The organism is Rhodococcus sp. P4_E4 (assembly GCF_056401575.1).
Genome location: NZ_JBFUJB010000011.1, coordinates 167538 through 221317 on the forward strand (window position 1 = coordinate 167538; position 53780 = coordinate 221317).

Annotated in this window: 63 protein-coding genes (2 of these 63 cut by a window edge); 39 read left to right on the forward strand and 24 right to left on the reverse strand. The window is 62.8% G+C overall.

Translation table 11 applies throughout. The features are described 5' to 3' along the window. From AC1DVN_RS14210 to AC1DVN_RS14225, 4 genes are all read left to right on the forward strand, one after another. Nucleotides 1-424: the 3' portion of a peroxidase-related enzyme gene (locus AC1DVN_RS14210; RefSeq protein ID WP_477993942.1), read on the forward strand. 149 nt of this gene lie to the left of the window's left edge; only the last 424 of its 573 coding nucleotides appear in the window; the start codon falls outside the window, past its left edge; its stop codon occupies nt 422-424. Between the two features lie 133 nt (nt 425-557). Beyond that, the gene (locus tag AC1DVN_RS14215; RefSeq protein WP_477993943.1) at nt 558-2255 is read left to right on the forward strand and encodes a hypothetical protein; all 1698 of its coding nucleotides are present in this window, start codon (nt 558-560) and stop codon (nt 2253-2255) included. Next, nucleotides 2227-2844, forward strand: coding sequence for a sortase domain-containing protein (locus tag AC1DVN_RS14220; protein ID WP_283567703.1), 618 nt, complete (start codon nt 2227-2229; stop codon nt 2842-2844). The genes AC1DVN_RS14215 and AC1DVN_RS14220 overlap by 29 nt, the downstream gene beginning before the upstream one ends. Before the next feature lie 26 nt (nt 2845-2870). After that, entirely contained in the window at nt 2871-3953 is a 1083-nt protein-coding gene (locus tag AC1DVN_RS14225; protein WP_477993944.1) for a M20/M25/M40 family metallo-hydrolase, read from the forward strand. Here the strand turns inward: AC1DVN_RS14225 and AC1DVN_RS14230 are convergent. Then, the gene (locus AC1DVN_RS14230) at nt 3914-4939 is read right to left on the reverse strand and encodes a LacI family DNA-binding transcriptional regulator (protein WP_019745496.1); all 1026 of its coding nucleotides are present in this window, start codon (nt 4937-4939) and stop codon (nt 3914-3916) included. The genes AC1DVN_RS14225 and AC1DVN_RS14230 overlap by 40 nt on opposite strands. A 234-nt stretch (nt 4940-5173) precedes the next feature. Between AC1DVN_RS14230 and AC1DVN_RS14235 the strand changes: the two genes are divergently transcribed. The 8 genes from AC1DVN_RS14235 to AC1DVN_RS14270 are packed head-to-tail and all read left to right on the forward strand — an operon-like array spanning nt 5174 to nt 12149. Beyond that, nucleotides 5174-6016, forward strand: a complete 843-nt coding sequence (locus AC1DVN_RS14235) for a BtpA/SgcQ family protein (RefSeq protein ID WP_003940276.1) — start codon at nt 5174-5176, stop codon at nt 6014-6016. A gap of 2 nt (nt 6017-6018) precedes the next feature. Further along, nucleotides 6019-6918 (forward strand): carbohydrate kinase family protein, encoded by a 900-nt coding sequence (locus AC1DVN_RS14240; protein WP_092764202.1) that lies wholly within the window; start codon nt 6019-6021, stop codon nt 6916-6918. Next, nucleotides 6915-7922 carry a substrate-binding domain-containing protein gene (locus tag AC1DVN_RS14245; protein WP_019745494.1) on the forward strand — a complete coding sequence of 336 codons (1008 nt, stop codon included), beginning with the start codon at nt 6915-6917 and terminating at the stop codon, nt 7920-7922. Before AC1DVN_RS14240 ends, AC1DVN_RS14245 begins: the two co-directional genes overlap by 4 nt. Before the next feature lie 2 nt (nt 7923-7924). After that, nucleotides 7925-8695 (forward strand): ATP-binding cassette domain-containing protein, encoded by a 771-nt coding sequence (locus AC1DVN_RS14250; protein ID WP_003939830.1) that lies wholly within the window; start codon nt 7925-7927, stop codon nt 8693-8695. Beyond that, the gene (locus tag AC1DVN_RS14255) at nt 8692-9735 is read left to right on the forward strand and encodes an ABC transporter permease (RefSeq protein ID WP_020970933.1); all 1044 of its coding nucleotides are present in this window, start codon (nt 8692-8694) and stop codon (nt 9733-9735) included. The genes AC1DVN_RS14250 and AC1DVN_RS14255 overlap by 4 nt, the downstream gene beginning before the upstream one ends. Beyond that, complete coding sequence (locus AC1DVN_RS14260; protein ID WP_003940279.1) at nt 9732-10781, forward strand: phosphotriesterase family protein; 1050 nt, start codon at nt 9732-9734, stop codon at nt 10779-10781. Before AC1DVN_RS14255 ends, AC1DVN_RS14260 begins: the two co-directional genes overlap by 4 nt. Then, a complete protein-coding gene (locus AC1DVN_RS14265; protein WP_003939869.1) occupies nt 10774-11526 on the forward strand; it encodes a glutamine amidotransferase in 753 nt (250 codons plus the stop codon). Before AC1DVN_RS14260 ends, AC1DVN_RS14265 begins: the two co-directional genes overlap by 8 nt. Then, complete coding sequence (locus AC1DVN_RS14270) at nt 11523-12149, forward strand: TenA family protein (protein WP_029256359.1); 627 nt, start codon at nt 11523-11525, stop codon at nt 12147-12149. Before AC1DVN_RS14265 ends, AC1DVN_RS14270 begins: the two co-directional genes overlap by 4 nt. Before the next feature lie 84 nt (nt 12150-12233). Here AC1DVN_RS14270 and AC1DVN_RS14275 read toward each other — a convergent pair whose 3' ends face one another. After that, nucleotides 12234-12944, reverse strand: a complete 711-nt coding sequence (locus tag AC1DVN_RS14275) for a FadR/GntR family transcriptional regulator (protein WP_029256358.1) — start codon at nt 12942-12944, stop codon at nt 12234-12236. A 98-nt stretch (nt 12945-13042) separates the two neighbouring features. Here AC1DVN_RS14275 and AC1DVN_RS14280 point away from each other — a divergent pair, with 98 nt between their 5' ends. The 4 genes from AC1DVN_RS14280 to AC1DVN_RS14295 are packed head-to-tail and all read left to right on the forward strand — an operon-like array spanning nt 13043 to nt 16806. Then, entirely contained in the window at nt 13043-13792 is a 750-nt protein-coding gene (locus tag AC1DVN_RS14280; RefSeq protein ID WP_134998887.1) for a (Fe-S)-binding protein, read from the forward strand. Next, a complete protein-coding gene (locus AC1DVN_RS14285) occupies nt 13789-15309 on the forward strand; it encodes a LutB/LldF family L-lactate oxidation iron-sulfur protein (RefSeq protein ID WP_134998886.1) in 1521 nt (506 codons plus the stop codon). Before AC1DVN_RS14280 ends, AC1DVN_RS14285 begins: the two co-directional genes overlap by 4 nt. After that, complete coding sequence (locus tag AC1DVN_RS14290) at nt 15306-15932, forward strand: LutC/YkgG family protein (protein WP_477993945.1); 627 nt, start codon at nt 15306-15308, stop codon at nt 15930-15932. Before AC1DVN_RS14285 ends, AC1DVN_RS14290 begins: the two co-directional genes overlap by 4 nt. A 58-nt stretch (nt 15933-15990) precedes the next feature. Beyond that, nucleotides 15991-16806, forward strand: coding sequence for a mycofactocin-coupled SDR family oxidoreductase (locus AC1DVN_RS14295; RefSeq protein ID WP_134998884.1), 816 nt, complete (start codon nt 15991-15993; stop codon nt 16804-16806). Nucleotides 16807-16812: 6 nt separating this feature from the next. Here AC1DVN_RS14295 and AC1DVN_RS14300 read toward each other — a convergent pair whose 3' ends face one another. Both AC1DVN_RS14300 and AC1DVN_RS14305 read right to left on the reverse strand, forming a co-directional pair. Beyond that, entirely contained in the window at nt 16813-17451 is a 639-nt protein-coding gene (locus AC1DVN_RS14300) for an LON peptidase substrate-binding domain-containing protein (protein ID WP_029256355.1), read from the reverse strand. Continuing rightward, entirely contained in the window at nt 17451-17927 is a 477-nt protein-coding gene (locus AC1DVN_RS14305; RefSeq protein WP_020970927.1) for a DUF309 domain-containing protein, read from the reverse strand. The genes AC1DVN_RS14300 and AC1DVN_RS14305 overlap by 1 nt, the downstream gene beginning before the upstream one ends. 140 nt (nt 17928-18067) lie before the next feature. Here AC1DVN_RS14305 and AC1DVN_RS14310 point away from each other — a divergent pair, with 140 nt between their 5' ends. Together AC1DVN_RS14310 and AC1DVN_RS14315 are read left to right on the forward strand one after the other, a co-directional pair. Continuing rightward, nucleotides 18068-18412 carry a YciI family protein gene (locus tag AC1DVN_RS14310; RefSeq protein ID WP_007730031.1) on the forward strand — a complete coding sequence of 115 codons (345 nt, stop codon included), beginning with the start codon at nt 18068-18070 and terminating at the stop codon, nt 18410-18412. A gap of 6 nt (nt 18413-18418) precedes the next feature. Beyond that, complete coding sequence (locus AC1DVN_RS14315) at nt 18419-19660, forward strand: RNA polymerase sigma factor (protein WP_211918754.1); 1242 nt, start codon at nt 18419-18421, stop codon at nt 19658-19660. A gap of 7 nt (nt 19661-19667) precedes the next feature. Here the strand turns inward: AC1DVN_RS14315 and AC1DVN_RS14320 are convergent, their stop codons facing one another. Together AC1DVN_RS14320 and AC1DVN_RS14325 are read right to left on the reverse strand one after the other, a co-directional pair. After that, nucleotides 19668-20246, reverse strand: coding sequence for a DUF7822 domain-containing protein (locus AC1DVN_RS14320; RefSeq protein ID WP_080909892.1), 579 nt, complete (start codon nt 20244-20246; stop codon nt 19668-19670). A 35-nt stretch (nt 20247-20281) separates the two neighbouring features. Continuing rightward, nucleotides 20282-20881, reverse strand: a complete 600-nt coding sequence (locus AC1DVN_RS14325) for a TetR/AcrR family transcriptional regulator (RefSeq protein ID WP_020970923.1) — start codon at nt 20879-20881, stop codon at nt 20282-20284. A gap of 140 nt (nt 20882-21021) precedes the next feature. Between AC1DVN_RS14325 and AC1DVN_RS14330 the strand changes: the two genes are divergently transcribed. The 3 genes from AC1DVN_RS14330 (at nt 21022) to AC1DVN_RS14340 (ending at nt 23752) form a co-directional block, all read left to right on the forward strand. Next, nucleotides 21022-22167, forward strand: coding sequence for an acyl-CoA dehydrogenase family protein (locus tag AC1DVN_RS14330; protein ID WP_007730036.1), 1146 nt, complete (start codon nt 21022-21024; stop codon nt 22165-22167). Between the two features lie 78 nt (nt 22168-22245). Then, nucleotides 22246-23007 carry an SDR family NAD(P)-dependent oxidoreductase gene (locus tag AC1DVN_RS14335; protein ID WP_003939707.1) on the forward strand — a complete coding sequence of 254 codons (762 nt, stop codon included), beginning with the start codon at nt 22246-22248 and terminating at the stop codon, nt 23005-23007. A 97-nt stretch (nt 23008-23104) separates the two neighbouring features. Beyond that, nucleotides 23105-23752, forward strand: coding sequence for a TetR/AcrR family transcriptional regulator (locus AC1DVN_RS14340; protein WP_019745481.1), 648 nt, complete (start codon nt 23105-23107; stop codon nt 23750-23752). A 2-nt stretch (nt 23753-23754) separates the two neighbouring features. On the opposite strand, the gene AC1DVN_RS14345 is transcribed toward AC1DVN_RS14340, so the two are convergent. After that, entirely contained in the window at nt 23755-24216 is a 462-nt protein-coding gene (locus tag AC1DVN_RS14345) for an SRPBCC family protein (RefSeq protein ID WP_019745480.1), read from the reverse strand. An 89-nt stretch (nt 24217-24305) separates the two neighbouring features. On the opposite strand from AC1DVN_RS14345, the gene AC1DVN_RS14350 reads away from it, so the two are divergent. Further along, on the forward strand, nt 24306-24917 hold the full coding sequence (locus AC1DVN_RS14350) for a TetR/AcrR family transcriptional regulator (RefSeq protein WP_113682611.1): 612 nt from the start codon (nt 24306-24308) through the stop codon (nt 24915-24917). A 6-nt stretch (nt 24918-24923) separates the two neighbouring features. Here the strand turns inward: AC1DVN_RS14350 and AC1DVN_RS14355 are convergent, their stop codons facing one another. After that, entirely contained in the window at nt 24924-25502 is a 579-nt protein-coding gene (locus AC1DVN_RS14355) for a TetR/AcrR family transcriptional regulator (protein ID WP_029256349.1), read from the reverse strand. Nucleotides 25503-25584: 82 nt separating this feature from the next. Here AC1DVN_RS14355 and AC1DVN_RS14360 point away from each other — a divergent pair, with 82 nt between their 5' ends. Beyond that, complete coding sequence (locus AC1DVN_RS14360; protein WP_477993967.1) at nt 25585-26514, forward strand: DMT family transporter; 930 nt, start codon at nt 25585-25587, stop codon at nt 26512-26514. Here AC1DVN_RS14360 and AC1DVN_RS14365 read toward each other — a convergent pair. The 6 genes from AC1DVN_RS14365 to AC1DVN_RS14390 all read right to left on the reverse strand — a co-directional run bounded on the left by AC1DVN_RS14365 (nt 26501) and on the right by AC1DVN_RS14390 (nt 29955). Further along, a complete protein-coding gene (locus AC1DVN_RS14365; protein WP_230091007.1) occupies nt 26501-27322 on the reverse strand; it encodes a tyrosine-protein phosphatase in 822 nt (273 codons plus the stop codon). The genes AC1DVN_RS14360 and AC1DVN_RS14365 overlap by 14 nt on opposite strands. Before the next feature lie 38 nt (nt 27323-27360). After that, complete coding sequence (locus AC1DVN_RS14370) at nt 27361-27774, reverse strand: phage holin family protein (RefSeq protein WP_019745454.1); 414 nt, start codon at nt 27772-27774, stop codon at nt 27361-27363. A gap of 27 nt (nt 27775-27801) precedes the next feature. Then, entirely contained in the window at nt 27802-28779 is a 978-nt protein-coding gene (locus AC1DVN_RS14375; RefSeq protein ID WP_029537077.1) for a DUF1214 domain-containing protein, read from the reverse strand. A 63-nt stretch (nt 28780-28842) separates the two neighbouring features. Further along, complete coding sequence (locus tag AC1DVN_RS14380) at nt 28843-29145, reverse strand: SHOCT domain-containing protein (RefSeq protein WP_477993946.1); 303 nt, start codon at nt 29143-29145, stop codon at nt 28843-28845. A 1-nt stretch (nt 29146) separates the two neighbouring features. Next, nucleotides 29147-29584, reverse strand: a complete 438-nt coding sequence (locus tag AC1DVN_RS14385; RefSeq protein ID WP_021331904.1) for a DUF6325 family protein — start codon at nt 29582-29584, stop codon at nt 29147-29149. Next, nucleotides 29581-29955 (reverse strand): PLDc N-terminal domain-containing protein, encoded by a 375-nt coding sequence (locus AC1DVN_RS14390; protein WP_477993947.1) that lies wholly within the window; start codon nt 29953-29955, stop codon nt 29581-29583. Before AC1DVN_RS14390 ends, AC1DVN_RS14385 begins: the two co-directional genes overlap by 4 nt. Nucleotides 29956-30124: 169 nt before the next feature. On the opposite strand from AC1DVN_RS14390, the gene AC1DVN_RS14395 reads away from it, so the two are divergent. Then, a complete protein-coding gene (locus AC1DVN_RS14395) occupies nt 30125-31660 on the forward strand; it encodes a LuxR C-terminal-related transcriptional regulator (RefSeq protein ID WP_477993948.1) in 1536 nt (511 codons plus the stop codon). Here the strand turns inward: AC1DVN_RS14395 and AC1DVN_RS14400 are convergent. Next, on the reverse strand, nt 31595-32182 hold the full coding sequence (locus tag AC1DVN_RS14400) for a TetR/AcrR family transcriptional regulator (protein WP_019745447.1): 588 nt from the start codon (nt 32180-32182) through the stop codon (nt 31595-31597). The two genes, AC1DVN_RS14395 and AC1DVN_RS14400, sit on opposite strands and share 66 nt — an antisense overlap. A 95-nt stretch (nt 32183-32277) precedes the next feature. Between AC1DVN_RS14400 and AC1DVN_RS14405 the strand changes: the two genes are divergently transcribed. The 4 genes from AC1DVN_RS14405 to AC1DVN_RS14420 all read left to right on the forward strand — a co-directional run bounded on the left by AC1DVN_RS14405 (nt 32278) and on the right by AC1DVN_RS14420 (nt 37099). Next, nucleotides 32278-34056, forward strand: a complete 1779-nt coding sequence (locus tag AC1DVN_RS14405; RefSeq protein ID WP_477993949.1) for an ABC transporter ATP-binding protein — start codon at nt 32278-32280, stop codon at nt 34054-34056. Nucleotides 34057-34131: 75 nt separating this feature from the next. Next, entirely contained in the window at nt 34132-35343 is a 1212-nt protein-coding gene (locus AC1DVN_RS14410; protein WP_020970898.1) for an acyl-CoA dehydrogenase family protein, read from the forward strand. Beyond that, nucleotides 35340-36365, forward strand: a complete 1026-nt coding sequence (locus tag AC1DVN_RS14415) for a phosphotransferase family protein (protein WP_046379354.1) — start codon at nt 35340-35342, stop codon at nt 36363-36365. The genes AC1DVN_RS14410 and AC1DVN_RS14415 overlap by 4 nt, the downstream gene beginning before the upstream one ends. Then, complete coding sequence (locus AC1DVN_RS14420) at nt 36362-37099, forward strand: SDR family NAD(P)-dependent oxidoreductase (RefSeq protein ID WP_020970896.1); 738 nt, start codon at nt 36362-36364, stop codon at nt 37097-37099. The genes AC1DVN_RS14415 and AC1DVN_RS14420 overlap by 4 nt, the downstream gene beginning before the upstream one ends. 4 nt (nt 37100-37103) lie before the next feature. Here AC1DVN_RS14420 and AC1DVN_RS14425 read toward each other — a convergent pair whose 3' ends face one another. Continuing rightward, nucleotides 37104-37649: a ribulose 1,5-bisphosphate carboxylase large subunit gene (locus tag AC1DVN_RS14425; protein WP_095973117.1), complete on the reverse strand. Its 546-nt coding sequence runs from the start codon at nt 37647-37649 to the stop codon at nt 37104-37106. Nucleotides 37650-37793: 144 nt separating this feature from the next. On the opposite strand from AC1DVN_RS14425, the gene AC1DVN_RS14430 reads away from it, so the two are divergent. From AC1DVN_RS14430 to AC1DVN_RS14445, 4 genes are read left to right on the forward strand one after another with little or no spacing between them, the layout of a single operon-like run. Continuing rightward, nucleotides 37794-38294 carry a methylated-DNA--[protein]-cysteine S-methyltransferase gene (locus tag AC1DVN_RS14430; protein WP_019745441.1) on the forward strand — a complete coding sequence of 167 codons (501 nt, stop codon included), beginning with the start codon at nt 37794-37796 and terminating at the stop codon, nt 38292-38294. Next, nucleotides 38281-38835 carry an RNA polymerase sigma factor gene (locus tag AC1DVN_RS14435; protein ID WP_020909250.1) on the forward strand — a complete coding sequence of 185 codons (555 nt, stop codon included), beginning with the start codon at nt 38281-38283 and terminating at the stop codon, nt 38833-38835. The genes AC1DVN_RS14430 and AC1DVN_RS14435 overlap by 14 nt, the downstream gene beginning before the upstream one ends. After that, on the forward strand, nt 38832-39431 hold the full coding sequence (locus tag AC1DVN_RS14440) for a methylated-DNA--[protein]-cysteine S-methyltransferase (RefSeq protein WP_046379350.1): 600 nt from the start codon (nt 38832-38834) through the stop codon (nt 39429-39431). The genes AC1DVN_RS14435 and AC1DVN_RS14440 overlap by 4 nt, the downstream gene beginning before the upstream one ends. Further along, nucleotides 39428-40273, forward strand: coding sequence for a DNA-3-methyladenine glycosylase family protein (locus tag AC1DVN_RS14445; RefSeq protein WP_477993950.1), 846 nt, complete (start codon nt 39428-39430; stop codon nt 40271-40273). The genes AC1DVN_RS14440 and AC1DVN_RS14445 overlap by 4 nt, the downstream gene beginning before the upstream one ends. Before the next feature lie 3 nt (nt 40274-40276). Here AC1DVN_RS14445 and AC1DVN_RS14450 read toward each other — a convergent pair whose 3' ends face one another. The 5 genes from AC1DVN_RS14450 to AC1DVN_RS14470 all read right to left on the reverse strand — a co-directional run bounded on the left by AC1DVN_RS14450 (nt 40277) and on the right by AC1DVN_RS14470 (nt 46171). Further along, nucleotides 40277-42502, reverse strand: a complete 2226-nt coding sequence (locus tag AC1DVN_RS14450) for an MMPL family transporter (protein WP_046379348.1) — start codon at nt 42500-42502, stop codon at nt 40277-40279. 102 nt (nt 42503-42604) lie between these two features. After that, the gene (locus AC1DVN_RS14455; RefSeq protein ID WP_477993951.1) at nt 42605-44155 is read right to left on the reverse strand and encodes a bifunctional 3'-5' exonuclease/DNA polymerase; all 1551 of its coding nucleotides are present in this window, start codon (nt 44153-44155) and stop codon (nt 42605-42607) included. A 47-nt stretch (nt 44156-44202) separates the two neighbouring features. Further along, on the reverse strand, nt 44203-45066 hold the full coding sequence (locus tag AC1DVN_RS14460; protein WP_477993952.1) for a 5-oxoprolinase subunit C family protein: 864 nt from the start codon (nt 45064-45066) through the stop codon (nt 44203-44205). Further along, a complete protein-coding gene (locus tag AC1DVN_RS14465; RefSeq protein WP_080909908.1) occupies nt 45063-45695 on the reverse strand; it encodes a 5-oxoprolinase subunit B family protein in 633 nt (210 codons plus the stop codon). Before AC1DVN_RS14465 ends, AC1DVN_RS14460 begins: the two co-directional genes overlap by 4 nt. Further along, nucleotides 45692-46171 carry a MarR family winged helix-turn-helix transcriptional regulator gene (locus tag AC1DVN_RS14470; RefSeq protein WP_019745433.1) on the reverse strand — a complete coding sequence of 160 codons (480 nt, stop codon included), beginning with the start codon at nt 46169-46171 and terminating at the stop codon, nt 45692-45694. Before AC1DVN_RS14470 ends, AC1DVN_RS14465 begins: the two co-directional genes overlap by 4 nt. 75 nt (nt 46172-46246) lie before the next feature. Here AC1DVN_RS14470 and AC1DVN_RS14475 point away from each other — a divergent pair, with 75 nt between their 5' ends. Further along, nucleotides 46247-47080, forward strand: a complete 834-nt coding sequence (locus AC1DVN_RS14475) for an alpha/beta fold hydrolase (protein ID WP_020970888.1) — start codon at nt 46247-46249, stop codon at nt 47078-47080. A gap of 4 nt (nt 47081-47084) precedes the next feature. Here AC1DVN_RS14475 and AC1DVN_RS14480 read toward each other — a convergent pair whose 3' ends face one another. Then, nucleotides 47085-47528 carry a hypothetical protein gene (locus AC1DVN_RS14480; RefSeq protein WP_477993953.1) on the reverse strand — a complete coding sequence of 148 codons (444 nt, stop codon included), beginning with the start codon at nt 47526-47528 and terminating at the stop codon, nt 47085-47087. 49 nt (nt 47529-47577) lie between these two features. On the opposite strand from AC1DVN_RS14480, the gene AC1DVN_RS14485 reads away from it, so the two are divergent. Then, nucleotides 47578-47856 (forward strand): hypothetical protein, encoded by a 279-nt coding sequence (locus AC1DVN_RS14485; protein ID WP_020970886.1) that lies wholly within the window; start codon nt 47578-47580, stop codon nt 47854-47856. A gap of 99 nt (nt 47857-47955) precedes the next feature. On the opposite strand, the gene AC1DVN_RS14490 is transcribed toward AC1DVN_RS14485, so the two are convergent. Continuing rightward, a complete protein-coding gene (locus AC1DVN_RS14490) occupies nt 47956-49332 on the reverse strand; it encodes an NAD-dependent succinate-semialdehyde dehydrogenase (protein ID WP_477993954.1) in 1377 nt (458 codons plus the stop codon). A gap of 99 nt (nt 49333-49431) precedes the next feature. Further along, on the reverse strand, nt 49432-50745 hold the full coding sequence (locus AC1DVN_RS14495; RefSeq protein WP_477993955.1) for a YhgE/Pip domain-containing protein: 1314 nt from the start codon (nt 50743-50745) through the stop codon (nt 49432-49434). Nucleotides 50746-50916: 171 nt separating this feature from the next. Between AC1DVN_RS14495 and AC1DVN_RS14500 the strand changes: the two genes are divergently transcribed. The 5 genes in view from AC1DVN_RS14500 to AC1DVN_RS14520 are tightly spaced (at most 26 nt apart) and all read left to right on the forward strand, a layout consistent with a single transcriptional unit that may run on beyond the window. Then, complete coding sequence (locus AC1DVN_RS14500) at nt 50917-51549, forward strand: DUF4178 domain-containing protein (RefSeq protein ID WP_019745427.1); 633 nt, start codon at nt 50917-50919, stop codon at nt 51547-51549. Continuing rightward, entirely contained in the window at nt 51546-52046 is a 501-nt protein-coding gene (locus AC1DVN_RS14505) for a DUF2617 family protein (RefSeq protein WP_046379342.1), read from the forward strand. Before AC1DVN_RS14500 ends, AC1DVN_RS14505 begins: the two co-directional genes overlap by 4 nt. Nucleotides 52047-52072: 26 nt before the next feature. Further along, nucleotides 52073-52450 carry a DUF4247 domain-containing protein gene (locus tag AC1DVN_RS14510; RefSeq protein WP_044480673.1) on the forward strand — a complete coding sequence of 126 codons (378 nt, stop codon included), beginning with the start codon at nt 52073-52075 and terminating at the stop codon, nt 52448-52450. Then, nucleotides 52447-52950, forward strand: coding sequence for a DUF350 domain-containing protein (locus AC1DVN_RS14515; RefSeq protein ID WP_019745424.1), 504 nt, complete (start codon nt 52447-52449; stop codon nt 52948-52950). The genes AC1DVN_RS14510 and AC1DVN_RS14515 overlap by 4 nt, the downstream gene beginning before the upstream one ends. Continuing rightward, nucleotides 52950-53780, forward strand: partial view of a polyamine aminopropyltransferase gene (locus tag AC1DVN_RS14520; RefSeq protein WP_097386837.1) — the 5' portion only. It continues 744 nt past the right edge of the window; only the first 831 of its 1575 coding nucleotides appear in the window; it begins with the start codon at nt 52950-52952; its stop codon lies beyond the right edge, outside the window. The genes AC1DVN_RS14515 and AC1DVN_RS14520 overlap by 1 nt, the downstream gene beginning before the upstream one ends.

Sequence of the window (53780 nt, forward strand, 5' to 3'; positions counted from 1 at the left end):
ATACCACGACGCGATCATGCTCAAGGAAGATTCCGCACTCACCAAGGGCGATCGAGAAATGATCGTCACCACGATCTCTGCGGCCAACAAATGTACGTACTGCGTTGTCGCGCACGGCGCGATTCTGCGTATCTACGAGAAGAAGCCGCTGGTTGCCGACCAGGTTGCGGTCAACTATCGCACCGCAGAGATCTCCGATCGTCAGCGCGCGATGCTCGACTTCGCCACCAAGGTGAACTCCGCCTCGCACGAAATCGCCGACGTCGACTTCGACACCCTCCGTGTGCACGGCTTAGGCGACGAGGACGCGTGGGACATCGCCGCGATCACTGCATTCTTCGGGCTGAGCAATCGCATGGCGAGCTTCTCCGGCATGCTGCCCAATCCGGAGTTCTACCTGATGGGGCGCGTTCCGCGGTCCTGATTCCTGCGACTCGAACATAAGCTTTCAATTTTTCGGACCGACCGGTCGTAACGTCTGGAACTCAGCCGACGAAGTAAAGGCTGTCCACGCCGGAATTGCCGTCTTCGTAAAGAAGGCCGAAAGGTTGAGCGCTATGTCGGAGAAGTCCATCGCCCATTCTCGGAGGGTCCGCTCTGCGGCCGCCGGTGCCGTACTAGCTCTCGGATTGGCGGTGGGCGGCACAGGAATTGCATCGGCAGAGCCCGAAACCGTGTGTACCCCGAGTGCCGATCCGCTGGTGACCTGCGCCGAGGAAGAGGCAGCTGCCACCACCGACGCCGACGCGGCGACGAGCACCGAGACCACACCCGAGAAGGTTGAAGCCGGGGTCGCGGGCGCGGGCAGTGCCGAAACCGCAGGTACGGACGCCGCAGCACTGGCGGAAGCCGAAGCGAAAGCTAAAGCAGCAGCCGACGCGGCAGCGAAGGCCGCCGAAGCAGCCGCGACGGCAGGGGTCGACTCGTCCGCAGCGACAGACACTTCGGTGAAGGCGACCGAGGCAATGACTCAGGCGAGCGTCGAGGCAACCAAGGCGGCGGTCGAATCGACCAAGGCCAAGGCGGAGGCAGGGGCCGCGGAACAGTCTGCCAAGGAAGCCGAAGAGGCAGCCAAGGTTGCGGAGTCCGCGGCGGCCGATGCGAAAGAGGTAGCAAAAACAGCTCAGGCAGAAGCAGACGCCGCCGCAGCCAAGGCTGCTGAACTCGAGGAAGCGGCGAAGGCCGCCGGTTCGGGGCCCAAGACAGAAGAGGCAGCACAGGCGCGCGCCGAGGCTAATGCTCTGCAGGCCAAGGCCGATGAGGCGAAGGCTGCCGCGGATGCAAACGCCAAGCTGGTTGCGGACAAGAACAAGGAAGCCGAGGAAGCCTTCAAGAACTGGGATTTCGCGAAGGCAGCCGTCGCTAAGGCTCAGGCTCTGGCCGCCGCATGGAACGCCAAGCAGCTCGCGATCACCGTCAAGGAAACTCAGAAAGTGGCCACCGCCGCGGAAACCACGGCCAAGGCAGCCGAGTCCGCGGCTGCCACCGAGGTAGAAGCTGCCACCGCCGCCCGTAAGGCCGCTGATGAAGCGGCAGCTACCGCAGCTTCCGCACAGAAGGACGCCGACGCTGCGCAGAAGGCCGCGGAGACGGCCCAGGCCGAAGCCGATGCTGCGGGCGAGGCTGCCACCGACAAGCGAGCCATTGCCGACGAAAAGGCTGCCGAAGCCGCCAAGAAGGCCGAAGCTGCCGAAGCGGCGAGCAAGAAGGCGCAGGATCTCTACCTAGCCGCCGAAGACGCGAAGGCCGCAGCCGACGCCGCAGCAGCGAAGGCCAAGGAAGCTCAGGCCGCTGCAGCCGCCGCAAAGGCCGAAGCGGATGCAGCGCAGAAGATCGCCGACGAGCTCAAGGCAAAGGGCGAGAAGGAGATCGACAACGGAACAGGCGTCGGCGGTGAAGTGATCATCGGTGAGCACACCGACGACGACTCCGGAGTCACGAAGGTCGACGAGACCACCGCTGTAGTGAACAAGACCGGCGTCAAGCTGGTCGGCTACTACAACAACAAGGGCGCCTTCGACGTCGTCGACTACTACGTCACCGATGCCGACGGCGATCCGGCACTCGCTGGAAGCCTGCCCCCCGTCGAACTTGCTCTCGGTGACACTGCAAGCAGCAGCACCAGCGGTAGCAGCAACTCCAACCTGCCGGCTGTATTGATCGGCGTCGGAGTCGTGGGCGCTGCCGCCGCAGCAGCTACGACGGTGGTTGTTCGTCGCAAGCGTCATGACGGCCCGGGCAACACGTCTGCGTAGCGCCGGCCTCTCGGCGGTAGCGATCCTCGCCCTCCTCGCATCCGGATGTTCGGGCGAGAACGAAGGATCGCTACCTGACCGCTCGCCGGTGCAGTCGCATATCGCGGCTGCACCGGCTTCGGTGACCGTCGATCCGGCAGAACCCGAGCGGATCGAGTTGAGGTCTGCGTCCGGGGTCACGTACCTGAGCAGTCCGTTGCACTCGGAGAAACTGATGCGCGGCGGCGAGAGTGGGCAGCAACTGAATCCTGTCGACGAACTGCCGGTGTGGTGGGGCGAGAGCGGAATGCCGGGAACGTCGACCACACAAACAGTTGTCGTGGTCGGCCACAACTTCACCACTCGCGAAGCACCGTTCCGGGCACTCCGGGTGGTGGAGCCAGGAGATCACGTCCTGCTGAGCACACCGAACGGGGTGCTCGAGTACGACGTCGAAACCGTCGGGCCGCTGCACAAAGGTTCGCTGCTGGGAACTCACGAGTTGCGTGAATCAGTTCCCGGGCGGTTGATCCTCGCCAATTGTGATGTCGTCGAAGGAGAGTCGACCGACGACAATTACGTCGTCATCGCCCAGCTGGCAGCGCACTGAATCCGTGGCAGTGCAAGAATAGGGACATGGATTCCCTCGGACTTCTCTCGGAACTGGTAGCTCTCGACACGGTCTCGGGGGAGGCCGCTTCTCAACGGCGGGCGATGGATTCGATTGTCTCGTTGGTTCTCTCACGTGCGCCACAGGCGAAGGTGGAGTCAGACCTGACCGGCAATCATCCCTGGGCCTTGATCGCCAACGAGGCTGCACCCTCGGCAGCCAGACTACTGTTCGCCTGCCACGTGGACACGGTGCCAGTGGGCACTGTCTCCGACTGGGAGTTCGACCCGTACGCCGCACAGGTCGACGGCGAATTGTTCCTCGGCAGAGGGACATCGGATATGAAGGCCGGCCTTGTTGCCGCTACTGCCGCGGTTGTCGACGCTTTCGAACGTGGAGTGCCGGTCGCACTACTGCTGACGAGCGACGAGGAAATCGGATCGCTCGGGGCCGTTCGTTCGGCCGACGCCGTGGCGAATCTCGAGGTCGGGGCTGTCATCGTTCCCGAGGCGACCGGCAATCGCATCAACCTGGGGCACCGCGGTGCACTGTGGCTCGAAGTGTCCGTCAAAGGAAAAGCCGCGCACGGGAGTACGCCGCAGCGAGGAACTAACGCTGTCCTCAAACTGCTTGACGTCGTCGATCGAGCTCGGCGTGAGCTTCCGCTGTCGTCCGACGTATTTCTGGGCGCCGAAACCTGGAACCTCGGTTTGGTCGGCGGCGGTTCGGCTCCGAACATCGTGCCGGACAATGCACGTGCGGTGATCGATCACCGCACGGTGGGAGACGGCGCAGACCTGCTTGCATGGTGGCGCGCCCAACCGGAAGTCGACTCGGTGGAGACGTCGATTCACCTGGGAGGTGTGCGTACCGACGCGTCGGATCCGTGGTTGGCTACCTTGCCGATCCCTGTTGCAACCGAACCGGTTTCGTACTTCACCGACGCTTCGGTGCTGGCAGCGGCCGCCCCCGGCGCTCCCGTCGTGATCTGGGGCCCTGGCACTCCCTCGTTGATGCATGCGGCCAACGAAAGCGTCAAGGTCTCGGAACTGGACGATGCGATCGCTGCCTACGGTGCCGTGGCTGCTGCTTGGCCGACGGTGGACTGACGGACAATCAGTTCAGGAGCAAGCGCAATGTGGGCTGTCGACTCGGAAGAGTTGTTCATCGCCTGATCCAGAAGTCGCACAGCTTCTTCCGCGATTCTCTCCTGCGGCTGTCCGACCGTGGTCAACGGCGGATTGCACAGTTCGGAGAAGGGGATGTTGTCGAAACCGGTGACCAGAACGTCGCCGGGGACGTCGATGCCCAATGCGTGGCAGGTCTGCAGCACACCGAGCGCGATCAGGTCGTCGGCGCAGACCAAGGCGTCGGGGCGAGTCTTGCCGGTCAGGATGGTGTTGGACGCCGTGCGTCCCCATTCGATCGAATACTCGCCAAGTTGTGTCCACTCGTCACGAGTTTCGATTCCCATTCGATCCGCATGGCGGAAGAATCCGGCCCGGCGAAGTTCGGTCGACGAATTGGTCAGCTCGGAACTGATGAAGGCAGCCGATCGCGCGCCGCGCTCGGACAGATGCTCCATCACGAGTGATTGAGCGGCGTCGTCGTCGACACCGACCCAGTCCGTTTGGGTATCCATTGCAAACCGGTCCAGTTGAACGACCGGAAGCGTTGCTGCGCTGGCTCGTACTGCTTCGGCACTCAATTCGCCGTGGCACGGGCTGATGATGATTCCGTCTACCTGCCGCGAGACGAGCGACTTGAGCCGCTGCGCTTCCACGTCGGGATCGGAACGAGAATCGCACAGGAACAGTTGTAGGCCGCGCTGAGCCAGGACGTGTTCGACATTGACCACCAACGAAGTGAAGAAGGGATTCGCGATACTGGGAACCACCATGCCGACAGTGTCCGTCCGATTACGACGCAGTGAGCTGGCGATGATGTTTCCCGAGTATCCGAGAGAATCCGCGGCTCGTTTGATCGTCGCTGCAAGCTCGTCCGAGACAGGGCGGGATCCGGACAGTGCCCGCGACACGGTGGCAGTCGAGACCCCGGCCAGTTCCGCGACATCGCGAATGGTCGCCTTGCGCATGCGTCCCCCGTTTTCTGCTCGATTCGGGTCCGAGGTTATCGAACCGCACGGTCCAGTGTCCCGCATGTAACGCGATTGAGGCAATCGTTTACAAATTCGAATTGTGAAATCCTTGACACAACCCGGTGTTGATCGCATAACCTGCTAATTCATCAAGGCAATCGATTACATCGTGTGCAGATCTTGTGCATGGACATACAGCGCAAATCTTGCGCATGGAATGGGGTAGCTGAAGTGACCGCATCACCGCTCGGAGTCTTTCCGCCCAAGCCCTCGGCGTTGGCAGAGATGTTCACCGGCACGCCTTCTCTCATCGGGGCCATCCACCTCCCTGCTCTGCCGGGCAGCCCGCACTACACCGGGCAGCCGGTTTCGGAAATTGCTCGCTTCGCTGTGGAGGAAGCGCACGCGTACGTCGACAACGGTTTCGACGGTGTGATCGTCGAAAATCACTGGGACATACCGTTCCTCAAGCCCGGTGAACACGGATACGAAACCGCCGCCAGCATGGGAGTCATCACGGCAGCGGTGGTCGGTGAGTTCGGCAAGGCCGTCGGCGTCAGCATCCTGTCCAACGCCGGCGAGTGCGGAGTGGCCGCGGCGTGGGCGGCAGGCGCGAGTTTTGTGCGCGTCAATCAGTGGGCCAATGCCTACATTGCCAATGAGGGCTTCATCGAGGGTCAGGCGGCCAAGACGACGCGCTTCCGTCATCGCATCGGCGCCGACCCGGTCCGGATCTTCGCTGACGTGCACGTCAAGCATGGTGCGCATGCCATTGTTGCGGACCGCACCGTCGCGGAACAGACCGAAGACGCCGAGTTCTTCGATGCAGATGTCCTGATCGCGACCGGTTCGCGCACCGGTGACGCCGCTTCGGTCGACGAGGTTTCCGTGATCCGAGACAACACCGTTCTTCCCGTGATCATCGGATCCGGCATCACGGCTGCTAACGTCGCAGCGCTGATGAAGGAATGCGACGGCGCCATAGTTGCATCCTCGGTGAAGGACAATGGACGCTGGTGGGGACGGGTCGCAGGCGAGAAGGTCCGCGAACTGTCCCGGGCCGCAGGAAAGTAACCATGATTGTCTTTTGTGGATACGCCAACAACGATGTGACGGTACATGTTCCACATGTACCGGTGCTCGGAGAGCGCGTGCAGGCAACGGCCATCAGTCAGATCGACGGTGGAATGAATGCAAATGCTGCGGTATCCGCAGCCCGAATGGGCGCGCAGGTGATCTTTGCCGGTGCCGTGGGCCCGGACGCGCGATCCACCGAGTTTCTCGAAGCCCTCGAGGCTGACGGCATCGACACCAGTTGGTCGCCGCGAGATGCGTTCCTGTCGACGGCAGTTGTACTCATCGCGCAGGACGGCGATCGCTCCATCATCAGTCAAGACGACCCGAACGATGCCGAACGCATCGGAGTTGTCATCACCCGATTGGCTGCTGCCGGTGGTGGACGGCTGTTCCTCGACGGATACCGTGCGGGCTTCCTGCCAGAGGGATTGCCGGGAAGCGTAAGTCTGGTAATCGATCTGGACGGTTGTGAAAACAAAGCCGCGGCACTGCGCGCATTCGCGCTCGCTGACCACGTCGTCGTAGGGCGTGCCCTGTGGGAAGGCGAGTTCGGGATCGGTTTCGATCAGTGGCAGGCACTGGCCGCCGAGCACAACACACACCTGCTGGTGACCGACGGCTCGCGAGGTTGGACACTGGCCACACCGGGCGGCGAGGTGACGAGCGAACCGGCAGTAGTGGTCGACGTCGTCGATGCCGTCGGGGCCGGTGATTGCTTCGGCGGTACGTACATCGCTTTTGTCGACGCCGGGCGCTCACCGGTGGACGCTGCACGACTCGCGGGAGCCTCGGCTGCCTTGGCTTGCGCCACTGCCGGACCCCGTGGATGCCCCACCCGAGATGAATTGGACAGCTTCACAGCAACATTGACCCCTCACACCCTTTTGGAGACTCGATGATGAAACGTGCATTGCCTCTGGCGCTGGGAGCTGCAGTCGCGCTCACGCTCACCGCTTGTGACTCGGCTTCGTCGAGTGACTCGAAGGACGCATCGGGTGGCTCGTCCATCCCGCAGCCGACCCGAGTCGCCGAAAGCTGCGACGGGACGAACGGCAAGCTCAAGGTCGGTCTGGTGACCATCAACCTTCAGGCGCTGTACTTCAACCAGATCAACAATGCCGCCAAGAACGTCGCGGACAAGGCAGGTGTCGACCTGCAGATCATCAGTGGCAACGACGATTCCGTGGCGCAGGCCAACGCCTTCGACAATCTGATCGCCGCCGGAGTCGACGCGATCATCGTCGATGCAATCGACACGGACGGAATCAAGCCGTCGGTGGTCAAGGCCAAGAACGCGGGCATCCCCGTCGTCGCGGTCGACGCGACCATCGACGATCCGGCGCTGTCGACTCAGGTCGGTACGGCCAATGCCGAGGGCGGTGCCAAGATCGGAAACACCTTGGCCGACGTCGCGAACAACACCGGAACGGTCGGTATCGTCGGCGCGCTCAACAGTACTGTCCAGTTGGAGCGGCAGAAGGGCTTCACGGAGACCGTGACCGGCCGCGGAATGACCGTCGGCACCGTCGTGGACGGACGTAACATTCAGGAGAACGCACAGACCGCAGCGGAGAACCTGCTGACCGGCGGTGGCGACATGAAGTACGTCTACGCAACCGGTGAGCCGGCTTTGATCGGACTCGTTGCGGCGGTCAACAGTCAGAAGGCGCAGGATCGCATCGAAGCAGTCGGTTGGGATCTTTCGGATCAGGCGGTAGGCGGACTCAAAGCCGGTTGGCTTAAAGGCGTGGTCCAGCAGAACACCTTCGAATTCGGCCACGAGGCAATGAATTCGGCAATCGACCTGGCTTGTGGTCGCGGCGCTCCGGCGAACATCCCCGTCCCCACCCAGATCGTGACCCCGGAGAACGTAGCCGACTACATGTACTACTTGGAGAAGTAATCATGGCACCTCCACTGATCGAACTCTCGGGCATCACCAAGTCGTACGGACCGGTGAAGTCCCTTCAAGGAGTTGACCTTCGGCTGGCGAAGGGTGAAGTACTCGGAGTTGTCGGCGACAACGGCGCCGGCAAGTCCACCCTGATGAAGATCCTCGCGGGCGCCGTCCAGCACGACGGCGGCGAAATGCGCGTCAACGGTGAACCAGTGCGCTTCTCGACGCCGCTCGACGCGCAGCAGAAGAAGATCGGCATCGTCTACCAGGACCTGGCGTTGTGCGACACGCTCGATGTCGCGAGCAACCTGTTCCTCGGCAGAGAACCGCGAAAAGGTCCATTTCTCGACCGGCATGCCATGCACGAGAAGGCGGCTCACATTCTCGCCGACCTGCATGTCAAGGTGAAGTCGACCTACCAGGAGATCGGGCAACTGTCCGGCGGGCAGCGGCAAACCGTCGCGATCGCCCGCGCAGTCTCCTTCCGGCCAGACGTACTGATCCTCGACGAGCCCACCGCAGCGCTTGCCGTCGCCGAGGTCGAGTCGGTGCTCAAGCTGATCACGGACGTCGCAGCGGCCGGAGTGGGCGTCATTCTCGTGACACACCGCCTGCAGGACCTGTTCCGCGTATGTGACCGAATCACGGTCATGTACGAGGGGCAGAGCGTCGACGACGTTCCGATCGGCGACCTGAACATCGAGTCCCTCGTCGGACTCATCACTCGAACTCCGGTGCCGCAACGGACATCGGCAGCAACACAGGGAGCCACGGCATGACCACTCTCGAGAAGACCCAGGCGCCGATCGAGCGCAAGCTCGCCGCGAAACCCTCCTTGTGGGACAGCGTCAACAAGCCCACCCTCGCGATGCTGGCGGTGACAGTTGCTGTCGCAGCCGTCTTCTCGGCGACCACGTCGTCGTTCCTGACATTCACGAACCTGTCGAACCTGGCAACCCAGATCGCTCCGGTTCTGATCATCGCGGTGGCGATGACTTTCGTGATCACGGCAGGTCAGATCGACCTGTCCGTCGGTGCGATCGTCGCGTTCGTCGCGGCGATGAGTGCCGAGCTTATCCAGGCCGGCGTCGATTCGTCCCTGGTCTTCGTCGCCGCCCCGGTGATGGGTGCGGCCTGGGGCCTGGTCAACGGATGGCTCGCTGCCTATCAGGGTATTCCGCCGTTCATCGTGACTCTGGCGACGATGTCCGTCATTCGCGGTATCGCGCTGTATCGGACCGAAGGATTCTCCGTTCCGGTTCCGGCCGACACTTACTTCGCGAAGCTCGGAACTGCTGAGTTCCTCGGGTTCTCCGCCAGCGCCTGGATTGCTCTCGTCGTCGTGATCATCGGAGCAATTGCGCTCAACCGCATGCGCTTCGGGCGCTACGTCACCGGTATCGGATCCAACGTCGAATCCGTGCGACGGTCCGGCGTCAACACGCGTCGTGTGCTCATGATGACGCTGGTCTTCACCGGCTTGGCTGCCGGTATCGCGGGACTGCTGATCGCGGCTCGACTGGGCTCGGGTTCGGCCAACTCCGCAACGGGATTCGAGCTCACGGTGATCACCGCGGTGGTTCTCGGTGGCACCAACCTCTTCGGCGGTCGCGGCACCGTGATCGGTACCGTCATCGGCGCCGTCCTGACCGGAATCATCGCCAACGGATTGACCCTGCTCGGCGTGAGCCCATTCCTGACGCCGATCATCACCGGTGTCGTTCTGCTACTGGCCATCTGGATCAACATGCGGGGACACACCCTGAGCGCGCTGTGGCGACACCTGCAGTCCGCACCCTCGGGGCCTGCACGCTCATGAGCAAGGTTCGTACTGTCACGGGAACTGTGGACAGCTCGGAACTCGGACTGGTTCTCCCACACGAACATCTGCACAACGACGTCACCGGTGCGTACACCGAGGCCCCGGATCCGGTTGTGGCACAGCGGTTGGCCGGTCCGGTACGCGCCGAGGATGCCTGGCTTCTTCACGACAATCCGTACTACAGTCTCGACAATTGTCGAGTCGACGACGCAGCGGCCGTGGTGGAAGACCTTGTGGACTTCGCCCGCCTCGGTGGTCGGACGATCGTTGATCTGACACCGCCGGGACTGGGCCGGGCACCGGAGAAGTTGGCGGAGTTCTCGCGAAAGTCAGACGTGCGAGTGATCATGGGTTCAGGGTGGTACCTGGAGACGACCCATCCGGTCGAGGTCCACGAACTCGGTGTCGACGATCTGGCAGGTTCGCTCGTCGAGGAGTTCGATCCGGCAAAGGAATTGGCACCTGGCGTGATCGGGGAGATCGGAGTCTCCCCGCTCTTCACTCAGAACGAGGCGAAAGCGTTGAGGGCGGCATGCATCGCCCAGCGCGAGGTGGACGTGCCCCTGTTCGTCCACCTTCCGGGATGGCAGCGCGTCGGACATCACGTCGTCGACATCGTGGTCGACGAGATGGGCGTCGATCCGCAAGCAGTGGTCCTGTGCCACATGGACCCGTCCGGACACGACGCCGACTACCAACGATCGCTCGCCGACCGCGGTGTCTTTCTCGAGTTCGACATGATCGGGATGCCTTTCGATTTTCCCGGCGAGGGTCTTTCGCCGCATCCGGCGGAAACAGCCACTGCGGTAGCCGGATTGGTCACCTCCGGTCACGCATCACAGCTCCTGCTCAGTCACGACCTCTTCCTCAAATCAATGCTCAGAAAGCACGGCGGAAACGGATTCTCCTACGTACCACTCGCCTTCGCCGCCCGGTTGGTGCGCGCAGGCGTAGATCCCCAGCAAGTGTCCGCACTGATGCGAGACAACCCGAGGTCGCTCTTCGAGCAGGCCGCGAAAGGAAACAGAAGCAGTCATGGGTAAACGAGTACTGATCGCCGGCGAGAGCTGGATGACGACGTCGACGCACGTCAAGGGCGTCGACGAGTTCAGTGTCCATTCCTACGTCGAGGGAGTCGGTCCGCTTCGGGATGCGCTCACCTCACGTGGCCACGACGTGACACACATGCCCGCACACCTGGTGCCGACGCAGTTCCCCGGTACCGCAGAAGCGTTGTCCCAGTTCGACGTCGTCGTTCTCTCCGACATCGGAGCGAACTCGCTGCAGTTGGCTCCCGGTGTCTTCGACCAGTTCCGCGCCGGGGAGGATCGCCTTGTCGCGCTTCGTGACTGGGTGAACGCCGGCGGCTCACTGATGATGATCGGTGGCTACCTCTCGTTCTCCGGGTTCCAGGCGCGAGCAGCTTTCCGCCAGACCGCGATCGCCGAGGTACTGCCCGTGACGATGCTGGCCGAAGACGATCGCGTCGAGACACCGGCCGGGATCGTTCCCACCGTCGTCGATGCTGCTCACCCGGCTCTCGGTGGTGCCGGCGATTCCTGGCCGGCGCTCCTGGGATACAACCGCGTCGTCGCGAAGGACGGTGCCGTGGTTCCCGCCACCATCAACGGCGATCCGCTTGTCGCTGCCGGTGAATACGGCGCCGGACGGTCGATCGTCTTCACCTCGGACTGCTCGCCGCACTGGGCTCCGCCGGAGTTCTGTGAGCAGTGGCCTGGATACACCGACCTGTTCGACGGCTTGATCAGTTGGGTCGCCGGCGAATGAGTCGCTCCTCAGACCTGCTCGCGCGGCAGCAGAGTAATCTCGCTGCCGCGCGGGCGGTTCCATTCATCGAGGACACCATCGGCGGGACGTTGAGTGATGAGGGATTCCGCCGGTACCTCGTGATCGAAGAGGCATTCGTACTGACGGCCGTCAAGGTGTTGGGGTTGGTGGTCGCCGAATCCCCGACGCTCGACGACGCGCTCGACCACGTGACGTCGATGTCGAACCTGGTGGGCGAACAGCGCGAGTATTTCGCGCAGTTGCGTTCCCGCTTCCCGTACGCGGGGGACGCAGCGGCTCTGGTCGAGGAGTCGTCTGTGCTGTCGACGCATGCCTTGACCCTCGCTGGCGAAGAGGGCAGGGCGGCGGCCCTGGTGGGCATGTACGCCGCGGAAACCCTGTATCTGTCGTGGTGCCGGGAGGCGGCGGCAGTGAACGTACAGCGCGAACCAGCGTTGCAGGACTGGGTAGACATGCATGTCGCTCCGCCGTTCGTATCTCAGGTGGCGGTGCTGGCGTGCGAGGTGGACGCCATGCCCGAGTCCGTCACCGACGAGGACCTGGATCGGTGGTTCTCCGGCATGCTGGCCGCGGAGATCGATTTTCACAACGTGGCGGTGTGAGCTACTGCTGTGCGCCTTTATTAACCCCGCGTCGGTGTGAAACCAACAGTACACGACTTCTGGGGGTGCAATTACCACCCCCTGTCACCGGCTGGAGTGAGCGCTTTCCGAGTAGTAACCGCGGATGTGTCCGACTATGCGCTGACGTGCGAGTTCGCCGTCACCCGCGTTGACCGCATCGACCAATCCTCGGTGTTCGTGACGCAGTCGCATGCAGGTGCTCGGCCAGCTGTCGATCTGCACGCCCGCGAGAACGTAGGCCTCGATGGACTCTCGTAGGCCGGTCATCATGGCTGCGATCACCTGATTGCCCGCCGCGTCGGCGAGCGCTACGTGGAATTGCGCGTCGAGTAGTAGGAATTCCTCGGCCGACAGATCTACGTCATCCATCGAGTCGAGCAGTTCGACGGCCGTGCTGAGGTCGGGCGTCGGGGTCCGCGATGCCAGGGACTGCATCACCTCGGATTCGAGAACGAGTCGTGTCTTCACCACATCCGAGACCGGAAATCCTTGTGCTGCAACCTGCATCCGCATCAGCATGGTCATGCCGCCGGTCGGTTTGGCCACGATCATCGCGCCGGACGTCGGGCCGGAGCCAGTCTGCGCCTTGAGGAGGCCGAGTGCTTCCATGACCCGCAACGCTTCTCGGACCGATGACCGTCCGACGCCCAACTCTGCTGCCAGAATTCTCTCTCCCGGCAGGCGCTGGCCAGGAGACACCTCGCCTGAAACGAGCCGACGTTCGAGGTGGCTCAGTACTTGTTCCCACGCTCGCGGGCTCGGCTCGGTCGGCATGAGGCAAGAGCATAACCGGGTGGACGCCGTTTACGGGGTGGCCTGTCCGGGGATGTATTACTGTGGTCAGACCACACCGACAGATTGCGGGGAACCACATGCGAGTAGCGCTGTTCGCCACCTGCATCGGGGACACGATGTTTCCCGACGCCGTCAAGGCCACCGCCCTCCTGCTCACCCGTCTCGGGCACGACGTCGTGTTTCCGTCCGGGCAGACCTGCTGTGGGCAGATGCACGTCAACACCGGCTACCAGCCGGGCGCGCTGCCACTGGTCGCGAACTACGCCGATACTTTCGGTGATGCGTCGATCGACGCCGTTGTCGCACCATCGGGATCGTGCGTCGGTTCGATCCGTCATCAACACGAGATCGTTGCCGAGCGCTACGGCACCGCGTCGCTGTGTGGGCAGGTGCAGACAGTGAAGGCAAAGACGTACGAGCTTTCGGAATTCCTCGTGGACGTTCTCGGTGTCACCGATGTGGGTGCGCACTTCCCGCACCGGGTCACCTATCACCCGACCTGTCACTCACTGCGCATGTTGAGAGTGGGAGACAAACCACTTCAGTTGCTGCGCAACGTCCGCGACATCGATCTGGTCGAACTCCCGGAAGCAGATTCCTGCTGCGGCTTCGGCGGCACGTTTGCCATCAAGAACGCCGAGACGTCGACGGCCATGTTGGCTGACAAGATTCGCCATGTGGCCGACACCGGCGCAGAGTTCTGCAGCGCCGGAGATTCGTCCTGTCTCATGCACATCGGCGGTGGGATGTCACGACTGCAGATGGGCGCCAAGACCATTCACCTCGCGGAGATTCTGGCATCGGTGGAAAGCCGGGTGCACGCATGAGCGCTGTGACGCTGGGTCTGCCCAGCTTTCCGCCGAGGTCACCCGAAGGTGCAGGGTTCCTGCGAGGTACTGAGAAGTTCCCTGTCGCAGCACATCACGAGCTGGCCAACGCGCAACTGCGACGCAATATCGGCAAGGCAACGCATACCATCCGTGCCAAGCGCATCAACGTAACTGGAGAGCTCCCCGATTGGGAGGAGCTGCGGGATGCGGGTTCGGCGATCAAGGCCGACGTCATGGCGCGGTTGCCGGAACTGCTCGAACAGTTCGAAGCTGCAGTAGTCGCTCGCGGTGGGCAGGTGCATTGGGCAGCGGATGCCAACGAGGCCAACGCCATTGTGACCGAGCTTGTCAAAGCCACCGGCTCCGACGAGGTCATCAAGGTCAAGTCGATGGCAACGCAGGAGATCGGTCTCAACGAGCATCTCGAAACCCAGGGAATCATCGCCTACGAGACCGATCTCGCGGAATTGATCGTCCAGCTCGGCCACGACAAACCGTCGCACATTCTGGTTCCTGCGATCCATCGCAACAGGTCCGAGATTCGGGAGATATTCCTGCGTGAGATGCCAGATGTCGATCCGAACCTCGGGGAGAACCCGGCCGAACTTGCCGCAGCTGCACGAAAGTTTCTGCGCCACAAGTTCATGACGACGCCCGTCGCAGTCTCCGGCGCCAATTTCGGCATCGCGGACACGGGCACTCTGACCGTCGTGGAGTCGGAGGGCAACGGGCGAATGTGCCTGACGCTGCCGAAAACGCTGATCACCGTCATGGGCATCGAGAAGATTCTGCCGACCTATCAGGATCTGGAGGTCTTCCTTCAACTGTTGCCGCGGTCGTCGACGGGGGAGCGGATGAACCCGTACACCTCCCTGTGGACCGGCGTGACGCCTGACGACGGTCCACAGGAATTTCACCTGGTCCTCCTCGACAACGGCCGGACCGCCGCGCTTGCCGACAAGATCGGGCGGGAAGCCCTGAGCTGCATACGGTGCTCGGCGTGCCTGAACGTGTGCCCGGTCTACGAGCGCACCGGTGGCCACGCCTACGGATCCACCTATCCGGGACCGATCGGCGCGGTACTGACTCCGCAGCTCGCGGGCATGCATGGCAAAGACGATCCGAATTCGACTCTTCCTTTTGCCTCGAGTCTGTGCGGTGCGTGCTTCGACGCCTGCCCGGTCAAGATCGACATCCCGTCGCTGCTGGTCGAATTGCGGCACCAGAAGGTCGAGCAATCCGGTGTCACGGCAGAGTCTTTGGCGATGAAAGCCGCATCTCTGGCGATGTCGACCGAGGGCAGGTGGACGCTGGCTCAGAAAGCTGCCGGGCTCGGACGCGTCGTGGCCGGCAGGAAAGGGAAGATCTCCACGTTGCCCCCTCCACTGAACGGTTGGACAGCTGCCAGAGACATTCCCGCTCCACCCAAGCAGACCTTCCGATCCTGGTGGGACTCCGACGAAGGCCGCGAGGCATTGGACGAGGCTCGTCGTGACGGGAAGGCAGACAGATGAATTCACGTGACGTGGTGCTCGGACGCATTCGTGATGCCGTCACCTTGGCGCCCGCCGGTGAAGGCGAGATACCGCGAAACTACCGGACTGGCAGAACCATGCCAGACGGGGAGCTCATCGATTTGTTCGTCGACCGTCTGGTGGACTACAAGGCGCACGTTCACCATTGCGCTGCAACAGAAATCGCCGAGGCCGTCGCCGGAATACTGAGACAGCACGGACTGAACACTCTGGGGATCCCCGCCGGCCTCGACCGATCATGGGTAGCCGGATTCGACGGAACGCTGGTGGTGGACAGCCCGGACGTACCGGCTCCCGAACTCGAGAACCTCGACGCCGTTGTCACCGGCTCGAAGGTAGCGTGCGCCGAGACCGGCACCATCTTCCTCGACGCCGGTCCGGAGCAGGGACGTCGTGCGTTGACTCTGGTACCGGACACACACATCTGCGTCGTGTATCGCAGCAGTGTGGAAGTGGGAGTGCCGGAGGCGATTGCGCGGCTGACGCCGCAGCGTCCCACCACCATGATCAGCGGCCCGTCGGCAACCTCCGACATCGAACTCGAACGCGTCGAAGGTGTACACGGTCCGCGAAATCTGCACGTCGTGATCGTGGATGGCTGATTCCCGCCGAGCGGGAACTCAGGGGCAGCGGGCCACATCAGCGTCTAACGTCCCGGCCATGACACAACTCTTGGCAGGCAAGGTCGTCTTCATCACCGGTGCAGCGCGGGGTCAGGGACGCAATCACGCGATCCGACTCGCGCAGGAAGGTGCCGACGTCATCGCTGTCGACGTGTGCGCGTCGGTGTCTGAAGACGTGGGTTACGCGGCCGCGACTGAAGCCGACCTCGAAGAAACGGCCCGTCTCGTGCGAGCAGAGGGGAGCGAGATCGTCACCGCGGTAGCGGATGTGCGTGACCTCGAGGCGCTGCGGGCGGCGGTGGCGTCGGGCGTCGACAAGTTCGGTCGCCTCGACGTCGTGATCGCCAATGCGGGCATCGCTACGTGGAATCGTTTCTGGGAGATGCCGGAAGAACAGTGGTCGACGCTGGTGGACATCAATCTCAATGGTGTGTGGCGCACGATGGCGGCTGCGGTTCCCTCGATGATCGAGGCGGGCAACGGTGGTTCCATCGTGATCGTCAGCAGTGCTGCCGGCGTCGCCGAAGCGCCTGGTTGTGCGCACTACTCGGCGGCCAAGCACGGTCTCGTGGGTTTGGCTCGCACTGCGGCAACGGAATTGGGTAGCTTCGACATTCGAGTCAACAGCATCCACCCTGGCGCGGTGGAGACTGAGATGGGTAACGATCCCAACGTGGGTAAGGTGCTCACTACTCATCCGGAGTACATGAACTCGTACAAGTGGCCGCTCACGTCCGTCCCACGCACCACCGTCGAGGACATCTCCAACGCCGTGGTCTACCTTGCGACGGACCTCTCCCGCGCGGTCACCGGGACGAAGATCGTCATCGACATGGGTCAGACGATGGCGTAGTCGCGCTCAGAGCAGATTGAACTGCGCCACCTCGATGGTGTTCTCGACCGCCTCCGAGAGCGTGCGAATACGTTCGTCGGCGCCTGGCGCGGTCAAAATCGCCAGGCGATCGGCGTCACCCATCGGAATGCTCCTGGCGAGGGCATACAGCCGAGAACCCAGCGGATCCAAGGGATCCGGTGGGACGGGCATTCGCGGAGTCTGTTCGCCGGCCCGAAGTGCGAGCTTTCCCAGCATTCCGTACATGAACTCGATGCGCTCGAGGAGAGAGTCGTATTCGTAAGCGGTGACAGGTGTTCCGTTGTTCTCGTCAGGCCACAATTCGACCTCGGCGAGTGGGTAAGGATCGTCCGGTAGCCAGCGATTGACGCGGATGCGGTCTTCGGTCCGGCAATACAACTGATACCGTCCGGCGCCCATTGCGACATGAGACTCGATCCGAGCCAGAGTGCCGATGTCGTGGCGTGATTCGCCGCCACCGACCTCGTGGCCACGAGCGATGAGCACTACTCCGAACAGTGGGCCGTCGGCAGCTTCGAGAACGTTCTCTACCAGTGCGCGGTACCGAGGCTCGAAGATGTTCAGTGGCAACACCTCACCCGGAAGCAATGCAGAGCCGAGCGGAAACATGGGGAAGATGGGCATCAGGGGATTCTCAACCTCGGAATCGGAGGGGCGGGGAAATCGCCGGGGCGATCGATTTCAGCGAGCAGGTGCTCGGACCACATCAGCAGGCCGGGGATGTCGAGGCCGTGCGGACTTTCCACTTCGTAGTGCCTGATGCGGTCGTGACCCTGGCCGAGGAGTGAGACGGCACCGGTGTTGTTGCCCCGAAGTAGATGGGTGAGCCCGACGGCCAATTGAGCCAGTCCCTGCCACAGGTCACGCTCCTCGGCGGGAGCGTCCTTCCACGTTCCTTCGAAAATTTCGTGCGCGTGAAAAGGCATCCCGTGGTCGAGAAGACGCTGAGCCTCGGTGATCGACTCGTCCGGCGGGAGGCGCACATCGTCGGGAATGCGCGGGACGCCGCCCGCTGCGTCACGTGGCAGTGGACGGCCGAGTCCGTCGCGGGGCCGCGAATTGAGGGGCTTTCCAGCGGCGTCCCGGTCGCGTTCGGTCATACACTCAGCCTAACGGCAGCATCTCGGACGAACCCGCCGAAAGTTTTTTCGAGTCGCCTGTCGATTCCGGGGAGAACCGTTCGTCGTCATGTTGTAAGGCAAGAAAGCCGGAAGAGAAACAACAGACCAAGGAGTCAGTCATGAAGTACATGTTGCTCATCTACACCGCACCCGGCGGAGACACCGAACCCCAGTGCACGTTCGAGGACTGGCAGCAATATGACAAGGAAATGAAGGATGCCGGTATCTGGGTGTCCGGCGATGCCCTCGCCGACCTGACGACTACGACGACGGTTCGGGTCTCGCAGTCCGGGGAAAAGACCGTCACCGACGGACCCTTCGCTGAAACCCGTGAGATCCTCGGCGGCTACGACGTCATCGACGTTCCTGATCTGGATGCGGCGCTGGCCTGGGCCGCGCGGTGCCCCGGCGCGCGCGACGGTGGAAGCGTTGAGGTGCGTCCGCTGGCCGGGTTCGGGGACTGATTCGCCGTGGACGAGCAGGCCGAGAACTCCATCGAGTCAGTGTTCCGGGAGGAACGTGGACGACTCTTGGCCTCGCTCGTCCGCCGTTTCGGTGACCTGGATCTGGCCGAGGAAGTTACCTCCGAAGCCGTCGAGGCCGCGTTGGTGCACTGGCCGGTGGACGGAGTGCCGGCCAAACCCGGCGCCTGGCTGCTGACCACGGCGCGTCGCAAAGCCGTCGACAGGCTTCGTCGTGATCAGGCCTATGCGGCGCGATTGGCGGTGATGCAGGTGGACGCCGATCGTGCCGACCCGGCGCCGCCCACGGTCGACGGAGAACTTCCCGACGAGCGGTTGCAGCTGTTCTTCACCTGCTCGCACCCGGCGCTGGCCGAGGACGACCGAATCGCACTCACCTTGCGTTGCCTCGGCGGGTTGACGACGCCCGAGGTTGCTCGGGCCTTCCTCGTGCCTTCGGCGACCATGGCGCAGCGGATCGTGCGTGCGAAGAAGAAGATACGTCAGGCTCGGATTCCCTTCCGAACTCCCAGCGCCGAAGAACTCCCGGACCGTCTGCCCGGTGTTCTGCAGGTGATCTATTCGGTGTTCACCGAAGGGTACGCCGCCAGTTCGGGTCCGGATCTGCAACGCGTCGACTTGGCGGTAGAGGCAATCAGGCTGGCGAGGATCCTGCGCGCATTGCTTCCCGATGAGCGCGAGATCGCCGGGTTGCTTGCGTTGATGCTTCTCGTCCACGCGCGTCGGGATGCCCGTACTGACGCCGGTGGCGGGATCGTCCTCCTCGAGGACCAGGATCGCGGGTGTTGGGACCAGCCGATGATCGATGAAGGCAGCGACCTCGTCGTGGTCGCGTTGACCGGGGGAGCGCCGGGGCCGTACGGGGTGCAGGCTGCCATCGCCGCATTGCATGACGAGGCGGCGGATGTGGAGAGCACCGACTGGCCGCAGATCTGCGCGCTCTACGGAGTGCTCCTCACGTTGACGCCTTCGCCTGTCGTCGCAGTCAACAGGGCAGTGGCGCTGGCGATGCGCGACGGCGAGGAGGTTGGGCTGGCAGCGTTGGAAGAACTGGCAGCGGAGCCCAAACTTGCCGACTACCACCCGTATCACCTCGCGCGCGCCGAACTGCTCGCGCGGTTGGGGCGCACCGACGCGGCAATGTCTGCATACCGACGTGCGCTGAATTTGGTTGGTACGGAACCGGAGCGGGCCTACTTGGAGCGTCGGCTCGGTGAGATATCTGACTGATCGGTGGTTATTGCGGGACGTCGAGATCGAAGTACAGGGTCTCGGACCAGTAACCGAGGCCGAGCTCGCGTAGCGGTTCCTCGACGCTCTCCTGAGTCGGCGTGAACAGCCGCTCCCAGAAGCGCGGCTTGGCGGGTGCGAGTGTGGCCAAAGCTGCCTCCATCTCGGCGTCGATGTCCGCCAGACCGGTCATCAGGGCCGCGCCCTGTTCGGCGAACGGTTCGTCGTCCATGTCGAAGATCTCGCCGCACTCGAGGACGAAGTAGTGGTCGGGCTCGGTGTGGCTGCGCAGGAAACGCAGCGCATCGCCGGCCATCGTGCCGAGTTCGGGGTGATCGATTCTGCCGAGGAAGTCTTCGAGCCGGGCGATACCAGGACCGCAGGGCGCGGTGACCGCGATCAGGTCTGGGGTGTCGTCCCAGATGACCGACTGGTGGGCGAAGGGATTCACGGACACAAGGATCCTCGGGACCAGCGGTATCGCGTACGACCACTCGGAGATACCGGTGAGACCTCGGGCGCGAGCGGCAGCCGGATTCTCATGCGGAGCAACAGGGGTCGAGTAGAGATAGGTGCGGTTGGCCACTGGCCGAGTCCTTTCTGCGGTCGGTGTCACCTGATTCAGGCGGCGCCCACCATCCTCAATGCCAGGTCTCCGTACAGTTTTCCAATGTCTTCCGGATTCGTGTAATTGCCGGCTGGGAACCAGCGGCACACGTCGACGCACAGGGACATCAAGGCGAGGGTGACGCCTTCGGCATCGGGGATTGTGAAGTCGCCCGACTGGACGCCGGCGTCGACAACCTCCCGGACCACCCGCGTCGTGCTGCGGCGAAGCGCGACGACGGTTCGGTAGTGCTCTGGTGTGAGTGCAGTGAGTTCGTATTGGACGACGCGAGCGAGTGAGTGGTGCCCGGCCTGCCAACTGGCGAAGGTGCTGACCAGTTCCTGGAGGCGAACGGACGGCTCTTCACCCGGTCTGTCGGCGCCCTCGACCACCTTCAACGCTTCGGTGTGACCTTCGAAGCTGATCGCGAAAAGCAGCTCTTCTTTCGAGCGGTAGTGCGGGTACATGGCGGCGGGACTCATGTCGAGTCGTGCGGCGATGTCACGGGTGGTGGTGCCGCCGTAGCCCGCGGAGGCAAAAGCGTCCACGGCTGCCGCGCGGATACGGGCCGCAGCTTTGGAGGGGCTGATCACCACGTCAGGTGAATCGCTCACGGTTTCCTCCAGGTGTGACGGATTTCGATGTTGACAATATCCCGCTCTCGATTCACTATAAGCAGATGCTTAGATTCTAAGCGGATGCTTAGGAACATCGTTACGTGTGGCATTGCCACGCCGAAAGGAAGCAACTCGTCATGCGTCGCACTCTGTACGGACCCGATCACGAGGCATTTCGCGAATCTGCCCGCGAATTCGTCAACCGGAACATCCTTCCGGTCGCAGAGAAGCTGATCGACCAGCGCTTCATCGATCGTGAAATCTGGCTCGAAGCGGGACGCAACGGCTTCCTCGGACTCGAGGTTCCAGAGGCGTACGGCGGAAGCGAAGCCGGCGACTACCGCTTCAACGCTGTTCTGGCCGAAGAACTCTCGCGTGCCAGTGCAGCTGTTGCCTCGAGCTTCGGCATCCATGCCGACGTCGTTGCTCCGTACCTCGTTCAGCTCACCACCGAAGAGCAGAAGCAGCGTTGGCTGCCCAAGTTCTGCACCGGTGAGATGCTGACGGCCATCGGCATGACCGAGCCTTCCGGCGGATCCGACCTCGCCTCGCTCAAGACCACTGCGGTCAAGGACGGCGACGACTGGATCATCAACGGCTCCAAGACCTTCATCACCAACGGCTACAACGCTGATCTCGTGATCGTGGCGGCGCGGACCAGTCCCGAGAAGAAGTCCAAGGGCATCACGCTCTTTGCCGTCGAAACCGGCATGGAAGGTTTCGAGCGCGGACGCAAGCTCGACAAGGTCGGCCAGCACGAGTCCGATACCGCCGAACTGTTCTTCGAGAACGTTCGCGTGCCGTCCACCAACATCATCGGTGAGATCGACCGCGGGTTTATCCACATGATGGAAATGCTGCCGCAGGAGCGCGTCGGCGCTGCGGTGTCCAACATCGCGCACGCTGCTCCGATCCTCGAAGAGACGCTGCAATATGCCAAGGACCGCAAGGCTTTCGGTCAGCCGATCGGCTCGCTGCAGTGGAACAAATTCCTTCTCGCGGATCTCGTGACCCGCATTGAGGTCACCCAGGCTTACGTCGACAACTGCGTCGCAGCACACGCTGCCGGCGAGCTGACCGCCATCGACGCCGCCAAGGCGAAGTGGTGGACCGCGCAGGTTCAGAACGAGGTCCTCGATCACTGTGTTCAGTTGCACGGCGGCTACGGCTTCATGACCGAGTACCGCGCCGCTCGCGCGTGGATGGACGCCCGCGTCACCAAGATCTGGGCCGGATCCAACGAGATCATGAAGGAACTCATCGGCCGCGATCTCGGCCTGTAATTTCGCAACTGCAGTCCATATGTCACTGCAGTCCATACGTCACTTCCCGAACCCGACGACACAGGAGCATCACCGCGCATGTCTGTTCTCGACAAGTTCTCTCTGACCGATCGAGTGGTCATCGTGACCGGTGCGTCGTCGGGCCTCGGGGTGGCGTTTGCGAAAGCCGCAGCAGAGGCGGGTGCGGACGTCGTCCTCGCTGCTCGCCGCGTCGACAAGCTCGAAGACACGGCCAAGCTCGTGCGTGACGCAGGCCGCGAAGCGTTGTGCGTGGCCACCGACATCGTCGATCCGGCTCAGGCTCAGAACATGGTCGATGCCGCGATGGAGAAGTTCGGCCGCGTGGACGTGCTGGTCAACAACGCCGGCGTCGGAACCGCTGTTCCGGCGACCCGTGAGACCCCGGACCAGTTCCGCGCCGTCATCGACATCAACCTCAATGGGTCCTACTGGGCAGCGCAGGCCTGCGGCCGCGTCATGCTCCCGGGCAGCTCCATCGTCAACATCTCGAGCATTCTCGGATTGACGACCGCCGGACTCCCACAGGCCGCCTATGCGGCGAGCAAGGCAGGCGTCGTCGGATTGACCCGTGACCTCGCACAGCAGTGGGGAACGCGCAAGGGCATTCGCGTCAACGCGATCGCGCCAGGCTTCTTCAAGTCGGAAATGACCGACCAATACAACGACGGCTACTTGGACGCGATGGCTCCGCGCCTGATCCTCGGCCGCATGGGCGATCCTGAAGAGCTCGCGGCCACCATGGTGTGGCTCGCGTCCGAGGCAGGCGGATACGTCACCGGTCAGACCATCGCCGTCGACGGAGGAATCACCATCACCTGACGCCGATGCCGAGATGTCGCCGGCTTTGCCGTATAAGTAGCTGGTGACCTCTCGCGCCGAACCTCAGGAGAACTGGGAAGACCGTCCGCCACCATCCATGGCTGCGACGGAGCTTCTGCGTGACCTGCCGGTGACTGCCCGCGGCGTCCGGACCAGGGCTTCTCTGGTCGCAGCGGCTCGAACGGTGTTCGAGCGCGCAGGGTATCTCGATGCCCGTCTGACGGACATCACCAAGGAAGCGAACTGCTCCACCGGCACGTTCTACACCTACTTCGACAACAAAGAGCAGATCTTCGCCGCAGTTCTCGACGTTGCGCAGGAAGACATGTTGCACCCCGGCATGGGACGGGTCCGCGACGTCGACAATCCGTATGCGGTCCTCGAATCGAGCAACCGTGCCTACCTGACGGCGTTTCGCCGCAACGCCAAACTGATGGGTCTGCTCGAGCAGGTATCGCACATCGATCCGGCCTTCGCGAAACTGCGTCGGGACCGAGCCGAGACCTTCATTTCTCGTAATGCCCGAGCCATCGAACGCTTGCAAGCAGCTGGCAAGGCAGACGGCTCGTTGGATCCGCTGTTGGCTTCCCGAGCACTGTCGGCGATGGTGAGCCGTCTTGCCTACAGTTCGTTCGTCTCCGAGGAACCTGGCGCCGACGGCAACCCCGTCCCGTTCGAGGACGTCGTCAAGACGGCTACTCAGGTGTGGGCCAACGCGCTGGGCCTCGAAGGCGACCGCGGGTAGTTTCAGCCTTCGCCGCGGGCCGCGAACTGCTGCTCGAGGCTGTGGCGCAACGTCTCCTCGCTGTTCCTGACAGCGTTTTCGACGAACGGCCCGATCAAGCGGCCGAGAGCTTTGCCGGCAATGCCGCCGGGGAGTTTGTAGGCGAAGTCGACGGAAAGCTCGGTCTTGGAATCGTCGATCGCGGCGAACTCCCACGTGGACGAGTTGGATACACCGCCGAGCGAAGACAGCTTGATGATCCGATTCTTCTCCCACTCGGTGACCTCGAGCTTGGAGCGCAACGTGCTTGGCCCGATCTGCATGGCCGCGTCGAACGTGGCGCCGAGCCCCTGATCGAACTCTCCGAACGGTGTGAACTCGGAAACACCGAACATCCACGTCGGGACGTTGCGGTAGTCGTCGATGTAGTCGAAGGCGACATCAACCGGCACGGCAGCAACCGCGGAGTGGCGAACATGGATCATGACTGGTCCCTGTCTTTCGGTGAACATCGACTGTAACCAATGGCACCGACGCGTTCGGCGGCGGCGCAACGGCGATCTACGGTATCGGTATGACGAACGAGCTTCCGGTACGCGGGTCCTGGCGCGATTACGAAGACCTGGGACTGCCGAAACCGCTCGCTGCGGCGCTGGAGGCGTTCGTCGAGCAGGGCTATCACGGGACTTCGATCCGTGACGTCGCGTCGCGGTCCGGGCTGTCGGTGCCGGGGCTCTACCACCACTACCCGTCCAAGCAGGCTCTGTTGATCGGTCTGGCGACCGTGGTGATGACGGAGTTGTTGGAGCGAAGCCGCGCCGCCGAACTCGACGCCGGGGACGATCCCTCTGATCGCTTCGACGCGGTGATCGAATCTCTGTTGCGGTTCCACATGTTTCGACGCGAGCAGTCGTTCGTCGCTTCCTCCGAGATCCGCAGCATGGAGCCCGACAGTCGGGCTAGTTACATCGCGCAGCGCGACGAACAGCAGAAGCAGGTGGACCGGATCGTCCTCGACGGCGTTGCTTCGGGCGTGTTCGATGCCGACCATCCCGAGGATGCCAGCCGAGCTGTCGTGACGATGTGCGTCGCCGTCGCGGTGTGGTACCGACCGGACGGTGAGTTGTCTCCGGACGAGTTGGTGGAGAGGTATCTGGAGATAGCGCGTCGGATGGTGGGGGCGTAGGGGCGATCACCCGGAATGCTTCAGCATTTCGAGGGCCGCATCCCGGCCGACGTCGAAGGGGTCGGTGCCGATACCGATACCGTCTGCGACGAGGGCGCCTTCGTGAAGCAGCATGATTGCCTCGACGAGACGTTCGTCGGCTTCCCCGTCCGTCGCCAGAATGCGCCGAAAGACGTCCAACATTTCCTGCTTCTGTTCGGCGATGACAGCGAACACCGGATGTGACCGATCGCTGAACTCGGCGTGAGCGTTGACCATGCTGCAACCCTTGCCTCCGCTCGCCTTGGACCAGGAGGCGGAAGCGTCGAATGCCGCACTCAACTGCTCGGCGCGGCTGTGCCCGGCTGATGCGAGCTTCTTGTCGCGAAAGGCTCGCCACCGCCGATCTCGATCCTTCAAATATTCCACGACGAGGCCGTCTTTCGAGCCGAACCGCTCGTACAGAGTCTTCTTCGTGACCCCGGCGTCCAGTGCGACGGTATCCACGCCTACGGCGTGAATTCCCTTTTCGTAGAACAGCTTCGACGCCGACTCCAGGATGCGACGTGCTTTCGGAGTCAATTCGGGTACGGATTCGTCTGCCATGGACAAAAGTATACCGATCTGTATAGTCGAGCTCATGAGTAAACAGATCGGTATACCTCGGATCGTGACCTCGAGATCTGCCGTGACGGCTACCTTGTCGGTCCTGTTCGTCGCGTGCTGGAGTTCGGGATTCATCGGAGCCAAACTCGGCGCCGGCAGTGCCGAGGTCTCCACGCTGCTGATGTGGCGTTTTCTCCCGCTTGCGGCGGTACTGGTCCCGATTGTCTGGCTGTCCGCCCGGCGCCGGAAAACGATGCCGACACCGCGGGCTCTCGGCAGGCAGGTGGTGATCGGAATACTCTCCCAGAGCGGCTATCTGTTGTCCGTGTACTGGGCAGTCGATCTCGGCGTGAACACCGGAACCACAGCGCTGATCGACGGTATTCAGCCGCTGGTGGCAGCCGCGCTGCTCGGTCCGGTCCTCGGCGTCGCGGTCCCGCGGATGCAGTGGATCGGATTGGCGATCGGACTGGCCGGCGTCGCGATGGTCACGGCAGCCGACGCCGGGGCGGGTACATCGGCCCCGTGGTGGGCGTACGCGATTCCGTTCCTGGGGATGCTCAGCCTGGTTGCATCCACCTTCGTCCAGCAATGCGCTCCCACGTCCACGCCGCCACTGCAGGCTTTGGCCATCCACTGCTCAACCAGCGCAATAGTTTTCACAACTCTGGCGATCGTCTCGGGTGCTGCCGTACCGCCGAGTGTCGGCACATTCTGGATCGCATTGCTCTGGTTGATCGTGTTGTCGACCTTCGGCGGATACGGGCTGTACTGGTTGTTGCTTCGTCGCATCGGCATCACGTCCGTCAACACCTTGATGTTCTTGATCGCCCCCGTCACCGCGGTCTGGGGCGCACTGATGTTCGGAGAATCCTTCACTCCGTTCACCGCTCTCGGCTTGGCGGTGGGCATCGTCGCCGTCGTCGTGGTCACCCGGGTGGACAATCGACCGAAGAAGCAGGACGAGAGCACGGATTCCTGCCCGGTAAGAGCTCCGATCACGTCGCGCTGACGAAGCCCGATCGTGATGTGAACCGCTCGCGGAGCGCGGTGATTTGTTCTGAGGTGAGCTTGAGTCCGTTGATTGCGTAGTCCTCGACTGCGCCGAATTGCGTGCGCATTTCGTCGAGCGCGGCGTCGAAGTAGCTGTCGCGGACTCCGAGGAGCGGCCGGAGCAGTTCTCCGTCAACGCCTTTGCTTGCGGCGAAGTCGAGGATCGGTTCCGTCATAGGTGCCAGATCGGTGTTCGTCTCCAGGTAGTCGGCGCGTACATCGGCTTCGTCGGCGCCGAGGAGGAGCAAGAAAGAGGTCGCGGCCCACCCGGTGCGATCCTTGCCGGTGGTGCAGTGGAAAAGTGCTGCACCGGTGCGTTTTTCGTCGATCAGGTCGAGATAGAACGCGCGGTAGGCGTCGAGGGCGGACGGCAGGCTGACGAAGTTGCGGTTCGCTTCCTCCATCTGTGCGATCCCACGTCCGTCGCTGATGGTCTCGGCGTACGCGACCGGGTCCGTCATGAGTAGTCCGGTGGCCGCGGCGTTTTGGGCATTGTCGGCGAGTACGTCGAGCCAGACCGTCCGCGTCGAGTCAGGGAGATTGTCGAGTGCGCCGTCGCGCTCGGCAGCGGTCCTCAGGTCGTAGACCGTCCGGACGTCCAAGTCGGCGACCGCGGCGACGTCGTCGCCGTCGAGTTTCGCGAGCGTCGCCGAACGGTAGAGCGCGCCGGCGCGGACGGTGCCATCAGCAACGGGAATGCCACCGAGATCCCGGAAGTTCGGAGCGGTCTTCAGGAGAACGCGACGATCGAGCGGGTGAGTTGGCATGGCTGACTCCTTGTGGGCTCCGTTTCCGAACTGATCATTCATGCCTTCTGCACACTGCGCACGAGCTTTTCGGCATTGCGTCTCTTGATCCACTTGTCGATGACGAGAGCCATGAAGATCCATCCTCCCAACGCGGTGATCACCCACACGATGATCGGGGCGAGGATCCAGGACCCGGCGCCGCTGATCTCAATGCCGTCGGGGACCAGGGTCGCAACCCAGAGCGCGAGCAGCGTGGCGACCAAGCCGACACCGCCCGCGAGCGGAGCCGCGTAGTGCAGTGCCACGCTGAGCACGAATGGGCCGAGAATCATGTGGGCGAGGGTGAATACACCGATAGCGGCCAAGAAACCGTTGACGCTCAGGCTGACCCCGGGAAGAGCGAAATGCACGACGATCAGCGCGATCGCGCCGAGTACGCATTGCGAAACGAGCTGAAATAACAGACGCATGGCTTGTACCTCCGTGATCAGGTCGAGTCACCCGAGAGTGGTGTGTGCGTGGGGAACGCTTTGCTGGAGGGCCTCGGGACGAGGTGCCGTCCAGGTGCCGTCGAGCACGTCGGGGCGGGGGCGGTACAGGCGCAGTACGTAGTTCCAGCCCGGCATGATGGGCAGTGCGTTCGCGACGCCGTCGAGATTGACGCCGAACCGGATGGTGGTGCTGCCGTCGGAGTCGGGGGTGGCTGTGAGGCTGTTGATGCTGTTGACGCCCAAGGCGTTCTCTTCGAAGTATCCGGCTGCGTTGTACAGCGAGACCGACCAGAACGCTTCCACGGGAACAACGTTCAGGCGGAGACGGTATTCCCCGACCGGGAGACGTTCGTCGAAGTTGACGTAAGTGGCCTCGTACTCGGGAAGGCCACCCCAGCCGGATGCGGTACCGAGCAGGTGCCTGATCGGGTCGACTTCCGTCGCGGTGCCGAATGAATGGTCGTAGGTGGTGATGCCACGCGCGAGTGCGAGGAGCGCGTCGCGGGTCTCGGTCTGCGACTGTTCGTCGTAGTCGGGCAACGGGAACTCGCCCGTTCCGCCGCCGTCGATGGTGAGGGCGTCCTGCAACCGGTTCACCTCGGCGACGTCTTCGGGGCTGTTCGGATCGACGAGGATGCGCACGATCAGTGCGGCGTAGTCGGTCCCGACCAATTCGCGTGTGAGCAGGTGCTCTCCCGGATCGCGCAGGATGACGGGACCGAAATGATCTTGACTGACCACCCAGACGGAGATGTAGCGCTTGCCGGTATCGGGCACCGTGATCGTGACGTTTTCGCGCACGTCGATGATCGCGCTGCTGTACAGGGTGTCGCGGTTCTGGCGGATGATCGGCTGGTTGTCGAGTGACCCGAGCTCGCGAGTGTGGTTCCACGTGCCCAGGCCGACGCCCGCGGCCAGGCGAGCGAACATGAGATCGGATTCTGCCCGATTGAAGTTCAGGACGTTGACGGCGATCGTGGACATAGCGGGTTCCAATCGGTGTCGGGGTACGGAAGCGGGTGGGTAATCCATGGCCCGTCGGGTGAATCAGCCCAGCAGTCGTGCTTTCGCGGCTTGGAACTCGGCGTCGCTCAGTAGGCCTTGTGATTTGAGATCGCCGAGTTTCTGCAACTCGGCGACGAGATCGGCCGGGGGTGCGGGTGTGGGTGTGGGGAGTACGGCTTGCTGCTGGGCGAATTCGTACTGCGCCTGCTCGTAGTCGGCCTGAGCTCTCCTTTGCCGGCGGGTGGCCATACCGTCGCTGACGGCGGTCGCGGTACCGGTCACGACCGCGGTGCGGGCGGCGAGGCCCAGCAGTCCGGGGCGTCCTCGTCTCGGGATGTACGGCATGTCAGACCTCCAATTTCGGGATGATCGTGTCCATGAGGGCATTGACGACGGGTGCGGGTATCCGCTCGTAACCCAGTAACACCGCGCCGGACTCGGCGGTCCGGGCGGCGAGTTCGCGCTGATAGACCAGCTCGAGAGCGACCAGCAGCGCTGAAGCGCCGGCGGGAATTGCCTCTGCGAGTTCGGTGATGTCTTCATGCCCGAGCAGACCGGACGCGCCGAGCATTTCGACGTTGATCTCGAAGCCGTTCGGCAATTCCTCGACCTCGACGAGGGTGAGTTCACCGTCGTCGGACTTGGAGATGACGATCAGATCGAGTAGTCGTACCAGGCCGGTATCCGTGAGGTCGGTGAGCGCGGAGAACGCGGCGGGGTCGAGGCTCTGCCCCGGCAGACCGAGAAGGTAGAAGTCGACGGGGCCGAAACGCGCGTCACTCACGAGAGCACCTTCAGTTTGAGTGCGGCAAACTCTTCCTCGCTGATCGATCCGGCTTCGAGGAGTGCTGCAGCTGTGGCGATTTCCTCGCTGGGACTCTTTCCTGCGACTTCGCGGATATACGATTCGGCCGCGCTCTCGGCCTCGCGTGCGGCCTTGTTGCTGCGTTCCGTCATCCCATCGCCGCGGGCGACGAGATAGACGAGCGCGGTGAGGATGGGTAGGAAGAGCAGGAAGAATATCCAAACAGCTTTCAACCAGCCGCTCAGCTTGTGGTCGCGGAACAGGTCGGCGACGATCGCGAACAGCGCGAAAAGATATCCGACGAAGACGGTCGCCCACAGCATCAAGCCGAGGCTTTCCCAGAAACTCATGTGTCTTGTCCGTTCGTGTCAGGCCTGCGCGTCGGCATTCCGCCGACTCGCGCTTTTCAGTTGATTCCGGCAATTCTCACCGGTTTCCGCATGCTTCGATCGCTGTCTCATCCGAAGCGGATGAGACGGGATTTCCACGGCCGTCGAACGTCTCGAGTATCTTCGACACATGATCGAAGCCGTGCGTGACGCACTCGCCTCCGGTGAGGCGGAGCAGGCTCGACGCGTCCTGCGGAAGAATTGGCTCCGTCTGATTCTCGAATCTCATACCAGGGAACTCGAGCAACTCTGCCTTGCGCATCCCGATCCACACGATCCACACATCCTGCTGATACGGGCGTGCTGCCGCGACCTCAGCGGCGATCCGTACGGCGCGGAGTTTCTACGCGGGCAGGGTCTACGGGTCGCGTCCGACGATTTTGTCGTCTGTTTCACCGAGCTACTGCTCGCTCCGGACACCTCGACCAAGGCCGTCATCGCCGATCGCGCGCGTCACGCCCTCGCCCAGTGCGAGCCCGAGGACGATTACCCGTCCGCACTTTTCCTCCTCGGGTGGACCGAGATCAGGCTTCGTCGTGATCTACCTCGCGCCATCGCGCTACTTCGCTCCGCCGGCGATGAAGCGCGGTTGCAGTCGCGTGCGGAGACGTTGCGTCTCGCGCAATCCAATTTGGCTTTTGCACTCACCCACGCGGGAGTGTTCACCGAAGCCGAACAGATCCTCGACGGCCTTCCTGCCCGAGAGGTTGCATCCGACTGGGAACGCTTCGAAGGTGGACTCCCACAGTCGAATCGAGGGTGCATCGCCTATTGGCGTGGCGACTTCGAGGAAGCGATCGCTCAGTTCGACTCGATAATCGTGGAGGGCAGTCCCGGAACCAACTTCGAGGCGCTCGCCCGTCTGTACCTGGTGATGAGCCTGATCGCTCTGAACCGGAAAGACCGGTACCACAACGCCGCTCGGCTGCTGCGAGGCGTGAGCACTGCGGACAAGCACGGCATTCCTTGGGATACGCTGCGGCGCGTCACCACGGCCTGGCTCGCCCACGCTCAGGGGCAGGACGAGCAAGCGCGCCGCATCGCGAAGCCCACGCTGACCAGAACAGGTGCTGCGGTCGCTCACGCGCTGCTCGCCGAGCTCTATCGAGTCTTGGGGGATCCGGAACCGTCGGCGCAGGCGCTTCGGTTGGCAAGCTCGGCCGCGCTGCCGCGATATGCGCTGGTGAGCACACTTGTCACCTCTGCAGCGCTGAGCTCCGTCGCAGGGCGTGGGCCGCAGGCGCACGAGCAGCTGGATCGTGCGCTGGCTGAGGCAATCCCGGAGCAGATCCTCGCCCCCTTTCTCAGCGGCGATCCGGTAATTGTCGATCTCTTGAACGCGCACGCAATACAGGGGTCGAGACACCAGGACCTCCTGCGCACGATTCTGGAAAAACGGAGCCGGCTCTCTGCCCAGCTCGCCGGAGTCCTGACCGAACGCGAGAACGAGATTCTCACTTTTCTGCGCACCACGATGACTGCAGACGAGATCGCTGCGCACCTCGGCATCGCCTATCCCACTGTGAAGACTCACATTCGCTCGATTTACCGCAAATTAGGTGTGGCCAAGCGGCGTGCCGCTGTTCAAGCAGCCGACAACCTAGACCGCGGGATCGGGGGCGATTCCGCGACGGAGGCTGCGAACCGTCAGATCCAAGGCTTGTAGTCGAGTCCCGGAACCGCGGTTCACGTAGTCCATCGACGTGTAAAGCAGTGACCACAGTAGGTTCTGCACCCAGTCCGAACCCATGTCGGGGTCGATGGACCCGTCGGAGTGTCCGCGTTCGATGGCGTCGGTGACTCCGTCGTCGTTCGACGCGGACTCGGCAAACGAATCTTCTTGATAGACGCCGGGAGTGAAGAACAGGACCGTCAAAAGGTCGGCCAGTTCGAAGTATTCGTGGCAGAGGCGAACCAGTGCCTCGGCTCCGGTGCCCTCACCGAGTCGCGCCGCTGCTGCGGCCTCACCGACGGCGCGAGTGGCCTCGGCCGCGACTGCGTCGACCAGGTCGGACCGTTCGGGAAAGTAGCGGTGCAAAGTGGTCCGGCCCACCTTCGCGGCCGAAGCGATCTCGCTGAGGGTCGCAGCAGGCTTGGATGCGAACACCGAAACGGCAGCATCGAGGATGGCCTTCCGTGTGCGCTCGCGGGTCGCGCTTTGTTCTGGTGCGCTGTGGATCGTTGTCACGAATTCGAAGCGTAGCCGTGTCCGGTTTCGGTATCCAGTGTTTCCGAATCGGAATTTCTCTTGCCCTTTATGGAACATTCGTGTTCCATAAATTCATGCTTGAATCCGACGCTTCTCAGCCCGCACCGAAATGGAGCAATCTCCGCGTCCTCTCGGAGTTCGCTCGACCGCATCTGCCGTCGCTCCTCCTCGGGTTGGTACTGGCGCTGTGCGGCTCGGCGGCGACGCTGGCAACGCCGATGGTCACCAAGTGGGTTCTCGACACCCTCGATACCGGTGCGTCACTGAAGGGACCGATCCTCACGCTCGTCGTCCTTCTGATCGTCGGTGCTGTGCTCGGTTGTGCTCAGTGGATCGTTCTCGGAACCGCCGCCGAGAAGGTTGTCTTCGACGCCAGGTCTTCGCTGGTGAGGCGATTCCTGGCGGCGACCGTACCTTCGCTGCAATCGCGATCCGTGGGTGAATTGGTCACCCGGGTCACGTCGGACACCTTGCTGCTGCGGGAGGCGGCGTCGTCGGCCGCGGTGAATATTCTGAACGCAGCCGCGTTGACCATCGGAACGATTGTTCTGATGGGCGTTCTGGATCTGCCGTTGTTGGGTGTCACCATGGTGGCAATCGTGTTCGCCTCCATACTCTTTGCCGTTCTGATGCCTCGGATTTCCGCAGCCGAAGCGCGAACCCAGGAATCGCTCGGTCAGCTCGGCGGCGTTCTCGAGGGTGGCTTGCGTGCGATCCGGACGGTCAAGGTTTCCCTTGCCGAGGATCGAGTCGGCGCTCTGGTGACGACCAATGCGTCCGATGCGAAAAAGCATGCGATCACGGCGGTTCGAGTGTCGGCAACCGCGTGGACTGTCGCGTGGACCGCCATTCAGGGATCGATCATTGCCATCCTGGGCTTCGGTGCCTGGCGAGTCGCCGACGGCGAAATGGCAGTCTCGACGCTCATCGCGTTTCTGCTCTACGCCTTCACCCTGATGGGGCCGGTGTCGGAGCTGGCGCAGAACGTGACTTCCGTTCAGTCGGGAATCGCGGCAGCTATCCGGATTCGCGAGATGCAGTCGTTGCCCACCGAGCAGTACGAGGAGGTCGTGGACGTGGTCGCGAAAACAAATGCTGCCGCGCCGCTGATCGAGTTGCGCGACGTCACCGTGAGTTACCACGGATCGAACCAGCCGGCGTTGCGCGATGTCTCGCTGGTCATTCCGACGCGTGGGCACATGGCCATCGTCGGCCCGTCGGGTGCCGGAAAGACGACCTTGCTCTCGACTGTGCTGCGATTTGTCGAACCGCGATCGGGTGAGGTTCTCCTGCATGGAGTCGGTTACGACGCGCTCGATCACCGCGCTGTGCGCGAGAGTCTCGCGTACGTGGAGCAAGAGACGCCGGTGGTGCCCGGAACGATTCGGGAGAACGTCGTCTTCAGCCATCCCGACGCGACGGACGAAGAAGTCCAGGCCGTTCTGCGTTTGCTCCGACTCGACGACGCGATCGAGGCCCTGCCGAACGGACTCGACACCGCTCTGACGGCCACCTCGCTGTCGGGCGGCCAACGTCAGCGGATCGCGATGGCACGCGCAGTTCTGCGACCGAGTGCTTTGCTTCTGCTCGACGAAGCCACTGCCCAGGTCGACACACTCACCGAAGCCGCGATTGTCGACGCGATCAACGAACGTGCACGTACCGGGGCCGTGGTGACCATCGCTCACCGGCTCTCAACGGTGCGTGACGCCGACTGGATCGTGGTCATGGAAGACGGTCGGATCCGCAACATCGGCAACCATGACGAGCTCATGGACAAGGACGATCTGTACCGCGACATGGTGGTTGCCGGCCGGCTCGATCAGGGCGAGGCGATGCTCGAAGATTGTTGACCCGGCGCATCGGCATGTGCGAGAGTGCTGTTACCGAGCGATCGCTCGGTCGGGATGTTCTTTCGGAGGTGGCTGGTGGCAATCGATCTGACGTACGCGCCCGAGGTGGTGGCGCTGATCGAGAAGACGCGCGACTTCACGCGCAACGTAGTGCTCCCCATCGAAGACGAACACGCCGGTGACATCGCCGTCGCGGGTGGCGATGCCATCCGCATCGAGATGCAGGCGGCAGCAAAAGAAGCCGGTGTCTTCGCACCGCATGCACCGATCGAGTACGGCGGCCACGGACTCAACATGAGTGATCGCGCGCCTGTCTTCGAGGAAGCCGGCTACTCGCTCTTCGGGCCGACGGCGCTCAACATCGCTGCGCCGGACGAGGGCAATGTTCACATGCTGGCCCACGTCGCGAACGAAGCACAGAAGCAGCAGTTCCTCGCGCCGCTCGCAAGCGGGGACATGCGGTCGGCATTCGCCATGACCGAACCCGCGCCGGGAGCGGGATCCGATCCCTCGGCTTTGAACACCCGCGCCGAGAAAGTCCCCGGTGGCTGGAAGATCAACGGTAAGAAATGGTTCATCACCGGCGCCGACGGCGCCGGATTCTTCATCATCATGGCGCGCACCTCCGGCGAGCCCGGGCAGCGCGGCGGAGCGACCATGTTCCTGACGCCGACGGACACAGCGGGTCTCATCGTGGGTCGACACATCGACACCCTCGATAAGGCCATGATCGGCGGGCACTGCGAGGTCACGTTCGAGGATCTCTTCGTTCCCGACGAGGCCGTTCTCGGTGAGGTCGATCAGGGTTTCGCTTACGCGCAGGTTCGTCTCGGTCCCGCCCGGATGACGCACGTGATGCGCTGGCTCGGTGCAGCGCGCCGCGGCCACGACGTCGCCGTGGCCAGGGTTGCCGAACGAGAAGGCTTCGGCTCGAAACTCGGTGATCTCGGAATGATCCAGAAGATGGTCGCCGACAACGAGATCGACATCGCAGCCAGTCGCGCACTTCTGGTGCAGGCCTGCTTCGAACTCGATCAGGGCGGGCACGCGAGCAACGCGACGTCCATCGCCAAGACCTACGCGGCCGAGGCGATCTTCCGGATCGTCGACCGCTCCATTCAGATGTGTGGCGGAATGGGCGTGTCCGGCGATCTGCCGCTGGCACGGTTGTCCCGCGAAGTGCGTCCCTTCCGCGTTTACGACGGTCCGTCCGAGGTTCATCGCTGGGCAATTGCGAAACGTGTTGTCGGCGCTGCGAAGCGCGCTGCTCGGGAGGAGTCGAAGTGACGGACTTCCCAGGACTCGATCTCGTGGCGCTCCACAAGTATCTGCAAGCCGCAGGCGTCGAGGTGAGCGGTGAGTTGCGAGCCGAACTGATTTCAGGCGGCAAATCCAATCTCACCTACGGAATCTTCGACGACAACTCGAAGTGGATTCTGCGTCGTCCACCCACGGCCGGCCTCACGCCGTCGGCGCACGACGTTGCGCGCGAGTTCCGAATCACCTCGGCGTTGCAGAACACCGCCGTGCCGGTCGCCCCGACCGTCGTGCTGTGCGAGGACGCCTCGGTGATGGGTGCGTCGTTCACGGTGGTCGAGTTCGTCACCGGTCAAGTGATCCGGACCAAAACCGAGTTGGAAGCTGTTCCGGCAGAGCTGGTCACGCAGTGCACCGACGAGTTGGTGCGTGTTCTCGCTGCCCTGCACGACGTCGACTACAACGCAGTGGGTCTCGGCGAACTCGGCCGACCCGATGGTTACGTAGCCCGTCAGGTGAAGTTGTGGGCCGGTCAATGGTCACGCGTCAAGACCGAGGACTCGGCCGATGTGGACAGGTTGGCGTCGAGCCTCGCGGAATTGATTCCGGCTGAATCGGCTTCGTCGATCGTGCACGGCGACTACCGGATCGACAACACGATTCTCGCGGCGAACGACGTCACCAAGGTTGCCGCAGTGGTGGACTGGGAACTGTCGACGCTGGGTGATCCGCTGGCGGACATCGCGATGATGTGCGTCTATCGGCATCCCGCGCTGGATCTGGTTCTGGGTGAGCCTGCTGCGTGGACGAGCCCGTCGCTACCGTCCGTTGTCGATCTGGCGCAACGGTATTCGTCCGTTTCGGGTCGTGAATTGGCGCATTGGAACTTCTACATGGCGCTCGGGTTCTTCAAACTCGCCGTCGTGGCGCAGGGCATCGATCACCGATTCCGAGCAGGAGCCACCGTCGGCGGGGGATTCGACAAGGCTGGATCTTCTGTGCCGGAACTGATCTCGGCCGGACTCAACGCACTGCAAGGGAAATTCGAATGACTCGATCAGCACTGGTCACCGGCGCCTCCAAGGGAATCGGGCTCGGCATCGCAACACGCTTGGCTTCGCAAGGGTACGGGCTGACCATCACGGCGCGTGATGCCGAACGGCTCGCCGTTGTCGCCGAAGAACTTACGCGCGCCGGATCGCCGGACGTCGTCGTCTCGGCCGGCGACATGGCGGACGAGAACTTCGCCGCAGCACTCGTAGCCACGCACGGCGAGCGATTCGGCTCCATGCGAGCCCTCGTCCTCAACGCCGGAGTGGGAACCAGTGGGCGAGTGGCGGATTACCCGATGCGCCGTTTCGACAAGACCGTCGCCGTCAATCTCCGGACACCGTTCGCACTATTGCAAGCGTCGCTGCCGCTCCTGCGTACAGCGGCGGACGCGGACCTCGCCGGCGGAGCAAAGGTGATCGCTCTCGCCTCGATGGCCGGCGTCTACGCCGAGAGCGGTCTGGCCGTCTACGGAGCCACCAAAGCTGCACTCATTTCGATGGTCGAAGCACTCAACGCCGAGGAATCCGGAAACGGAGTGAGCGCGACGGCCATTGCTCCCGGTTACGTCGACACGGACATGTCGGCGTGGACGCACGATCGGATCACACCCGAGACCATGATCAAGGTCGACGACATCGTGGAGTTGGTGGACGGACTGCTCAAGCTCTCGTCTCGAGCAGTGGTTCCGAAGGTCGTCATGACGCGTGCTGGGACCAACGGCTACTCCGCCTGAAATTTCAATCCAGCTTGGCTTCGCCCCGCTTGCGGAAAAAGTGGAAGCCGGGCACTCCGACGATCGCCTGACGCAGGTCCTTTACCACTCCGAGGAGTTCGTGGATCTCGGGCGAGACGGAGTCCAAGGTTCCGAGGATGGGCAGCACCGCGGTCACGCGGTCGGTGAGCTCCGGCAGTTGGTCGATCAGTTTGATCGCGGCGCTGACCTCCGCCTCGGACAGGTCGTCGGCGAATCTGGCCGCCAGCGGCGCGAGCTGCAACGCAATGGGCTCGTAGATCTCGAGGAGTTGTCCCGCGATGTCCGAGGTCTGTTCGACGGCCTCGACCAGCGTCTCAGCTCGAACGGTCACGGCGGCGGCTCCGATCACGACGCGGTCGGCGTTGTCGGCGATCTGGTTGATGCGTGCCACCAACCTCTCGACCGAGAAGAGGAGCGCCTCGAGTCGAGCGGGCAGGGTGACCGCAAAAGCGACCGTGGACAGGGACCAGTGCACCACGTCGCCGACGGAGCGGACGACGGTGGAGCTGCCGGGCAAAACTAGAGCCATCCCTCGATACTGCCTGATGTGACGTCAAAGTACAGGTAAATCTCACATTCACGAGGCCAGCGGCGTCTTCGAGGTGTCGGTGCCGGCGCGGACAATCAATTCACCCGCTGCCTGCTGCACCGCGCAACCTGGAAGGATCGAGACATGACGGCTATCCGTACGCACACCGTGATCGACTCGCCGATCGGGGCGTTGACGCTGGTAGCAGCAGGTGACGACCTCTGCGGGCTGTACATGGCGGAGCATCGCCACAAGCCGGACGAGTCCACGTTCGGTGATCGTTCCGCGGCGGTCTTCGGTGAAGTCGAATCGCAGCTCACCGAGTACTTCGAGGGTGATCGCACGGAGTTCTCCGTGCCGCTGGCGCCCGTGGGTACCGAGTTCCAGAAGCGGGTGTGGGATACCTTGCGAACGATCCCGTACGGCGAAACCTGGACATACATGGAGCTCGCGCAAACTTTGGGTAACCCGCTTGCGATCCGTGCCGCAGCCGCGGCAAACGGCAAGAATCCGATCAGCATCATCGTTCCCTGCCATCGTGTGGTCGGTAGCGACGGAAGTCTGACCGGTTTCGCCGGCGGCCTCGAACGCAAGCGGTTCCTGCTCGACCGCGAGCACGGCGGCGAATCGGATGTCCTCTTCTGATGCGCTCGGCTCACAATTCGGTGATCGGGAACGTCTACCGATCGTGAGACTCAAACCGTTCGAAGACGTCGTGACCGAATACGGTGCAGTGGTCCTCCGTGTCTGCCGCGCGGTGGTCGGTCCCGTCGACGCCGAGGACGCGTGGTCCGAGACGTTCATCGCAGCGATGCGGGCATATCCGGATCTGAATCCGGACGCGAACATCGAAGCCTGGCTGGTGACCATCGCGCACCGCAAGGCAATCGACATCACCCGAGTGCGCGCCCGCGTGGCCGTGCCGACAGACGAGGTTCCGGAGTTGCCGACGCGAATCGGCGTACCCGGAACGTGGGATCACGAACTCTGGGACGCACTCGAACAGCTACCGCTCAAACAACGTGCGGCAGTCGCCTATCACTTTCTGGGTGGGCTGCCGTACGCAGAGATCGCGGACATCCTCGGCAACACCCCGGCGGCCGCCAGACGCGCGGGTGCCGACGGTATCGCCACACTACGAAGAACCTACTTGTCCGCTACCGCTGCGGAAGGGAGTCACTCATGAGTAACGATGTGTTCGAGGCGCTTCCAGCCGTTGACGCTGACGCCATGATCCGCCTACGGGCGCGCCTGGCTGCTCAGGCGTCCGAAGCTGAATTGATCGACGTGGCATATCGAACCGTCGATTCGCCGGTCGGAAAGCTACTGCTGGCGGCGACCGATGCCGGCCTGGTGCGGGTTGCCTTTGCCGTCGAAGGGCACGACCTCGTTCTGGAACGTTTGGCGGACACCGTCAGCCCCCGTGTGCTTCATTACCCGCGCAGGCTGGACACTGTCGCTCGCGAGTTGGACGAGTACTTTGCCGGTGCGCGTCGAGAATTCGATCTGCGCTTGGACTTCCAACTCGCGAAGGGGTTCCGACGCGAAGTGTTGCGTCATCTCCCCGAGATCGAATACGGCCACACTGCAAGCTATTCGGTGGTCGCAGCAGCGTCGGGAAGCCCGCGTGCGGTGCGTGCCGTCGGGACCGCATGCGCAAAGAATCCGCTGCCGTTGGTGGTCCCGTGTCACCGGGTGGTGCGCAGCGACGGCAGCCTCGGGCAGTACGCCGGCGGCCCCGAACTGAAAGCGATTCTGCTGGATCTGGAAGCCGGCCGGTGAGCGCAGTGACGCTGCGCTTTCAGGCGCCCTATGCAGTCGAACCGCTCACCGGTGCCTTGCGGGCTCACTGCGTCGCAGGCCTCGAGCGTCACGACGACGGTGTTCACACCAGAGTCATACCGTTGCCTTCCGGCCCGGTAGTTGTGTCGGTGTCGTGGACAGACGACGGTGTCGTCGTGGATTCCGATGTGCCGGCGGAGGATTCCGCAGTGCTGGAGGTGATCGTGCGTCGTTGGCTCGACCTCGACGCCGATCACACTGCTGTCGAAGCAGCGTTCGGTAGCGACGAGTTGTTGGCCCCACTCGTTGCCGCCCGTCCAGGATTGCGGGTGCTCGGCTCGGTGGACGGTTTCGAGACCGCAGTGCTCACCGTTCTGGGGCAACAGGTTTCGCTCGCCGCAGCGAGGACGTTCGGTGGTCGTTTTGTCAGCGCATTCGGAGCGCCGGTGGAAGGGGAGTTTCTTGCCTTCCCTGATCCGGACGCGGTTGCAGCGCAATCGCCGGAGGACATACAGAAAGCCGTCGGATTGACCACAGCGCGCGCAAGAACAGTGCACACGTTGGCAACTGTGGCAGCGAACGGTCTCGATCTCTCCTGGGATGCGGATCCTGTCCAATTTCGACAAGAGTTGTTGGCGCTACCGGGAATCGGACCGTGGACCGCTGACTATCTCACTGTTCGAATTCTCGGTGATCGCGACGCCTTCGTACCCGACGATTTGGTGTTGAAGCGAGCGTTGGGGGTCTCGTCGGGCAAAGAAGCCGCAGCGTTGTCCGAGCGCTGGCGACCCTGGCGAGCGTACGCACTCTTTCATCTGTGGACCAAGGAAGCGTTTCTGTAGTGGTCAATCTTTCGCGCGGGCCAGTTCGGACGGCCACCATATACGTTTCCCGATGTCGTGAGAGAGCGCAGGCACCAGGACACTGCGCACGATGATCGTATCGAGCAGCACACCGAAGGCCACGGCAAATCCGATCTCGGCGAGGAAGACCAGCGGCAGGATGCCCAGTACGGCAAATGTTGCGGCCAAGACGATTCCGGCTGAGGTGATCACACCCCCGGTGACCGCAAGACCGCGCAGGACACCTGCGCGGGTGCCGAATTCTCCGGTCTCCTCTCGCACACGGGTCATCAGGAAGATGTTGTAGTCGATACCCAGAGCGACCAGGAACACGAAGGCGAACAGTGGGAACGATTGATCCGCCCCGGCGAACCCGAATACGTGTGTGAAGAAGAATCCGCTCACACCGAGCGTCGCCGCGAAGGAAAGCACCACGGTGACAATGAGAATCACCGGGATCAGCAGAGCACGGAGCAAAGCGGCCAAGACCAGGAAGATCACCACCAACACGATCGGGATGATCAGGTTTCTGTCGCGGACCGAGGCCGCCTGGACATCGAGGGTGGTGGCCGTGCTGCCGCCGACGAGCGCGTCGGCGCCGGGCACGTCGTGGACGGCAGTCCGCAGTCGCTTGACAGTTTCGAGTGCCTGCGGCGAATCGTAAGAGTCGGCGAGGGTTGCATTGATCATGGTTCGGCCGTCGATCGGTGCAACGGTGAAAGCCGCAGGGGCGCAACCCGCAGCGGCGGCTTGTGCGACGGCAGCGGGGTTTGTCTTGATCAGCTCGCTGACCTTTGCGACGTCCACCTGGGTGCAGACGGCGCCGGGATCCTGCGAGATACCTTCGACGCCGCTGGCTGCTTTGATGACGGCGTCGGCCTGGTCGGCGTTTGCGGTGATCACGGCCGGTGCGCCGGCTCCGGGATCGAACTTCGAGTCGTAGAGTTCCTGTCCGACAACAGCGTCCGGACGATTGGTGAAGCTTTCGGTGGATGTCAGGCCATCGGTTTTGAGACTGCCGATCCCGGCCGCGAACAGGATGATCAACAAGACTGTGGCGCCGATCCACAGTGGGCGGTCCTTGCTGCCGACGGCCTCGGCGATCTTGCCCCACATCCCGTGCGTCGTAAGGTCTGCGGCGTGATCGACCTTGGGCTTGCGCGGCCAGAAGACCCACCGTCCGGTGGCGGCCAGAGCGACCGGCATGAACGTCATCATCACCAGATAGGTGCAGGCGATCCCGATGGCGGCGACGGGTCCGAGGCTCTTGTTGGAGTTGAGTTGAGAGAACGTCAGGCAGAGCAGACCGAGAATCACGGTGACAGCCGAAGCGGTGATGGCCGGCGCAGACTCGCGCCAGGCCTTGATCATCGCGTCGAAGCGGTTGGGATACGTGTGCAGTTCTTCGCGATAGCGAGAGATCAAGAGTAGGGCGTAGTCGGTACCGGCACCGATCACCAACACGAAAAGGATGCCTTGAGATTGTCCGGTCAGAGTGAGTAATTCGGCTTTCGCGAGGAAATAGATCACCATCGACGACAAGCCGATGGCGAGGAGCGCGGAGAACAGCGGGAAGAACCACAACACCGGCGATCGGTACACGACAAGCAGGATGAGGATCACGACCAGGAGTGCCGCGCCAAGGAGCGCTCCGTCCAGACCGGCAAAGGCGTCGATGAACGCAACGAGTAGCCCACCTGGCCCGGCTGGGAGTACCTCGACATCACCAGCTGCTTGTTTTGCTGCGTCGATGACGTTCTGCTCGGTGGTCGCCAGGACATCGCCTGCCACGGATGTGTCTCCGTCTTTGGCGACGAGTGGCACGAAGATCGACGCAGTTGTGCCGTCGGCGGAGTACTGAGTGGGTTGCATTCCGTCGGCGTCTACTCCGGAGATGCCGGCAATAGCGCCGTAGGCCGAGTTGATTGCAGATTTGTCCGCCTCGGTGAGGGCCGAATCTCGATGGAACAGAACAAAACCAGGGATCGTCTCGACCGCGAGGAAGTTCGCGGATTGATTGCTGACGATCGTCGATTCTGCGGAACTCGGCAGGTACGAGGCGTTGTCGTTCTTCTGAACCTCGGCGAGTTTGCCTTGGAACGAACCGCCGAATCCGCCTGCGACGAAGGCAAAGATTGCAAGCGCGATCACGGTGAAGATCGGCAGTCGACGGCGTTTGACCGTTCCGCGCTCGTTCCGTTCTGCATCAGTTGTATCCAGCTTGGTCATGGTTCTCCTCGAACGCAGTCGACCAGCACCAACAAAGCAACGTTTTCCAGTAGAACACGCAATACGGGCGCGGTGGAACCACTTGGAGTGGAATTGACGACGCTACGAAGTGCCTTTGCCGTAAGTCTCGCGGGCTGCGACGTCCATGGGAAAACGAACGACTGTGTCGCCGAACAACAATCGAGTTGCCGAAGCCGCAGCGGCCAGCACGTGGGCGGCACCTGACTCGGGGTTTCGGGTATGCACGACTACCTCGTCGTGCTGGAAGAAGACCAACTCGCCGTCCGGATCTTCTGCGAGGCGGCGCCTGAGGTCGGCCAGGAGGCACAGCGCCCACTCGGACGCAGTGGCCTGCACGACGAAGTTGCGCGTGAAACGACCGCGGGCGTGAGCGTCGCCGTGGGAGTAGAAGTCGGGAGACGGTGGGGGACAGGCCCGACCGAGCAGTGACTTCACCACCTCGCCGCGCTCACCTGCCTTGGCAGCTTGCTCGACGTACTCGACGGCGACCGGGAATCGCTTCCGCAACAAGATGAGCAGTGCTTTGGCTTCACCCGCCGTCGCCCCGTACAGGACTCCGAGGATTGCGACCTTGGCTTTTGCGCGATCCCCGCCGAAGGCTTCTGCACCGACAAGTGCGTACAGATCGTCGTCGCCGGCGGCAGCCATCATGCGGCGGTCGCCGGACATGGCGGCCAGAATTCGGGGTTCGAGCTGACCGGCGTCGGCGACGACGAACACGTGGCCCGGATCTGCGACGACGCTCGAGCGCATGGTCTTAGGAATCTGGAGGGCCCCGCCGCCCCGGCTCGCCCACCTGCCGGACACGACACCACCGGGAACGTAGATCGGGCGGAATCGATCGCCCCGCACCCAACTGTCCATCCACTGCCAACCGTTGGTGCTGTACAGCTTGGCGAGTTCGCGGTGACGTAGGAGCAGCGGCACAGCCGGATGATCGATTTCCTGCAGAAACCACTTGCGCGTCGACGGTAGTTCGATGCCCTGACGCCCGAACGCCTCGGTGATCTCCACCGAAGACGAAGGATTGACGGTGAGCCCGAAGACCTCACTGATCTGTGCGGCAAGTTCCTGCATACGAGCGGGGAGGTCGTATCCCGTCGGCCGCGGCCCCAGCCGTTCTTCGAGGAGTTCGCGGTGCTTCTGCGTCGAGAACGGCAGGCCCGTGTGCGTCATCTCGGCGGCGCTGAGAGCGCCGGCCGATTCTGCTGCGATCAACAAGTCCAGTCGAGCATCCGTGCCGATGGTTGCGCGCTGATCGGCGAATTCGGTGGCGACGGCGAGAGGATCGAGAACGGGTGCAGTGTCGAAGAGTCCGAGTCGATCGTCGCCGAACTCCTCGGCAGGTGGTGACGGTTTGCCGACGCGCATTCCGAGTATCGCGCGGGTCAGGGAGATGTCGTGGCACCGCTGAACCCGTACGCCTGCCCGCAGTAGCGGTGGGTACACGGTCGCCGTACTCGGCCACACCCACCGCGGGTGCTCGGCTTCCTCGATGGTGCGCACCGCTGCGATCAGGTCGGGGTATTCGACGGGATCGGCGAGCGGCGTTCCACCGGGGTCGGTCCGTAGGACAGTTGCCGTCACAGCTCCCGTGGACGTCGTACTACCGGGGACCAGGACAACTCGCACGACATCAGTGTGACGGCAGGGTCCGACACGCCATCGCTCGGCGCTGCTCAGGCCCCGACGAACCGGATGTGCTGACCCGGACGGGCTTGGCCGAGTCGGTCGATATCTGCGTCCGCGACCACTCCGACCACCGGATACCCGCCGGTGATCGGGTGATCGGTGAGGAACACGACAGGTTGGCCGCTGGGTGGGACCTGGATCGATCCGAGCGCTACGCCTTCGGTGGGGAGTTCGGCGTCATTCGTTCGTTGCAGCAGTTCGTCGGTGCCGACACGATCGAGTCGCGCCCCGATTCGGTCCGAGTCGGTCGAGACCGCCCACTGCCCCCGCAGGAGCGATTCGGGGTTGGTGAATCGATCTGCGCGCGGCCCGAATACGACTCGAATGTCGAGAGTCTCGTTTGTCATCGGTGGAACTGGTGCAAGGTCGACGAGCGAGAACGCGGTCGGCGAAGGCCCGATCGGGAGAACAACCTTGGGCTCGAGAGGCGCCGGACCTATCCCGGACATGGTGTCGGTGCTGCGCGATCCCAGGATCTCGGGAACCACAATGCCGCCTCGGACGGTCAGATACGTCCGCAGGCCACTCGGTGCGTAGTCGAGGCGGACGGTCTGACCGACGTCGAGAGCGATCACGCTCGAATGCCCGACCGGAATGCCGTCGCGGTAGGCCTGTGCGGGCGCCCCGGTGAACGCGATCGTTGCCTGTTGCTGCGCTCGAATGCTCAATCCGCCCAGGAGGACCTCGACGCCTGCCGCGCTCTCGTCGTTGCCGACGAGCCGGTTGCCGAGTTTGAGCGATCGCCTGTCCGCAGCACCGGAAACCCCGACGCCCGAGCGAAGGTGTCCGGTCCGTCCGAGGTCCTGGATCAAGCTCAGCGGCCCGGTGTCGAGTATCTCCAGACCGCTCATCGGTCGTCCTCGTTCACGAAGCGCACGCGGCACCCGGGCTGAACGGCGGCCGGTGGTGTGGCGTTCAGATCCCACATCACGGCGTCGGTGCTCCCGATGATCTGCCAGCCACCCGGCGATGCCCGCGGGTAGATCGCGCTGTATCCAGCGGCCAGGGCGACGGAACCGGCTGGCACTGCGGTTCGCGACTGAGTTCGACGTGGAACGTCGAGCCGAGTGTCGACTGAAGTCAGGTAGGCGAAGCCGGGTGCGAATCCGATGAAGGCGCAACGCCACATCGCCCCGGTATGGGCCGCAACCACCTCGGAACGGCTCATTCCGAGTGACTGTGCGACGTCGTCGAGGTCGGGCCCGTCGTACCTGACGGCGATGGTGAGTGCATCCGTCTCGGAATGCTCGTCTGTGGTCGCGGCAGAATTGGTTTGCTCGAGATCGTTCAAACACTTCCGGACGTACGTGAGATCTGCGGCCGGGGTGCACGTGACCAGGACCGTGCGAGCTGCGGGGAGGAAGTCTTCGACCCCGACCGGGGTGTTACGCGTCAGTGCTTCGGTGAACGCGAGAACGTCAGCTTCGGAATCGAGGTCTACGAGAAATGCGCGTTCTCCCGCGGGAAGTATGCGAGTCACAGGGAGGGCTCCCGATCGATTCGAGTCCGCTCCACGTCCGCTCGCATCGCCACGATGAAACTCGCGATGGTAGCTCGCTCGGCCGCGGTGTAATTCCCGACGGTGCTCGCAGCCCGTGAAATGAGGGGGCCGAAGAAGCTCTCGCCCAGAGTGACCGCCGATGGTGTGACCTGCAAGAGCACCCGTCGACGGTCCGCCGAATCTCGCTCCCGAGCTACGTGCCCCGCTTTGACCATCCGGTCGACCAGTGCAGTCACCGACGCAGAGTTGATCCCGAGCTGTGAGCCCAACCAACCAGGCGTCGCCGGTGTGTCCGAGCGCTCGGCATCCAGAAGGCAGATCAGTGCGCGGACGTCGGTCGAGTGCATTTTGTACTTGTTCGCAAAGCCGGAAACCGCCACGTTCAAGTCGACGGTCAGTGCGCGAAGCGAGTGGACGATCGCCATTGCTTCGTCTTCTGCATCGCCGACGCTCATGGATGCCTCCAGCCCTGGTGTGTTGTCTCTCGATTGTCTACTATCTCGATAGTCGAGAGAAAATGGGGGTGGGGAATGGACTTCAATCGCGCATACGACGCCGTACTGACCAAATGGCCGCAAAAACCGCTGGGTGTGGATCTCGCAGGCCGGTTCGGCCGAACGCATGTGAACGTCTGTGGACCTGAAGACTCGCGGCCGTTGATCCTTCTGCCCGGGGGAGGTGCCACTTCGACGGTGTGGTTCGACAACGTTGCGGCGCTGTCGAAATCCCGGCGTGTTTTTGCCGTCGACACCCTGGGCGATGCCGGACTCAGCATTCCCAATGGTGATCCGATGAAGTCCGTCGACGATCTGATCGAGTGGATGGACTCGATAGTCGATTGCACCGGCGCCGACACCGTCGATGTGGTCGGACATTCCTACGGCGCAATGATTGCGTTGGCCTTTGCGCTGCATCGACCGGATCGTGTCGGGAAACTTGTTCTGCTCGATCCTAATTCGAGTTTCGCCGGCATGAAGGCGGGCTACCTTCTGCGTGCGCTTCCGCTGTTGCTGTCCCCGTCGCGAGCACGCCGAAAGCGACTGTTGGAGTGGGAGACAGGTGAGTTGAGTATCGACTCCGACTGGCTGTCTCTTGTGGAAGTGGGCACTTCGGATCTACCGCGACCCGATCTCGTAGTGCCTCAACGTCCTTCGAAAGAGGACTTGAGCGCACTGGATGTCGAGTTGCTGGTGGTCCTCGCGCAGGACGGACGGGTGCATGATGCGGAAACGGTGTCGAGGTCGGTGCGGGAGAGGATTCCCGCAGCACGTGTCGAGGTGCTGAAAGATGCTTCACATCACAGTATTCCGATGGTTCCCGCCGATGAACTCAACCGAGTGCTCGTCGACTTCTTGGAGGGCTAGCGGATCAGGGTGCGACGACGCACCCCGGACCGATCGGGGTGGCCGGATTGACATCGACCGTTGTGACCGGCCCGCCCGCTGACGTCTGGTAGGCCATCAGAGAATGTTCGCCGGGTGTGGTCGGAGTCCACAGCGTGACGGCGTGGCCGAGTACAACCGGCAAGGTGAAATAGGGATTGACGGTGTCCCAGATCAATTCCTGCGGGAACATGGTCGACGCCCGGTTCAGGTCGACAATCGAGACGTTCGACTCGTCCAACGCTGCTGTCCTGGCAACCACCAGATACGTGCAGCCCGCCCCGTACGGTGTTGTCGGCCCGCTGCTGAGACCCGGAAGGATCGTGACGTCTACTACGTCCGCGGAAGCTGACGTCGCGGAACAGATGGCGGCGCTCGCGCTGATGGCGGCGGCGATCACGGTAGTGCGAGCGATTCGTGAAAGTGTCATACCAGCAGGTCGGTTTCATCTGGATGGGTGTTACAGGCAGACTGATCGGATGCGTGCACTTCATCTTCTTCTGGCCGGCTTCGGATTCCTGCTGGGGTTCCTGATTATTGTTGTCTCCGGCCTGATCGAGTTGGCGTCCGTCGCCTCCCGAACCGATTTCGCCTTTGTCGGTGACTCCGCCGTGTCGGTTGGTGTTTCCAACGAGGCGATCTACACCGCGATCGCTGCTCCACTGGTGGGTGCGCTGTTGGGCTGGCTGTCAGCTGTCATCGCGACGAGGTTCGGGTGGAGCCTCACTCGTGGGAGTGTCACTCCGGCAAGCGAGTGACCAGGGCATTGCTCTTGCTGGTCCGTGGGATATGAGGAAAGGCCCCGACCTCAACAGAGATCAGGGCCTTCCTTTGTATTGCGCTACTTTTGCACCGCGCTACTTCTTGGAGACGCGGAGCAGCTTCTTGTTCACGAACTCGTCCATTCCCCACGGACCGAGCTCGCGGCCGACTCCGGAGCGCTTGACTCCGCCGAAGGGCAGACCGGGCAACGTCGTTCCGTGCTCGTTGACAAACGCCATTCCCACGTCGAGATCGGCAGCGACCGACCGGGCGGAATCGAGATCGCTGCTCCAGACAGACCCGCTCAGACCGTAGACCGACGAATTGGCAAGTTCCACAGCCTCGCTGGCCGACTTGACCTTGTAGACGACGCCGGCAGGTCCGAATAGTTCTTCGCTGTAAGCCCGCATGTCCTGGGTCACGTCTGCGAGCAACGTCGGCTGAACGTAGGCGCCCGGGCCGTCGATCTTCTTCCCACCGGTGAGCAGCGTTGCTCCCTTGGACACAGCGTCGTCGATCTGCTCGATCAGAGTGTCTGCCGCGCTCTGTGAGGACAGCGGGCCCAGGACGGTGGATTCGTCCAACGGGTCACCGGCAGAAACGGATTCGAAGGACGTCGCCAATTTGCGGGTGAAGTCGTCGTAGAAATCTTCGGTGACGATGAAACGCTTGGCCGCATTGCAGGCCTGGCCGGCATTGGACAGACGCGCCTTGGTTGCGGACTTGACGGTGGCATCCATGTCGTCGGAATCGAGGACGATGAACACGTCCGATCCGCCGAGTTCGAGGACGACCTTCTTGAGATTGCGTCCCGCAGTTTCGGCGACGCTGGTGCCGGCGCGTTCGCTGCCAGTCAGTGACACGCCTTGAACTCGTGGATCGGCGATCATGTCCGCGATCTGCTCGTTGGTCGCGAAGACGTTGACGTAGGCGTCGTCCGGCAATCCGGCTTGTCGCAAGATCTCTTCCATCAGCAGGGCCGACTGCGGACAGTTGGACGCGTGCTTGAGAATGATCGTGTTGCCCAGCATGAGATTCGGTGCCGCGAAGCGGGCGACCTGGTAGTACGGGAAGTTCCACGGCATGACGCCGATCAGGGCACCGATCGGTCGCCGGTACACAACCGACTCCTCGGCCCCGGGAACGTCGAGCCGTTCTTCCTCGAGCAACGCCGGACCGTGGTCTGCGTACCACTGATAGATCGCGGCCGAGAGTTGTACTTCGCCCTTGGCCTCGCGGACCGGCTTACCCATCTCCAACGAGATCATTCGGGCCAGTTCGTCCGCCCGCTCTGTGTACAGTTCGGCGGTCTTGCTCAGGACTGCCGCACGTTGCTGTGGCGCACTGTTGCGCCAGGTCAAGTAGCCGCGATGCGTGTTCGCAAGTGCGGCTTCAACTCCGGCGTCATCCAAAGTATCGAATTCCCTGACGGTTTCACCTGTCGCGGGATTGACTGTTTTGTAATTAGCCATAGTTGTACAACGTGCGGAAGGGGGTCGAAGATTCCCGAAACGCGCAATCACATTGAATCGGCCCAACAGGTTTCGATCAAATCCCGGCTGGGTACCATCTCACGCCACCTTGGGGCGATGGGTGCGTTCGTAGCCCTTGCGGTCGTAGAAACGGGTGGTCACGATGCCGAGTACGACGCCGATCAGTAGACCCACCAAGGTCATCCAGACGGCATGCAGCAGCCCTGCCTCACCGCGTGCGCCGAAGAACAGGATCGATCGCGTACCCATGTAGATCTGGTGCATCGGCTCGAATTGCGCCAGCCAGGCATACAACCTGGGGCTGGCTTCGAGGGGGATGGTGCCACCGGACGAAGGCAGCGCGAGGATGACGAACACGAACAGGTTGATCAACATGCCCAACGAGCCGAATGCGGCCATCACCGACATCGCCGTGATGCCGACTGCAGTGATGACCAGCGCGCCGTACTCCCACAATGCAAGCCCGTGAGTGACCGGCATTCCGAGGGCGCGACTGATCCACTGGAACAACGCGGAGACTATGCCGGACAACACGATCATGAACGCCCATTTGACGAGCAGCGTCCGAAACCTGTTGATACCCACAACGTCGTTCTGAACGAAGAGCGGACCGAATTCGGTAGGCGCATATCCGAGCATGCCGTCCACCAAGGAATTGACCACGGTTGCTCCGGTGAATCCCGCAAGGACCAACAGCAGCGCGAAATAGAATGCAACCAAACCGAATCCGGTGCCGTCGGGAAGCGGATCGTGGGCCACCGTGAGTACGTTCACCGGATTTTCGAGCAGCAGGCGGCTCGCTCCTGAGATCTGGGTTCCGGTGCCTCCCGCTTCCAACTGCTGGGTGACCAGGGTGGTGAGTTGCTCGCCCATGTTCTTGTTGACCGAGGCGAGGGCTGTAGTTCCGATCGACTGGACCAGAGATGCGGAGACGGAACCTGCACGTGGATTGGTGTAGATCGTGATGATCGGTTGCTCTACGTCACCGGCGACGACGCTGGCCTCCGCCAGGATGATCGTCCTCTTCGTGAAATCACTGGGAATCACGATCGCGCCGTACAGCGTGCCGGAGTTCAACCGAGATTGGGCTTCGCCGATACCGATCTGCTGCAGGTCGATCTTCTGGTGGTCGATTCCGTTTTCGAGGCCGGCGACGATGTCGTTTCCGAAATTCTTGCGGTCGGCGGGGTCGCCGCCGGGGAGGGTGTCGCCTTCGTCCTGGTTGACCAGGGCGATCGGGAACTGGTCCAGGTGTTTCTTGGGGTCGAGTATTCCGCCCATGTACAGCGCTGCCAGCGCCGACATCAAGAGGGTGACCACTATCAACGGCGTCAACCAGAATCGTGGTGTGTGCATGACGGTGCGGGCAGACGGCTCCGTGTTCTTGCTCATCGTCAGTCGACCGGCTTTCTTTCGCGCGGAGTTCCTCGGGCTGAGCGTAAACGCAAAGGTGCGCCGGGGCAGTCTTTCGATCTGCCCACGGCGCTGGAGACCTGCCCGGCCGGCGGCGGGTCAGTTTGCCGGCAGTCTCATCCGAAAAGGCTGAGAACGGATCGGTAGGGTATGGCCCGCGGCAACCCTGCCGAGACGATTTCGGAGAAACCGTTGACCAACGTGCTGATAGTTGTCCTGATACTCGTAGTGATCGCTGCCGTCGCGTTTGTGGTCCTGCGTGGACGCCAGGGCAAGCCGAATGCTCGCGTGGACCCGCTCGCCGACTATCCCGAGGTGTACGACCCCCACAAGATCGGGGTCGGCGACATCATCACGTACGCGGGTATCGACCACGTTGTTCGAGGGACCATCACGCTCGACGAAGAGGGGTACATCTGGCGTGAGCACCTTCTCGACGGGTCGACCGGTCGTCGTTGGCTGACAGTGGAGGACGACGAGGGCGAACTCGAGATGACTCTCTGGATGCGTCGAGAAGGAACCAACCTGGTCCCGAACGGCGACGTCATTCTCGACGACAAGGTTCACCGCAAGATCGAAAGTGGAACGGCGAAGTTCACGGCCGAGGGTACGACGGGTACGGCCCCCTCCGGCTCGATGGAATACGCGGACTACGCGACCGCCGACAAGACCGGGCTGATCGCATTCGAGAAGTGGGCGCGCGGACAGTCGTGGGAGGTTTCCACGGGACGGGCGGTCACCCGCAGCGAACTCACCGTGATCCACTCGGGCCCACCGGAATGAGTCTGTATCGACTCGATGTGGAACCGACCGACGTGAATGCCTCGGCACTGGGGTTGGTGCTGGGAGCCCCCTCGCCGCCGACCCTCGCCGAGTTGGTGATCGAAACTTCCGATGCGACGTTGACACTCGGAGTGCTCGGGGCATCTCACGTGGTGACGGCCCGGGCATCGGGAAAGGAACTGACCGAGCAGGTTTCGTGCGATGCTCTTGCCGCCGGCGGTGAACCCTTGCCGGCAGTGGAGTCCACGGGAAACTACCGCTTCGAGTCTTCCTCGCTGGTCCTGGACCGAGTCGAATTCGATTCGGAAGCTGCATCGTTGAGAGAGTCCGCCGGCCAGGACGGTTGGATCTGCGGATCCTTTCCCGGCGACGACACAGCGTTGACCGCGTTGTGTGGCGTGCGAGACCGCCAGGGGTGGAGTTGGCAGAGTTGGCATTTGTACCCGGGGGAGGGGACAGGAGTGATCGTGAAGACGCGCAGTAGGTGGCGACCGTGAGGGGGCGGACATGGTTGGCTCCGGTGATGGTGGCAGCCGCAATTATGCTGTCGGCGTGCGGTGGTGGAGCCAAAGACTTCATCGCGGACAACTATTCCAAGACGTCCCAGGATGGCGACGTCGTGTTGTACTCGTCGAAAGATCCAGTGGGCACGACCGTCTCACGGATTGTCGACGCGGACGAACCAGCGGCGCGAAGTGCTGACGGCGGCAACGAATACCTGCGCTACGACGATGACATCGTCACTGTCAGTTCGGCTTCGGGCGGTGGCAGCACCATCAAGGTAGAGGACATCGACGGCACGTATCGCAGCGGCGGATACGCGTACCTGGGACCGGGCTTCAACCCGGGATCCCCGGCGGGTGGAAGTAGTGGCAGCGGCGGCTCGGGTAGTGCCAAATGACGGTAGTGCTCAATGAGAAGGAGAACGGCGTGACGAACATCTTTGCATCCACTTCCGTCGAGATCGGAACGGTGGATCCGGCATTGCTCGTCGGGGGCGTTCTCGGCACCCTCGCCTACTTCGTCGTCGGCGTAGCGGTTCTGGCGACGGGATTCCTGGTCCTCGACCTCATGACACCCGGAAATCTCCGCCACCAGGTTTACGTCGACAAGAACCCGAACGCTGCGATTCTGTTGGCTTCCAACCATCTTGCGCTGGCGATCATCGTGGTGACGGCAATCCTGACCAGTTCGGACGGCTTTGCCCAGGGACTCGCCGACTCCGCGGTGTACGGACTGTTCGCGATCGTGTTGCAAGCGATCGCGCTGCGTTTGATGAACGCATTCCTTCCCGGCAAGTTGGTTGCACTGGTGCAGGATCCGAAGATGTGCGGCGCCGCGTGGGCGGTGGGTGTGAGCTTGTTGTCCATCGGTTTGGTGAACGCCGCAGCGCTCACCTGATGGTTGCCGCTGATCGCGATGTGAAAGTTGCCGAGCGTTCGACGATGCTCGGCTCACGCGCACGCGTGCTTCTCCTTGCGGCTGTTGCCGCGTGCGCGGCGTGCGGCCTGATCTACGAGCTGGCCCTGTTGACGCTCAGCGTGAGTCTGACCGGCGGCGGCATCACTCAGACGTCGTTGATCGTCGCGGGATTTGTTGCGGCGCTGGGTATCGGAGCGCTGGCCGCCAAACCGCTGTTGGGGCATGCGGCCATCTCGTTTGTGACCGTCGAAATCCTGCTCGGGCTGATCGGCGGATTCAGTGCCGTCACGCTGTACGTGACCTTCACGTTCTTCGGTTCCAGCGCAGCAGTTCTGGTGGCTGCGACCGCGCTGATCGGTATCCTCGTGGGTGCCGAAGTGCCTCTGCTGATGACGCTGTTGCAGTCCGGTCGCAGCGACAACGACGCACAGAGCACCGGAAAGGTATTGGCCAACCTCAATGCAGCCGACTATCTCGGCGCGCTGATCGGCGGCCTCCTGTGGCCGTTCGTATTGTTGCCGTGGGCGGGCATGATTCGCGGTGCCGCACTCACCGGCATGATCAATCTCGTGGCTGCGGCAGTTGTCGCGCTGATACTTCTTCGGTGGCAGCTCAGCCTGCGTGCACGATTGATCGCCGTCGTCGCAATGCTGTTGGCGGCGAGCTTGATCGGGTGGCTGCTGATCGCGGCCTCGGACATCGAGACCACGTCGAGGCAGCGGCTCTACACCGATCCCGTGGTGGCCGCCGAGCGATCGGTGTACCAGGAAATCGTCGTCACCGAGCGGGGAAACGACGTGCGACTGTTC

Excerpts from the sequence above, each read along its gene's own strand:
- AC1DVN_RS14215 (WP_477993943.1), top strand. The coding sequence starts at position 558 with ATGTCGGAGAAGTCCATCGCCCATTCTCGGAGGGTCCGCTCTGCGGCC.
- AC1DVN_RS14220 (WP_283567703.1), top strand. The coding sequence starts at position 2,227 with ATGACGGCCCGGGCAACACGTCTGCGTAGCGCCGGCCTCTCGGCGGTA.
- AC1DVN_RS14225 (WP_477993944.1), top strand. The coding sequence starts at position 2,871 with ATGGATTCCCTCGGACTTCTCTCGGAACTGGTAGCTCTCGACACGGTC.
- AC1DVN_RS14230 (WP_019745496.1), bottom strand. The coding sequence starts at position 4,939 with ATGCGCAAGGCGACCATTCGCGATGTCGCGGAACTGGCCGGGGTCTCG.
- AC1DVN_RS14240 (WP_092764202.1), top strand. The coding sequence starts at position 6,019 with ATGATTGTCTTTTGTGGATACGCCAACAACGATGTGACGGTACATGTT.
- AC1DVN_RS14245 (WP_019745494.1), top strand. The coding sequence starts at position 6,915 with ATGATGAAACGTGCATTGCCTCTGGCGCTGGGAGCTGCAGTCGCGCTC.
- AC1DVN_RS14250 (WP_003939830.1), top strand. The coding sequence starts at position 7,925 with ATGGCACCTCCACTGATCGAACTCTCGGGCATCACCAAGTCGTACGGA.
- AC1DVN_RS14255 (WP_020970933.1), top strand. The coding sequence starts at position 8,692 with ATGACCACTCTCGAGAAGACCCAGGCGCCGATCGAGCGCAAGCTCGCC.
- AC1DVN_RS14260 (WP_003940279.1), top strand. The coding sequence starts at position 9,732 with ATGAGCAAGGTTCGTACTGTCACGGGAACTGTGGACAGCTCGGAACTC.
- AC1DVN_RS14265 (WP_003939869.1), top strand. The coding sequence starts at position 10,774 with ATGGGTAAACGAGTACTGATCGCCGGCGAGAGCTGGATGACGACGTCG.
- AC1DVN_RS14270 (WP_029256359.1), top strand. The coding sequence starts at position 11,523 with ATGAGTCGCTCCTCAGACCTGCTCGCGCGGCAGCAGAGTAATCTCGCT.
- AC1DVN_RS14275 (WP_029256358.1), bottom strand. The coding sequence starts at position 12,944 with ATGCCGACCGAGCCGAGCCCGCGAGCGTGGGAACAAGTACTGAGCCAC.
- AC1DVN_RS14280 (WP_134998887.1), top strand. The coding sequence starts at position 13,043 with ATGCGAGTAGCGCTGTTCGCCACCTGCATCGGGGACACGATGTTTCCC.
- AC1DVN_RS14285 (WP_134998886.1), top strand. The coding sequence starts at position 13,789 with ATGAGCGCTGTGACGCTGGGTCTGCCCAGCTTTCCGCCGAGGTCACCC.
- AC1DVN_RS14290 (WP_477993945.1), top strand. The coding sequence starts at position 15,306 with ATGAATTCACGTGACGTGGTGCTCGGACGCATTCGTGATGCCGTCACC.
- AC1DVN_RS14295 (WP_134998884.1), top strand. The coding sequence starts at position 15,991 with ATGACACAACTCTTGGCAGGCAAGGTCGTCTTCATCACCGGTGCAGCG.
- AC1DVN_RS14300 (WP_029256355.1), bottom strand. The coding sequence starts at position 17,451 with ATGCCCATCTTCCCCATGTTTCCGCTCGGCTCTGCATTGCTTCCGGGT.
- AC1DVN_RS14305 (WP_020970927.1), bottom strand. The coding sequence starts at position 17,927 with ATGACCGAACGCGACCGGGACGCCGCTGGAAAGCCCCTCAATTCGCGG.
- AC1DVN_RS14310 (WP_007730031.1), top strand. The coding sequence starts at position 18,068 with ATGAAGTACATGTTGCTCATCTACACCGCACCCGGCGGAGACACCGAA.
- AC1DVN_RS14330 (WP_007730036.1), top strand. The coding sequence starts at position 21,022 with ATGCGTCGCACTCTGTACGGACCCGATCACGAGGCATTTCGCGAATCT.
- AC1DVN_RS14335 (WP_003939707.1), top strand. The coding sequence starts at position 22,246 with ATGTCTGTTCTCGACAAGTTCTCTCTGACCGATCGAGTGGTCATCGTG.
- AC1DVN_RS14340 (WP_019745481.1), top strand. The coding sequence starts at position 23,105 with ATGGCTGCGACGGAGCTTCTGCGTGACCTGCCGGTGACTGCCCGCGGC.
- AC1DVN_RS14345 (WP_019745480.1), bottom strand. The coding sequence starts at position 24,216 with ATGATCCATGTTCGCCACTCCGCGGTTGCTGCCGTGCCGGTTGATGTC.
- AC1DVN_RS14350 (WP_113682611.1), top strand. The coding sequence starts at position 24,306 with ATGACGAACGAGCTTCCGGTACGCGGGTCCTGGCGCGATTACGAAGAC.
- AC1DVN_RS14355 (WP_029256349.1), bottom strand. The coding sequence starts at position 25,502 with ATGGCAGACGAATCCGTACCCGAATTGACTCCGAAAGCACGTCGCATC.
- AC1DVN_RS14365 (WP_230091007.1), bottom strand. The coding sequence starts at position 27,322 with ATGCCAACTCACCCGCTCGATCGTCGCGTTCTCCTGAAGACCGCTCCG.
- AC1DVN_RS14370 (WP_019745454.1), bottom strand. The coding sequence starts at position 27,774 with ATGCGTCTGTTATTTCAGCTCGTTTCGCAATGCGTACTCGGCGCGATC.
- AC1DVN_RS14375 (WP_029537077.1), bottom strand. The coding sequence starts at position 28,779 with ATGTCCACGATCGCCGTCAACGTCCTGAACTTCAATCGGGCAGAATCC.
- AC1DVN_RS14380 (WP_477993946.1), bottom strand. The coding sequence starts at position 29,145 with ATGCCGTACATCCCGAGACGAGGACGCCCCGGACTGCTGGGCCTCGCC.
- AC1DVN_RS14390 (WP_477993947.1), bottom strand. The coding sequence starts at position 29,955 with ATGAGTTTCTGGGAAAGCCTCGGCTTGATGCTGTGGGCGACCGTCTTC.
- AC1DVN_RS14395 (WP_477993948.1), top strand. The coding sequence starts at position 30,125 with ATGATCGAAGCCGTGCGTGACGCACTCGCCTCCGGTGAGGCGGAGCAG.
- AC1DVN_RS14405 (WP_477993949.1), top strand. The coding sequence starts at position 32,278 with ATGCTTGAATCCGACGCTTCTCAGCCCGCACCGAAATGGAGCAATCTC.
- AC1DVN_RS14420 (WP_020970896.1), top strand. The coding sequence starts at position 36,362 with ATGACTCGATCAGCACTGGTCACCGGCGCCTCCAAGGGAATCGGGCTC.
- AC1DVN_RS14425 (WP_095973117.1), bottom strand. The coding sequence starts at position 37,649 with ATGGCTCTAGTTTTGCCCGGCAGCTCCACCGTCGTCCGCTCCGTCGGC.
- AC1DVN_RS14430 (WP_019745441.1), top strand. The coding sequence starts at position 37,794 with ATGACGGCTATCCGTACGCACACCGTGATCGACTCGCCGATCGGGGCG.
- AC1DVN_RS14435 (WP_020909250.1), top strand. The coding sequence starts at position 38,281 with ATGTCCTCTTCTGATGCGCTCGGCTCACAATTCGGTGATCGGGAACGT.
- AC1DVN_RS14440 (WP_046379350.1), top strand. The coding sequence starts at position 38,832 with ATGAGTAACGATGTGTTCGAGGCGCTTCCAGCCGTTGACGCTGACGCC.
- AC1DVN_RS14450 (WP_046379348.1), bottom strand. The coding sequence starts at position 42,502 with ATGACCAAGCTGGATACAACTGATGCAGAACGGAACGAGCGCGGAACG.
- AC1DVN_RS14460 (WP_477993952.1), bottom strand. The coding sequence starts at position 45,066 with ATGAGCGGTCTGGAGATACTCGACACCGGGCCGCTGAGCTTGATCCAG.
- AC1DVN_RS14470 (WP_019745433.1), bottom strand. The coding sequence starts at position 46,171 with ATGAGCGTCGGCGATGCAGAAGACGAAGCAATGGCGATCGTCCACTCG.
- AC1DVN_RS14475 (WP_020970888.1), top strand. The coding sequence starts at position 46,247 with ATGGACTTCAATCGCGCATACGACGCCGTACTGACCAAATGGCCGCAA.
- AC1DVN_RS14480 (WP_477993953.1), bottom strand. The coding sequence starts at position 47,528 with ATGACACTTTCACGAATCGCTCGCACTACCGTGATCGCCGCCGCCATC.
- AC1DVN_RS14485 (WP_020970886.1), top strand. The coding sequence starts at position 47,578 with ATGCGTGCACTTCATCTTCTTCTGGCCGGCTTCGGATTCCTGCTGGGG.
- AC1DVN_RS14490 (WP_477993954.1), bottom strand. The coding sequence starts at position 49,332 with ATGGCTAATTACAAAACAGTCAATCCCGCGACAGGTGAAACCGTCAGG.
- AC1DVN_RS14495 (WP_477993955.1), bottom strand. The coding sequence starts at position 50,745 with ATGAGCAAGAACACGGAGCCGTCTGCCCGCACCGTCATGCACACACCA.
- AC1DVN_RS14500 (WP_019745427.1), top strand. The coding sequence starts at position 50,917 with ATGGCCCGCGGCAACCCTGCCGAGACGATTTCGGAGAAACCGTTGACC.
- AC1DVN_RS14505 (WP_046379342.1), top strand. The coding sequence starts at position 51,546 with ATGAGTCTGTATCGACTCGATGTGGAACCGACCGACGTGAATGCCTCG.
- AC1DVN_RS14510 (WP_044480673.1), top strand. The coding sequence starts at position 52,073 with ATGGTGGCAGCCGCAATTATGCTGTCGGCGTGCGGTGGTGGAGCCAAA.
- AC1DVN_RS14515 (WP_019745424.1), top strand. The coding sequence starts at position 52,447 with ATGACGGTAGTGCTCAATGAGAAGGAGAACGGCGTGACGAACATCTTT.